Here is a 55,492-nt window from a genome sequence, read left to right as displayed (position 1 = left end):
CCTGGTAAGCCTGGTTGCGGTCGGCCGCGGTCTGGGCGTCACGGTCTGCGAACTTGGCCGCTTGTCGGCGCTGCACCCGGCCGGCAACCGCGCTCGCGGTGCCGGCGACGACGGCGGTGCGGGCGACCCCGCGCAGTAGTCCTGGCATGTTGTTCTCCTCAGTCGGTCTGCTCGAGGGCGTCGAGCGCGTCGATGACATCGGTGGCAGGGATCCGGGTGCTGGCGATCAGCTCACCACCACTCCTGCGGACGGCGGCCACGAAGGGAGCGGCCCACACGTTCTCGTAGACGACGAGCGCTGCCACCGTCCCGGGTGCCATGGCCTCGGCGGCCTGGCGGACGTCGTCGTTGCCGAGGATGCCGGACGTGACACCGGCGAAGTAGGAGAAACCGCCGCTCTCGGCGAGCGGGTCGGTCAGCTCGAGGACCTCGACGGCCCCGTCCTCCCCCTTGCTGACGACCAGCAGGTCGAACAAGCGGATCACTCCTCGCGACACGAGATCCAGCAGGGCCGGTCCCGCCTCGCCGGTCAGGCGGTCGGTGGGGAACTCGATCAGGACGAAGTCGATGGGGCCGTGGACCTCGTTCGTGCCGACGGTCGGGCTTTCGGTGGTGGTCACTGGAGTCACTCGGCAACGATGTCGCGGCCGTGGACCGTGACCGCCCAGATGACAAAGATGTCGAGCACGATGACGGTGATGCTCCACAGCGGGTAGTACGGCATCGAGACGAAGCTCCCGACCATGCTGACGCAGGCCGCGACGACGGCGACCGTCCTGGCCCATACGGCTCCGCGGAACAGGGCCACGCCGGCGAGGGCGACGATGATGCCGAGGATCAGGTGGACCCAGCTCCACGTGGTGACGTTGAACTGGAAGACGTACTTCGGCCCCACGACGTAGAACGTGTTGTTGAGCAGTCCGACGAAGCCCTGGAAGGCGTGGAACACGCCGATCATGATCATGAGGGCTCCGGCGAACACCGTCATGCCGACGGCTCCGCTGCTGTACCGGTGATCGGGGTCGGCGTTGGTGCTGGGCACGCCAGCGACTTGGTTGGCCATGGTCCTGCAACTCCTTACTCGCGCGTCCTGACGGGCGCTCGTGCGGTTCGTTCCTGTCTCTCCGTTCTAGAACGCGGTGCCATCCGCGGCATCACCCGACCGAGGTGAGATCCGCCGTGGCTCTGGCGCACCGGTCGCCTGGACCCATGTCACCCCGGGGGCATGATGCGTCGCCGCGGGGTCGGGTCGGAGGGTGGACACACATCGCATCCGCACCCGGCACCCGCCAACCGGCCCGCAGGAGTGACGCCCATGGACGTGTCTGCACTGGTCGTCATCACGACCGTGCTCTTCGGGTGGGGCCTGGTCTCGGCCTTCTTCGAGCGGGCCAACGTGACCGCCCCCATGGTGTTCGTCGCCGTCGGCGCTCTTCTGGTGTGGACCGGCGTGATCCACTCCCCCAGCGCGGCGGAGCAGCTGACGCCACTGGTGGAGACCACCTTGGTCTGGGTGCTGTTCTCGGACGCTGCCCGGCTCCCCGTCGCCGAGCTGCGCTGGGACGTCGGCCGTTACGTGCGCCTGCTCGGGATCGGGCTGCCGCTCACCATCGTCCTGGGATGGGGGTTGGCCGCCTGGCTCTTCCCCTCTCTCGGGGTGTCGCTCGCACTGCTCGTCGGCGCGGCGCTGGCGCCGACCGATGCCGCGCTGGGGATGCCGGTCGTGACCAACACAGCCGTTCCCCGCCGCATCCGTGAGCTCATCTCCGTCGAGAGCGGGCTCAACGACGGCATCGCGACCCCGATCGTCATGTTCGCCATAGCCAGCAGCGCCGCCGCCCTCGGCCTGGAGAGCGGCGAGTCGGCGCGGTCCGCGGTGATCCAGCTCCTCCTCGGGGCGGGTATCGGCGCAGGGATCGGCGCCCTCGGTGGCTGGCTGCTGCGGCAGGCCCGCCGGCGCCGGCTCGCCGCCGAGGAGGTGACCGGGATCGCGGTCCTGGCCCTGGCCCTGCTCTGCTACGCCGCCGCGGGGGCGGTTGGGGTCAACGGTTTCGTCGCCGCCTTCTGCGGCGGCCTGGCGTTCGGGGCGTGCACCGGGCGCCGGGCGCCGGAGGAACTCGCCTTCTTGGAGCAGACGGGCGGACTGCTCTCCCTGCTCGTGTGGATGGCGTTCGGCGTGGTCGCGATCCCCATCGCGATCCACGCGTTCGACGCGATCACCCTCGCGTATGCCGTCCTCAGCCTCACGCTGGTGAGGATGCTCCCGGTGGCCCTGGCACTGGTCGGTTCCCATCTCGACCGGAGGACCGTCCTCTTCACGGGGTGGTTCGGTCCACGCGGACTCGCCTCCCTGGTGTTCGCACTGCTGGCCCTCGAGGCGCTCGGACGTGCGGCGGACGAGGCGGTGGCGGTCATCGCCGTCACCGTCCTGCTCAGCGTGCTCGCCCATGGACTGAGCGCGGCGCCCCTGGCCCGGTGGTACGGCCGGGCCGCCCGCCGCGCGCCGGAGAGCGTCGGGGTGCCGAGACCGCGCTGAAAACGTCACCCTGCGCGAACGATTGACGCCCAGCCGGGAGCAAGCAGACTGATGGGACCGGAGCTCAGTGAGCGCTCCGGCGGTCGGAAGGTTTGCGATGATCTGGGCGGTCTTGATCTTTCTCGGAGTGCCGTTGTGGCTGTGCGCCGTCGGCATCTTCACCGTGGTGTTCCGGAACCGTCAGCTGCGTGGCCGGGACGGCAACATCGAGGTGCGTGTCCTCCGGGAGGGCCACAAGCGCTGGAGCAGAGGCCACGCGGTCTGGGTTTCGGACGTCTTCCCCTGGCGGGGCAGCCCGGCGGCCTGGGGCGAGGCCCTGATCCAGGTCATCGCCGCTCACGACCGTCCCGCGACCGCGGACGAGACCTCGAAGCTGCATCGCCTAGGGGCAGATCTCGCCATGGTGGAGCTGTCCGGCTCGGGCGGAGAGACGCTGACCGTGGCCACGGCGGGCACGAACCGTCCTGCCCTGCTCGGCCCCTTCGCCCCAGACCCGGCAACGAGGCCGTGAGCGGTCGGCGCAGGACTTGGCTCGCAATGCGCCCCCGGCAGGACTCGAACCTGTCGGATGCCGGTCGGGTGTTCGTGCTGCTCAGGACCCCAAAACCGCCCCTGCGCTGCGGAGATACTGACTGTAACCTAGGTGCAGGAGTGATCAGAAGTGGTCACGAGATTGCACGGCTGTTGCACGGGCATTGCACGGCAGGAAGGCCACCATGACCACCAAGAAGCCCCGCCGGCGCACCCGCCGCGGGTTCGGCGCCATCCGCAAGCTCCCCTCCGGGCGGGTGCAGGCGTCCTACCTCGGCCCCGACCTCACCCGGCACGTCGCCCCCGTCACCTTCGAGGCGCGCGTCGACGCCGAGGGCTGGCTCGCCGCCGAACGCCGCCTCATGGAGTCCGACCAGTGGCGACCCCCCAGGGAACGCGCCCAGGCCCGGCGTAAGGGCCTCACGCTGCGGGAGTGGGGCCCGACAGCCGTCGACCGCCGCCGCGTCCGCGGCGAGCCGCTCAAGCCCCTCACGCGTGCCCTGTACCTGTCGCTGCTGGAGCGGGTCATCGACCCCGCGCTCGGGGACAAGCTGCTGCCGGCCATCACCACCGAGGACGTCACCGAGTTCTACGAGGGACTCGACCCGGCCAAGCCCACCCAGCGGTCGCACGCGTACGCGTTGCTGCGGACGGTGCTCGGGCAGGCCGTGCATGACAAGCTCATCACGGTGAATCCGTGTCAGGTGCGCGGCGCTGGCCGTACGACGCGGGCCCGCCGGATCGAGGTCGCCACCCCTGACGAGTTGGTGCGGATCGTGGAGGGCATGCCGGAGAGGTTGCGGCTGCTCGTGCTGCTCGCCGCGTGGTGCGGGCTCCGGTTCGGCGAGCTGGCGGAGCTGCGCCGGCGTGACGTCGACCTGAAACGGGGCGCCCTGGTCATCACCCGGGCCGTCGTCAGGGTCGAGAAGCAGTACGTCGTCGGCACCCCCAAGAGCACCGCGGGCGTCCGCGTGGTGAGCATCCCGCCGCACCTGCTGCCGGCCGTCCGGGACCACCTCGCCCGGCACACCGGGAAGGGCCCGGACGCGCTGCTGTTCGCGCGGCCCGGCAGCACCGACAAGCACCTGATCCACACGGAGGTGACGAAGGTCTACACGGCGGCCAGGACGGCTGCTGGGCGCCCGGACCTGCGGCTGCATGACCTGCGGCACACCGGCGCTGTTCTGGCCGCGCAGACGGGCGCGACGCTCGCGGAGCTGATGGCGAGGTTGGGGCACTCGACCCCCGCCGCCGCGATGCGCTACCAGCATGCGGCTGCCGGCCGGGACGCGCAGATCGCGGCCGCCATGTCGAAGATGGCGGGCGCCACCTGATGCATCACCTGATCGGTCACCTGATCGGTCACCTGATCGGTCACTGACGCAATGCGGGGACGTTGGCACACGCCCGCGTATGTCCTGCTACTCTGGCCGGTGGAACGGTAGCTCCGCTAGCACAGTCCCAGTGCGATACGGCGGAGGGTAACGAACGGTCAAGCGGTGCAGGCATTACAGCGCAACGCGTGGCGGGTGGACTGGGAACACCTCTGATCACGGAAGCCAAGCGCAGACGATGCAACCTGCGAAGGCTCCGAAATGACCACCGTTCCAAAATCCAACCCCGGCAAGCCGGCCCGACGGCGCCGCGAGCTGGTTCCCCTCACCGACGCCGCCGAGCACCTCTGCGTGTCGCTCGCCACGATCCGCCGGTTCATCGCCTCCGGGCGGCTGCCCGCCTACCGGATCGGCAACAAGGCGCTGCGCGTCGACCTGGCCGACGTGGAGGCGCTGATCCAGCTGGTCCCCACCACCGACCCGACGGGCGGCGGTGACGCGGCATGACGTGGTCGAAGCTCTCCGACGACTACCTCGACCGGCCCACCTTCGCCGGCGTGTCCCGGTCCGCCCGGCTGCTCGACGTCGAGGCGCTGGTCTGGTCGAACAAGCACCTCACCGACGGGGTCGTGCCCAAGCGGATGATCCGGAGGATCGCCTGGGACTCCGACGACGCCGACGCCGACGCGCAGGAGCTCGTCGCATCCGGGGCGTGGACCGACGCCGGCGACGCCTACCAGCTCGACTGGCAGCACCAGGTGGAGAAGGCCGAGTGGAAGAAGAAGCAGGACGAGAATGCCCGCCGGCAGGAGCGGTTCCGCCGGCACAAGGCAGGCAACCACGCGTGGTGCACCCCCTCGTTCTGTACCGACTGGCGGGCGAAGGGCATCACCTATGAGCCGCGCTACCTCGACACCCTCACCGCCGAGGAACGCGATGCCCTCCCCTCAGAGGGGGAAGGTGATGTAACGCGTTACGTAACGCGTGACCAACGCGTCAGTAACGTCCTCCCGATCCCGAACCCGAACCCGTCCCCGTCCCGAGCCGAAGGCAAGAGGGACGGGGACGTGGTGAAGAGAGACGCCGGCGGCGCGGCGCGCGCTCCGGCCTCCGCTGGGGCTACGGCCAGAGGCGGCCACGCAGCCGCCAAGAAGAAGAACCCGCGTGGTGGGCCTCGTGGGTTCCACCGGTGCGGCTCGGAGGACACCGCTACTGGTCACCCCTGCGGGACGGCTGTGGGGCGTGAGGGTGAGCTGTGCCCTCATCACCGGCCGGAGGGAAGGACCGAAACCGTCGACGCCTTCACAGACAGGCTGCAGCGCGCGAGGGAGGACAAGCAGCAGCGCGCGAGGGTGGACACAACGATGACGCACGCCGCGCCCCCGGTGCCCCAGGTGCCCGCGGCGCCGGGGCACGTCCCGCCTCAGCCCTGGCAGCTGCCCGAGCATCTGAGGGACGGCGACCGCCCGGTGGGGGTGCCGCAGGAGCTGCCCGAGGACATGGCGGAAGAGTGGCGCGCCAAGGCGCATCCGTACGGGTCCGACGTGGAAGAACCCGGCTACCGCGACCTGTGCTTCCGGTGCGGCCTCGTCCCCTCGCACCTGCTGCACCACGCGCGGGCCTCGGATGGCGGGTGGGGCAGCGAGTGGAACGCGTGGCAGGACGAGTACGACAAGCGCGGCGAGGTCCTGGACGAGCGCGGCGAGGCCATGCCCGACTTCACCACGGTGTCGACGATGTGGAGCGTGAGGTCATGAGCGACGACACGCTGCCGATCATCGACGCCGCCGCCGCGTCCCTGGACCTGGGCGCCATCGGTCAGGTCTGCGTCGTGGTCCTGCCGGACGGGTCGGTGCAGTGGTGGCTCGTGGTGCCGGGCGCCGGTGACACGAAGGTCTACATGCCCGAGCATGAGCTGGTAGGGCCGCTGCCGCCCGCGGTGATGGCGAGGGTCCTGACCTGCGGCCAGGTGTGCGCTGACGGTCACCTGTGCCGGGTGCGGGTCGGTCGGGCGGGTCGCCGCTGCACCCATCACCGTCGCCGGCGGGGGGTGGCGTCGTGAAGCCGGCGTGGCTGCGGCTCGAACCGACGGCGACGACGCTGTCGGAGGTCCGCTGGTTCTCCGCGTTCAGCTACTCCGACGACGTCCTGGTGAGGAAGTTCAGGCGCGAGCGGGATGCCATCGCCTTCGCGAACAAGCTCCGCGACCGCAAGAGCGTGACCGACGTACGCGTGTGGACGGCGCCTGTAGGGCGCTGGCGCGAGGCGGCGCTCCCCGAGGTCGACGCCGCCCAGGACGATCAGGGGTGGTGGGGATGACGAGCACCACCACGCGGACACCGTCCAAGTCTCGCGGCGCCATGCCTCGCCTCGCCGGGGTCGCCGGCTACTGGCGCGACGAGCCGGAGGCGCTGCAGCTCATGTTCCCCCGGAACAGGTCGGTCGACATCGGCTGGGGTGAGCCGTTCTGCTTCGGCTGCGGCTGGCTCGCCCCCGTCCCCGACTGGGACGTCACCCTCGACCAAGTCTGGAACTCTGCGGCCGGCTACCTGGAACGCGGTCATCTCGTGGACTTCGCCCGGGGCGGGTCGAACGACTGCGCCAACCTCGTGCCGCTGTGCACGCACTGCCACGCGTCGATGACGCGGGAGTGCTCCGCCGACACCAAGCGTGCCGCGGCCGCGTGGATCACTGAGCACTGCCGGCGGCCGACGTTCAACTCGGACGAGTGGTGGTTCTGGTTCCTCTCGTCGTGCCTCCCCCGCGACAACGCCCAGGGGGTGCCGCGATGAGCTTCGATCCGATCGAGCACACGCCCCAGTGCACCGGGGTCGACGTCAGGGAGCGCGTCGGGAAGCGCGGCGACCCCATGCTGCGCTGTCGAGGGTGTGGCCGCTACAAGATTCTCGACCCCATCGAGGCCGTCGTCGCTGTACCCGTAGCCGTGAGGCCCGTCGCTGCGCGGCCGGCGCGTGCTGTCTGCCGTGTCCACCTGCAGCCGGTCGATGGCCGCGGCCGAGGGTGCGCGGAATGCGATGCCGAGCATTCCCTCACTCGCGGCCAGCGCCGAGCCCGTAACCGTCGGCGCGCGGCCGAGGCGGAGTCGTGGTGACCATGCTGACCACCTCCACCGTCGCTGTCACCGACACCGTCGTCGCCGTCGACCAGCTCGACCCTGGTGCAAATCTGCACCGGGCCGGCTGGCCGCGCGAGCCGATGCCGACCACCCCCGCAATGCATACAAACCCCCCAGGGGGGGACCTCCACCCCCATACCGGACATTCACCGGGTCATACTGCCTCTCGGGCCGCGAACAATACTGGCGATCTGCACCTGTACGTGAACCCTCGGGTAGTGGAGGGCGGGCCGTGAGCGCCTCGTCAGGGCCCCAGAAGCCCCGTCCGGCACCGGGGACACCGGGCGAGGCTTTCGGGGCGCCCAGGGGCCCTGACAGCGACACGGGGGGCGCGGTCCGCGAGGACCACGTCTGCGACCGGCTCCACACCACCGACCGGCAGCTCGCCCGGTGCCATTTCAAGGGCGCGCTCGTGTCCGGGATGGGCCCGTACGCGGTCGTCATCGCGTGCGGGCCTCGCCTCCGGGTCCAGCTTCGCCAGACGCACGTGTCGTCCGGTCATGTCATGGCGATGCTCGACACCAGGGGCTGCGGCGTGGGCTGCACCGGCCAGCACCGGCTCGCCGTCATGTCCGTGGGGTTCTACCCGGCGGTCGTGTGGGCGGGGGCGGGGCGGTGAGCGCCGGCGAGCTCGTCACCGAGGCCGAGGTGCTGGCTGCGCTCACGTCGCCGCTGTTCGGGTCGCACATCCTGCTCGTCTTGAGCGTGCACGTCCGGTGGTGCCGCGAGCGGGGCTACGCGGTCCCGGTCGAGCTCCCGATCCTGCGTGACTTCGTCACACAAGTGCACTCGGGAGGACAGGAGGGGACAAAGGTCGCGGAGGCGGCGGCGTCGGGGCCACGGTTGCTCGTGAAGGCCGAGGCAGCACACCGGCTGGGCGTGTCGGAGAGGACGATCACCCGGCTCGTCAAGGCCGGGAAGCTGCCCGTCGTCCACATCGGGCGCGCGGTCAGGTTTCACCCCGCAGACATCGAACACCTTTGCACCAGAAGGGCATTCAAGTGTTGACCAGACAGCACATCCTCGCCGCGGTCACCGCCATCGACAAGGGCGGCGCGAAGGGCATCGCCGAGAGCCTCCGCCGGCGGACCAGGGACGGCCGGAACGCGCTCACCGTCACGCCGGCGCAGGCGAAGTTCGTCCGGGACGTCGCCGCGACGCCGGACAGGGAGCCGCTGGAGCACTACGCGCACCCGGGGTTCAACCTTCCCGCGTGGCCGCAGGTCGCCGTCCCCGACGGGAAGGGCGAGGGCGGCACCGTCCTCAAGCCGGCCGACCCCACCCTCACGCCGTCCGAGATTGCGTGGCTGGGCACGCTGCCGCGGGACCCGTCGCAGCTGGCGTGGGCGGACACCAGAGAGGTGTTGACGATGCAGGCGCGGCCGTTGAACAAGGCCGACCGGCGGCTCGTCGACGCCCTCGCCGTGCCAGCGCGGACGTGGCACGACGAAAACGCAGCCCTGGTCGACCTGCGGAACGCCGAGCGCCCGCTGCCGACGCTGCCGGCGTCGCTGCTGCCCGCGCTCGCCGACGCCGTCGCGGCCGAGGTGCCCGAGCTGACGCCGAGCGAGGCCGCCGGCAGGGCCGCGGACCTCGCCGACAAGATCGGCGCGGACCGGGCCGCTGACAGGGACCGGTGGATTCGCAGCGCCGACGTGACGCTGCAGGAGTTGTCGCGGCAGTCCGCGGAGCGGGCCGTCGTCGTCAAGTAGGGCCACTAGCTCGCCGTCAACCAGGAGGTGCACGCCATGATCACGGTCGGTTCGGTCGCCGTCGACATCGTGCCCTCCGCTGCCCGGTTCGCCACTGACCTGCGGCGCGACATCCTGCCCGACGCCGACAGGGTCGGGCGTGAGGTCGGGGACGTCATCGCCGAACAGGTCACCAAGGGCATCCGGGAAGGCGTCCAGCGGGGCCTCGACAGTGGGCGCGCGCAGGCCGTCGACAAGGGCGCCGCGACCGGTGGGGCGTTCGCTGACGGGTTCAAGGCGCGGGTGGAGGCGGCTCTCAAGGCGCTCCCGGACGTGAAGATCGACGCCGACAGCACCGAGGCGGACCGGAAGATCGCGGAGCTGCGGGCGCGGCTGCTCGAACTGCACGACACGCGGGTCGGGGTCGACATCGACGCCGGCGCCGCGATGCTCAAGATCGACCGGATCAAGCTGGAGCTCGACGAGCTCGCCGCCCGGTCCCCCAACATCGACGTCAAGGTCAACACCCTCGCCGCGAGCGCGAAACTGGCGCTGCTGCGGCTCGAACTCGACCGGACCAAGCTCAGCGAGGACGAGGTCGCCGGTGGTGGCGCGGGGCTGCTGTCCCTGCCGGCGGCCGCCGGCGCGGCACGGCTCGCGACCGTCGGGATCGGGGTTGCCGGCGCTGGCGCGCTCGGCACCCTGCTCATCCCCGCCGTCGCGGCGGCTACGGCGGCCGTCGTAGGGCTCGCGCAGGCCGGCGCAGCGGTCGGCCTCGGCCTCGGGGTAGGGCTACTCGCCCTCAAGCCTGTCTTCGGCGGCGTGACAGCCCTCAACGCCCAGAAGAACCTCCCCGCGAACGCGTCGAAGGCGGAGAAGGCGACCGCGCAGAAGGCCGTCGACGAGGCGATGGCCGGCATGTCCGCCGCCGGGCAACAGTTCACCCGGTTCATCGTCGGGCTCGGGGACCCGCTCGCGAAGCTGTCGAGGGCTGCCCAGACGGGGTTCCTGCCGGGGCTCGAAAAGGGCATCAAGGCGCTGCTGCCGTACCTGCCGGGGATGACCCGGTTCGTGGGCGAGCTGGCGACGGTGATGGGTCGGCTGTTCACGGAGGCGGGGCGTGCCCTCGCGGCGCCGTTCTGGCACGACTTCTTCGACTTCATCGCGAAGAACGCGCCCGGCTGGCTGTCGACGTTCGCGCTCACCGTCGGGTATCTCGCGGAGGCCGCGGCGGGGCTGTTCAAGGCGATGGCCCCGCTCGGGGAACTGTTCGGGAAAGAGCTGCTCGGGTGGGCCAAGTCCTTCGCGACGTGGTCGACGACGCTGTCCACCAACAAGGGGTTCCAGTCGTTCGTCGCGTTCCTCATCGCCAACGCGCCTGTCTTCACTCAGGCCGTCGGGCACATCGTCCTGGTCGTGTGGGACATCGTGAAGGCGCTCGCGCCGGCAGCTGCCGCCATCGCGCGGTTCGTCGCGTCCCTGTCGCCGCAGGCGCTCGCGGGCGTCATCCTCGGCATCAGCGCGGTGTGGGCGGTGTTCTTCCCCGGACCCAAGATCATCTTCATCGCCCTGAGCGCCCTCATCGCCGTCATCACCGACCTGTGGAACCACAACAAGACGTTCCGGGCCGTCGTCACCGAGGTGTGGACTGCTGTCTCGACCTTCATCGCGAACGCGTGGAAGAACGTCATCCACCCTGCCCTCGACGCCATCGGCGGGTTCATCACCAACACGCTCGTGCCGGCGTTCCAGGCGTTCGGGCACTGGGTGTCTGTGACGTGGTCGACGGTCATCTACCCGGCGATCAAGGCGATGTGGGGCTGGTTCAAGGACCAGATCATGCCGACGATCCTCGACCTGTGGCACAACGTGGTCGTGCCGGCGTTCCACACGATCGGGCAGGTCATTCAGGTCACCTGGCAGAACATCATCGAGCCGGCGCTGCGGGCCCTGTGGTGGTTCATCAAGACGGTCCTCGCCCCGGTCATCAGCTGGCTCGCGGTCAACGTCGTCGGGCCCGAGTTCCGCGCCATCGGCGCCATCATCACGTTCGCGTGGCAGCACCTGATCAAGCCGATCCTCGACGCGTTCGTGTACGCCGTCCGCGGCTTCCCCGGCGTGTTCGATTCCGTCAAGGCGGCCATCAAGTCGGTCTGGGACGGGCTGCTGGACGTGGTCGCCGGCCCCATCAACGACGTCCTGAACTTCGTCCGCAAATACTTCATCGGCCCGCTCAACACGATGCTCGCGGCGGTCGGGATCAGCTGGAGGATTCCGTTCCCGGGCAACATCGTGTCCCCGTCGGAGAACCGGCGGATCGCAGCTGCCGCGGGCGTGCACGGCGCGTCGTACGCGGGCGGTGGCACCGTCGACGGGTACTCCCCGCACGACAAGGCCGACAACATCCCGGCGTGGTTGACGGCCGGCGAGTACGTGCTCCCGGTCGCCGCTGTCCGCGCCATCCGCGCCATCACCGGCGGCGAGGGCTACCTCGACCAGCTCCGTGCCGGGAAGGTGCCGGCGTTCGCGGACGGTGGGCTCGTGGAGAACGTCGGCTCGTTCTTCTCCCGGGTCGGCGGCGCCATCGGGAACGTCGCCTCGAACGTGGGCGGGTTCCTCGGCGACGTCGCGTCGTTCCTCGCCAACCCGGTCGACGGGATCAAGCACCTCATCGGCAACGTCATGCACGGCCTCGGCAACAACCTGTGGGTCCAGACCATCGGCGCGGTCCTCGGGAAGTTCGCCGGCGGCGCAGCTGACTTCCTCGGCGGCCTGCTCGGCGGCGGCGGCGGTGGCCCGGTGGGGACCATCAACGCGGGCGTGACGGTCATGCAGGGCCGCCGGCTCGACACCGACACCGCGCACCGCATCCAGGCGGCGTCCGCGTACTCGCACCTGCCGTTCACGATCATCCAGGGCTCATGGAGCAACAACCCGCTGTCTATGGGGACGCACGCCGGCTCTGGGGCGGCGGACCTGTGGTCGAGGGCGTCATGGTCGGGCGGCGTCGCCGCGCTCCGCCACGAGGGCCTCTACGCGATGTTCCGGAACTGGCCGGGGAACCAGCACATCCACGTGATCAACCCGCACGTCGCCGGCCTGTCGCCGCAAGCTCTCTCGCAGGTGCACCGGGCGGCCGCGAACAACGGCATCTTCGGCGCGGGCGGCCCGGTACTGGTCCGGGACCACGGCGGGCCGATCCCTCCGGGGACGTGGACGGTCCACAACGGCACCGGCGACACCGAGTGGGTCGCCCCTCCGGGGCGCGGGAACGGTGACACGCACTACTGGCAGGTCGACATCGACCCGTCCAGCCTCGCGGGGCTACGGGCGGTGGAGGACTTCGTCGACCACGCCCGGCAGCGCGCCCGGCAGGTCACCGGGGCGCACAAGCCCTCGACGGGTGTCGGCGGCCGCAGCTAACGAGCTGGGCGACCGGTTCCTGATGAAACCGCTTACAAAGCGGCAATAGTGCGATTTCATGGGTGACGTCCGCGGCCCCCACGCGGACCCCGTCGGCTGCCTTGCCCCCACGCCCCCACCCAGGTGCTAGGCAGCGCGTCGCCGGAGGGGCGGCGCGGGCGGCGTCTCTGGACCCCATTCCTTGGAGGCGCCGCCCCGGCCATCACGCCCCACGTGCGATCGCCTGAAGCCAACGCTGTCATGCCGTGAGACAGGTCATATCCGGAACGGCCCCATTCACAGCAGATTCGTAGGATGCACGTGAACGATCAGCGGCGTGTGGCCACGCGCCGGCCCCAGTCGAAGGCGTCGGCCCTGATGCCGTCCAGGTCGGGGACTTCGCCGGACAGCTCATGCGCGGCCCGGGCAATGCCCTCGGCACGGTTTAGGAGCCACCACGCGACCGCGGCCCGCAGGTTCAAGATCATCATGTTCGTCGTCATGCCCGTCACTGTCCACGGTCGGTCGGACACCGGCCGGGTGTCGCGCCGGCTCGACGCGGTAGGGCGGCATCTCGTGGCACACCGCGGTGTGCCACGCCATGCCACCCACGATTCCGTCTCACATCCCAGACATCCAGTGGCCCTAGCCCTTGCTCCGCAGAATGGGAAATGCAAGCGCAAGCGCACCACCAAGGAGGCCCGTGCCTCAAGTGAGGACCACCGCCACAGTCACCCTCTCCGGGCAGCCGCCGAGCTTCCGACACCGTCAGCACCGGCACCGGCACCGGGCCGGGCACCGGGTTAGCGTCGACACCGTCCCATGCCGGCGTTGGAGCAGGCCCCTCGAGCTCGCCGGCGACCAGCGGCGGGTCGTCGTCGCCCCCGACCACCGCTCCGTGTACGTGGTGAACCAGCCGGGAGTGCGCCCACCCTGGGTCGACTGAGGAACCGTCAATACGCGCGGGGGCCCCGCCTGTCGGGGCTGGCGCGCCTCTCCCCCGCGTGGCCGGCGACCGTCGGGATGCGGGCCCTCGGGTGCACGACGACGGCGAGCGTGCGGGAAGCGAACGAAACCCCCACTCGAGGTGCTCGACGACGAGGGGACGTCGACTGACGAGGCTTCACGCTGAGAAGCCGAGACAGGGAGCAAGGCGTCGACTAACATCCGCCAGGCGCAGGAGGCGCACAATTTCCGTCCCCCTGGCGGTGGCCCCTCCTGCGCGTCGTGTGAGCGTCTGGATCGGCCCAGGCAGGGTATTTGCCGTCAGACCGATCCAACGTGCTACACCGTTCGCGCCACGCGGCTACCGTCGAAGTTGGCGGCGCCGTCGCCCACCCCTCCCAAGGTCCCAAAGGCGCCGGCGCCGTCCCTGACACTCTGGCACTGAGCCACCTTCACCACCACCCCTGCGCGCCGGCGCCTTCCGCAACAGTCGCCGGCATCCGGGTCCGTCAACGCGACGGACCTGCGGTGGGCTTCCACCATCGGCCTCCCCGGCGCCGGGCACCGGAGTAGCGTCGGCAGGTGAGGTCATAGCGCGGCGACAGCCGCCGGGAACCCCTCAGACGCCGTGTCTCCCCGAGCGAACGCCTGGTGCTTTCTTCCACCGGCAACCTTGAGGAGACGACCGCGATGAGGAGCGACGAGCCACCGACTGACCCGCTCGAGCGCGTCGAGGTTGCAACCGGGGTCTTGATGCAGCAGCTGGGAGCCGACGCCCCGGCCGCCAGGGCCACGCTGCGGAAGATGGCAGCGCGCGGGAGGGCGCCGGTCGAGGGCGTCGCCGACCTGGTCATCGGGTCGGCAGAGATCGGGTGCCAGCTGGAGTGCGCAGACCCGGACTGATCCGGCTCTTAATGACAGAGGCAGCACGTCATCGTCATGGCGTGCATCGACGTGACTGCGACGAGGATTCGAGCGTTGCCGATAGGAAGCAGGTCCGGCGGGCATCCGCTCGCGTTCACGCTACGGGTCGGTCCTGTGGTCGTACGATCCGTAGATGCAGAACGGCCTCGGCACGCTCTGCGGCCGACGGTCCCTGGTCGCTGTGGCGTCGACGTGCCTGGTGACGACAACCATGCTCGGCGCCTGCACCGGTGGCGACCCCAGTGCCGGGCCGGTGCGCGACGCCCCCAGCCGTCGGTCAGCTGGCAGCTCGGCAGCCTCCTCGGGCTCGCCCTCGGCGCAACCGGGCGTCGCCGACACCTGCACGGCCGCAATCAAGGTCGGTCCGCTCCCGCCCTGGGCACGGGTCGGCTTCGATCCGCCCGGCCAGGAGGTCCGTCAGGTGCACGGCAGCCGCGGACAGATCCTCGGGGTCGTGTTCGCCGACCCTCTGCGAGCGCCGGCGAAGAGCGGCTACGGGAACAAGATCCTATGGCTGGTCGCCCCGGGCTTGCCCACCGCAACGCTTGCCGAGCCACACACGTCCGGGGGCCTGCGGATCGACGCCAGCCTCACTGGCAGCGGCCTGGCCGTGCGACGGATCGTCCCGGGAGGTCCCGGTCCTTCTCTCGTCGACATGCCACGAGCCGGCTGCTGGCGGTTCGACCTGTCGTGGGACGGTCACCGGGACACGGTGGTCCTCCCGTACTCCTAGCCGTGAGGTGCTGCACACGAGCCGGACCGCCAATCACCTGACGCCCCTTCACCCCGCCACCATGATGAAGGGGGCGTCGCCGCGCCCCGCAGCTCACGTCCCGTCCCACAAGGGAGGGCATACGCGGCGCCTGACGAGCCCGGTACTGCAGCACTGCCGGGCGCGCCAGGGCGCTGCCGTCGCAAGACCCCTCACGATGGCAGCGTCCGTTCGCCGATCTCACTCCGCCCCTGTGATTACCGCTCAAGCAACACCCACTCCTGGGCGTCACCGCCGACGAGACACCGGGATGCCCGCGCCCCTCAACGGTTTCAGTTGGGGTAGCAGGTTGGATGATCAGATGGCCGTCCTGAGTTCGGGGGTAACACCCGGGCGATCTGGGGCGATATACAGGCATCAGGGAGCGCGCCGGCTCACCACTGCGACTGGGTCGGCGCCTCCCTGTTTGGCGTCGAACAGCGGAGTTCAACGAGGACCCCACAGCTGGCCGGGGACGGGCCACGAAAGGGCTAGGTGCACCGCGATGGCGACTTCTGAGGAACTTGCTACCTTCCTGGTGAAGACTGCAGCGACGATCGCGAAACTCGACAACACCCTCGGTGCCGACGATGAGTCGTTCCGTCAGTTGGCGATGGGCGTACTCGCGGACGAGGCGCCCGTCCCGGACTACTTCGCGGACCTGCACAAACAGCTGGTCTGCGGCGTCGATCCGGTCGCGGCACTGGCGGACTTGTTCGCCCGACAGGCCGCGTCATACACGGGAGCCGGGGCTCGGGCGTGCTCGATGGTCGTAGACGTAGCTGTCCTTCACTTGGCCCAGACAGGCGACGACGCGGCCGTCCAGGGCTTTCTCGACGATCTGGAGGCACAGGCGCAAGCAGTGGAGGAGGAGTGAGTGAGTGAGAGCCACTGCTGCACCAGGACGCGGTCACCGCCGCAGGCCCCCGCTCGCCTAAGTGAGAGAGGGCTCGCGCGTCTGGATACGGTCTTCCGTATGCCCTACCCCGGCCGGCCGGTCCTCGAGTTGCTCCCTCAGTTCGTGGGCACCGCCTCGACGAGACAGACGCCGGAGCAGCGTGCACGCCTAATCGCGTTCTGCGCGGAGCAGTACGCATGCGGCCGATCCATCCACGAGCTCGCTGAGTTGACTGGCCGCTCGCAGTCGGCGGTGCGGCGGGCGCTGGATCAGGCTGGGGTGCAGCGTCGCGGGCGAGGAGCTCCACGCGCCAATGGGTGAGCAGCTTGAGCACTCCAGCCAGTGCTAGGTTCCGAAAGTCACGACCCTGATCGCCTGAGGGTGGATTGCTGACCTCGAATGAGCCTCAAGCCACTGAGCCCTCGGGGTGGGCATTCGCTCGGATGGTGTCGAGAATCGCGACCAGGCCCTCGACATCCGGCTCGGGAAACAGAGTGAGCGGGCCCTGCGGGGCGTCGTCCGTGTATGGCGGCTCGAAGAGGCGCGCGGCCGGAATGTAGCCGTTAGCGGTGAGGTCCTTCACGATGAGGTCGACGAAACGGATCTGGTCGACGGTGTACTTGCTGTCCTGGAGGTAGGCGCTGAACGCTTCGGAGGCTGCTTCCCGGTCGAGTCCGACGAGTGATCGGATGAAGAGGCCAAGCCCGAGTGACTCTTCGGCGGCCTTGGCGATGTCTGCTTGGGCGGCGCCGGCGTCAACGAGGATCTGCTCCAGGGTCGAGAGGTCCGACGAGGTGAGCGCCCGGTTCCGGCGGAGCCGCTGCAGTGTGACGTTGTCCTCGTGGTCCCGCAGGTACGCGCGAGTCTTGGCCTTGAATCGTTCCCAGTCGGTGCCGACGCTCACACCGGGCAGGTCGATGATGGACTGCTCCCCGAGTTCGTCCTTGAAGTCGGTGTACACCGTCTTCTTCTGCGCCTTGGGCAGGAAGGCGACGAGCCCACGGATCCGCCGGCGGGCGAGCTCAAGCATGGGCAGGGTGACGTCGACCCACCATTCGTCGCTGGACAGGCTCTCGAGCAGTTCCACCTGCGCGGCCACGGCTGGGATCGCCGTCTGGCTCAGCAGCGATCCGGCGATGTCCTGGACGGTTCGGCGCAGCCGGTCTGCCGTGACGAGGTCGTCGTCGAGCTGGGCGAGCTGGATCTTGAGCATGATCAGGTCGAACCGCTTCGCGGCCTCGTCGCCGTCTGCGACGGCAGTCGGCAGGCCGGCCAGGAGCTTGGCCGCGTCGCCGGCTGACTGGGGCGTTAGCCCTGTCCACGCTTCCGGTGTGCTGTACCGCTCCACCCACTGGCGCTGGGGGCGCACGATGAAGTTGTCGACGTTCATGGCGTCGACGACCTCGCGCAGGTAGCTCGCCGTGTCTGCGCGTAGGCCCCCAACGGATTCCGTACCGTCACCACCGACTTCGTCTGCGGTTGCCCGGCCTTCCAGTCCGAGCAGCAGTGCGACCCTGGCTTCGAAGAGCCGCTGCGACAGGGACTTCTGGGTGGACCCTTCCGACCCCGCTTCGGGCTGGCTGAAGAACTCGAGGTTCTGGCAGAAGTCGAAGACGTAGAAGTTGCTCTTGTGCTCGCCGGGGGCGTACAGGTCAGGGCATAGGCGGGTGCCGCGGCCGATCATCTGCCAGAACTTCGACTTCGCCCGGACGAGCTTGAAGAAGACGAGGTTTACGACCTCGGGCACGTCGATGCCGGTGTCGAGCATGTCGACGGAGATGGCGATGTGCGGCTCGGCGTCCGGCGTCATGAACTTCTCGATGAGCCGGTCGTTTCCCTCGACCGAGCTGGTGATGACCTGCGCGTGCGTGCCACCGAGCCACGGGTACGCCTGGTCGAACCGCTGTTGGATGAACTGGGCGTGCCGCTGGTTCTTGGCGAAGATGATCGTCTTGCCGATGCGGTCGCCACCGGCGACTTTGTGCCCGCGCTCCATCAGCGTGGCGAGCACCTTGTCGACGGTGTCGGCGTTGAAGAGGAACCGGTTGAGCTTCTCCGAGTCGACGTAGTCGGGGATCTCTCCGTCCTCACTCCACTCCTGGGAGTCCCACTCGTCCTTCTCCTCCTCGGAGAGCTCGTCGTAGCGGATGCCCTCGCGCATGAACTTCAGCGGCACGGACACCCCGACCGGCGGGACGAGGTACCCCTCAGCGACGGCCTCGTCGAGGGAGTACGCATCGGTCGGCACGCCGTCTTCGAGCCCGAACAGCGAGTACGTGTTGTGGTCGATCTCGCCCTTCGGAGTCGCCGTGAGCCCGACCAACATCGCGTCGAAGTAGTCGAAGATGTGCCGATACTTCTGGTACACCGACCGGTGCGCCTCGTCGATGACGATGAGGTCGAAGTAGCCGGGCCCGAACTTCCGCAGGCCCTCATGCGCTTCGTCGATTAGCCCCATCATCGTCGGGTAGGTCGACACGTACACGCGGGCCTCACCGACCTTGTCGTCGAGCAAGTTGACCGTGGCGACGTGGTCCAAGTGTTCCTTAAACGCGTTCGCGGCCTGCCTGACCAGCGCCGTCCGGTCGGCCAGGAAGAGGACCTTCTTGACCCAGTTGGCCTTCATCAGCTGGTCGACCAGCGCGATGACCGTCCTGGTCTTGCCCGACCCGGTCGCCATGACGAGGAGCGCCTCGCGCTCCTTCTTCTCGAACGCGGCGTCGACCGCGCGGATCGCGCGCAGCTGGTAGTGCCGACCGACGATGTCCGAGTCGATCGCCGCGTCCGCCAGCGGCAGTCGCGTCTGCCGGCGCTGAATCATCAGCTCCAACTCACCCTTGGTGAGGAACCCTGACACCGGTCGCGGCGGGTAGCCGGCGGCGTCGTCCCACATCCAGTGCTCGTAGCCGTTCGAGTAGAAGACGACCGGCCGCTGGCCCGTCTCCTTCTCGAGGCAGTCGGCGTAGGTCCGCGCTTGGTGCTGCCCGACCGACGGGTCCTTCGCCGACCGCTTCGCCTCCACGACCGCCAGGGGCAGCCCGTTGTCGCCCCACAGCACGTAGTCGGCGAACCCCGTCCCGCCCGGCGTGGGCATCCCGGTAAGCGGGTACTCGCGGTCCCGCTTCTGTTCTAGCGTCCAGCCGGCCTCACCCAGGTACAGGTCGATGAGCCGCTGACGGGTCGCGGCCTCGTCGTAGTCGTGGTCGTCGACGGTGTGGACCTTCGCCGCCTGCGCCGTCGCGACCTCAGCCCGCAGTTGTTCGATCTGTGCCTGCAGCGAGGCGTTGGTCTCCCGCTCGGCCTCGATCGCCGCATCCTTCTCCGCGAACGTCGCGAGCAGCTTGTTCAGCTCGGCAGTCGACAGCGGGGCCTGAGCACCGGGCGCCTGAGGGGCCGGGATGAGGGACGGGTCGTATGCCGCGGCCGTGGGCACACTGTCCGGCGCGGTCGAGTAGTTGAACGCCGACCAGATGACGACGTGGAACAGCTCGCGTAGCACGTGCAGGGCTGTGGTGTCGGTGATGACCTTGCTGTCGTGGACCGCGACGTTGCCGACCTTGCGGATGAGGTCCATCTTCGTGCGGACCTGCCCGGCGAGCTGCTTGAAGGCCGGCTCGCCCAGGCGCGCGGCCAGGTCCGTCTTGTACGGCAGCGGCAACTGCTCGATGTCGTAGATGTAGTGGACGAGCTGCTCGACCACACGCCGCGCGTAGAACGCACACGAGCGCGGGTCCGTGCGGCCGTAGCCCTCAGCCCGCGCGCAGTCGGCGTGGACCTCCGGCCACTCGTACCTGATGAAGTCGAAGTTCGTGCTCATTCCCCTGTTTCCCCCGCGATCGTGTGCCCCATCATGGCGAACGAATCAGCATCGCGCATGACACTGACACTGACGCTGATGCTGGTGATCCAATCTCGATCTTGTCCTTCCGCCCGCCACGGTACGGGCGCACCTGCTCGGTCCTAGGGGATTACTCGAAGAAGTCTTCGTCGATCTCGACTATATGTACGGTGCGCCGCACCTGGACTCCGACTCCGTATCGAATCATCAGTGATGCCAGCCGCTCGCCGTCGATGAGCACGACCCGCGTGGGAACTGAATCGGCGTAGGCGCGCGCACCGGTGCTGAAGCGGCCGGAGGTGATGAATACGCCTTGATTGGCTTGGTTGCCGTGCAGGGCTCCCACGAAGGCTTGGATCTCGGGTCGGCCCACTGAGGAGTCGAGCGCGTACCGCTTCGCCTGTACATGAGATCCGGCTCAACCCGAGGGCGTCCTGATCGACGATCCCGTCGATACCGCCATCACCAGAGAGCTGGGTCCGCGTAGCTTTTCCATCTGCGCCGCCGTACCCCATGGCGATCAATAGATCGAGCACAGCCTGCTCAAAAAATGCGGGTTCCTGGGCATGCAGGCGTTCCAGCAGTTCGCTTGCCACGTTCGCGTGAATGCGGGCGATGCCTCGTTCAACCTGTTCGGTGGGGTCGAGTGATGTTTCCTCGCCCCCGACAACCTCAGCCTGTGTCGCTGGATTCGGAAATGCCTTCCAGGTATGGGGAGCGTTGGGGTCACCAGCCAAGGCCCGGAGGTCCCTCTCAGTGATCCCGCCAGGGTGGGCAGCCAATAGCTTCCTGCCAACGTCGGTGATGCGGTAGCGCCCCCGCGATGGGCGTTCCGCGGCGCCAGCGCGAGCAAGGTAGGAAAGAGCCCAGTTGCCGCGGTTCACCCACTGCTCCTGCCCAGAGGGGATCAGGATCTCGCGTTGCTCCTCCGTGACGCCCAGTATGTCGGCAGCTGCCTCCACGATTGGGCGCGTCCGATGAACCTCACCATCCGACAGCACGCGCAGCGACGGCGCCATGTACTGATCCCACGTCGGCACGGTCTTCATAAGCCTTCTCCAAGATCGCAGGGCACATTGGAACGAACACCCACGCATCCGAACCGAGTGTTCCAAGCGAGATCGGTCCCGATATGCACCATCACAACTGGCCCGAAAACGCTTGCGCCTGCAATGCGGCAAAAAGCGCGTTGAAGTGGGCGGCCTGCCGGGACATGTCCAACCTCGAAAGGGAGGTGCTCGCGATCCGGCCAGCAAAGTCTGCCTGCCGATCTAGTGGCGGCAACTCAATCGGCATCTCGAGTAAGCGCGCCTTCGAGATATTCGGCATCGACGCCGCCGAACCGGATGCAAGGCTGGTCACCTGCCTCCGTTTCGCGGGCATCATCAGCAAGGCTTGGAAGTACACGGGGTTGACTCGCGACTTGTCGAGCTTGATGCGAAAGATGAGGTCTGGCAGGAGTAGGCGCGGACGAACATCACGGACTAGAGCACAGGCGCCCACGAGCTCACGCGTATTCTTACGTGTCAGGAGCACGTCCCCAGAGTGGACCTCATTCCTCGACATTCCGTCGCGCGGACCTAGGTAGGCCTTATTCTCATCGGGTCGAAAGTCGCCGTATGTTACGGCCCCGAGCTTGAGCACGCCCCATTCGTCATCGGCCGCAGGGCGCCCCTCGCATACAGGACTCTTGCCGCTGTCGATGCCGAAGACCATCTGTCTCAACTTCGGGCGGGGGGCATCGCTCGCCGCAGGATCGCCGAACATGTCCAGGAAGATGGACTGAGTGAGGTCGTCGAGGAGGGCGAGGGCTTGGCGGCGCTTGGCGCGCAGCGCGTCCGCCCGATCCAGGATGGCTGCAACCCTCCGCTGCGCCTCAATCGGCGGCAGCGGAATGGGAAACTTGGCGAGCTCAGTAGGACTGAGACGCGGAAGGTTGGCGCCTGCAGCACGCGACGCGGCGAATGCAACGATGTTGGGCTGGCGCAAGAAGTGCGTCAGGTAGCCGCGGTCGAGTTCCGGACCGGGCAGCACCGGCAGGATGTCTGTGCTACACACCCCGCCAAAGTCGGGCCTTGCGACCTTGCCAAGGTTTGGTCGGAGCTTGCCGAAGAGGACGTGGCGCTCTGAGAACGCGAACTTCGTGCTGGCGACGGTGACTTCGCCAATGGTGTGGTAGCCGTTGATTTTGCCGCCGCGGTCGATATTCTCCAGACCGAGATACTTCGTACCTTGAAGAATCTGCGCGGGTGCCAGGCCACGGCGTTCGATCGTGGCGACAGACCCTAGGGCGCGCTTGGGCCACTCACTCATCCGAGCATCGCCTTGAGGTCGGCGAGGCCCTGCTGGATCTCGGCTTCGAGTATTTCAAGCTGGGCGATGATCTCTTCTGGTACCCGATGCTCCACCTGGCCGTGGACGACTTCCTTATACCGGTTAAGGGACAGGTCGTAGCTCTGGCCGACGATGTCATCTTTGGACACTAGGAAGGACTGCTCGGTCCGCTCCCGGCCTTTCTCCTCTCCAAGTGCATGCCAGCGCCTAAGCACGTCGGGGAGGTTGTTGCGGAGGTGCTCTTCGACGGTGAGCGAGCCCAGCGGCCCACAACCGAGCTTGTCCTCAGGCAGCAGCGGGGTGCGCTTGTCGTCGAGGCTCCACCCGTCTGCCTGCATGTCGTAGAACCAGACATGGTCGGTGCCGCCGCTGTTGGTTTTGGTGAAGAAGAGGATCGCGGTCGACACGCCGGCGTACGGCTTGAACGCGCCGGCCGGGAGCTTGACGACGGCGTCGAGCTTGTGGTCCTCGACGAGGGTCCGGCGCAGCGCCTTGTGCGCGGTGCTCGACCCGAAGAGCACGCCGTCGGGGACGATGACCGCCGCGCGCCCGCCGGGCTTGAGCAGGCGCAGGAACAGGGCGAGGAAGAGGAGCTCGGTCTTCTTCGTCTTGACGACGCGCTGCAGGTCCTTGGCGGTCGAGTCGTAGTCCAGGCTGCCCGCGAAGGGCGGGTTGGCGAGAATAAGCGTGTATTTCTCGGCGTCGCCACTCGCGCCCTCCGAGAGCGAGTCTCGGTATCGGATGTCGGGGCTTTCGATGCCGTGCATGAGCATGTTCATGCTGCCGATACGCAGCATGGTGCTGTCGAAGTCGTAGCCGTGGAACATGCCCTGGTGGAAGTGCTTGCGCTGCTGGGCGTCGGTCATGACCGAGGGGTGCTGCGTGCGGACGTACTCGGACGCCGCGACGAGGAACCCGGCTGTGCCGCAGGCGGGGTCGCAGATCTCGTCGGTCGGCTTCGGCGCGGTCATGGCGACCATGAGCTCGATGATGTGCCGTGGGGTGCGGAACTGGCCGTTCGTGCCGGATGCGGCGATCTTGCTCAGGAGGTACTCGTAGAGGTCGCCGTTGGTGTCGCGTTTCTCCATCGGCACGTCGTCGAGCATGTCGACGACCTTCGACAACAGTGCCGGCGTCGGGATGGTGAAGCGGGCGTCCTTCATGTGATCGGAGTACGTCGAATGGTCGCCGCCGTTGACCTGCTTACCGAGCTGCTGGAGCCACGGGAACACCTGCTGGCCGACGGTTTGGAACATGACCTGCGCGTCTTCATTCTTGAAGTGCGACCACCGCAGGTGTTTCTGGCCCGGCAGGTAGACCGGGTCCTGGATGCTGCCAGCGAACTTGGCCTGCGCCTCCTTGCGGGTCTGGATGTCATCGAGGCGCCGGATGAACAGCAGGTAGGTGATCTGCTCGATGACCTCGAGTGGGTTGCTGATACCGCCCGACCAGAAGGCATCCCACACGCGGTCGATCTTGCCCTTGAGCTCTCCCGTAATCACATGCGGAGGTTACCCGCCGCCCTCACAAATCGGCAGCGACGCCCCACCCCCTAGTCGAAGGAGGCGGCCTCTGATGCAGTCGTGTCGGGGACCCTCACAGCCCAACTCCGTGAGCGGCCCCGGGCCAGGGCTTTTGGCCAGGTCGAGCAGACGCCAAGCGGCCGCCGTTCGCATGGCGTGGTGGTCGAGCGTGGCGACACCGTCATGCGGGGGGACATAAAGGCAGACCGACGGCAACGGACGCGTCGCTCCCGTCGGCTCCCCCGCCTACGACCGTGCTCTGAACCAGCCCCGCTTCGGCTTCGCGTTCGTCGCCGTAACGCCGGTCGCGTGCATCACCATCTCGCTCATGTCCAACTCCATGCAGTCCGCCGATACGCGGTCCTGCTCGGTCCAGAGAGCGCGGTCCCCAGGAAGAGTCTCGATCCATGCGGATAGGAGTGACTTGCAGACGCCTCGAAGGATCAGGGCTTCCCCCGTGTCGAGTTTGGCGAAGACCATGAAGTCGTCGTTGACTTCGACGTAGACCTTCTCCGCTTCCTCGACCTGACGCAGCACCCGGCGCGTGTGCGCGTCTGCGCGTCGGTCATTCCGAGTGGTCTGGGCGAAGCTGCACAGCACCTCCCAGGTAATGCGTGTCATCGGAACCGCGTGCCGCATCGTGCCCCTGTCCTGTCTTCGTGATCTAGCTCGCGTGGCTCGCCATGTCGGCCAGCGACGGCCACCACTCCGGGGCTATGAATGCTTCGTCGTAGCGCACCTCGTTGGCGTCCCACTCCTGCATGAGCGCGAAGAACGCATCCCGGTCACGTATGACTCGCACCGTCCGGTGCGGCTCGGGCGCGCGTTGGGGCGCTGTGTGCAAGCACTGCACAGCCTCCACGTCGGAACGGTCATTCATGACTGCTACGACGACGGGCGCATCCATGGGCACACCATGACGCAATGGAGCGCCCGCAACACAGTGCGACACGCGGCGCCGGGACAGCGCCTAGGTCGCGTCCGCCCATCCGGTCAGCAGGTCACGCCGCACCGTGCGGATTCGGCCGTCAGTGTCGCGGATGACTGCGTGCTCGACCCGGCGGCCGTTCGTGCGCTTGCCGTCAGCGTGGTCGCGTAGCAGCTCTACCGGCCGCCCGTGGTAGGTGAGGACCTGGCGGGGTTGTTTGGGGATGAGCCACATGAGAGTGGCCCCCTTTCGGTGCTCTTATCGCACACATATTGCATGCGCTGGGGAGGGATTTCACATCTCCGCAGGTCAGAGCCGGTTTTCGGTGGCGCCCCCGGCAGGACTCGAACCTGCGACCAAGAGATTAGAAGGCTCTTGCTCTATCCGCTGAGCTACAGGGGCCGGTCGCCCGGCTCGGGCGACGTCCAATGATAGGCATCGCGACGCACGCCACCGTTCACGTCACGGGCGAGCCGAGGAAGTTGCGGCGGTGCGTCGAGATCGACTCGAGCAGCACCACCTCCCGCTCAGACGCACCGGGCTCGGCTGTGCCGTGGACGATTCGGGACCGCAACAGCGCGAGGTCGCTCGCACTGTCCTGGAAGGCATCCATCGACCGCTTGGCCGCCCGCCCGCCGTTCTGGCGGGCCCAGTCGCGAGCGGCTCGGCGCAGCCGCAGGTTGGTCAACATGACCACTTCGGCGTGCGTGAGCCAGCCCGCGTCGGCATACGGGGACAGGTAGCGCCCGATGAGCCGGCCCTCGCGCCGACGCAACCAGAGGAGGAACCCGACGAAGGCGAGGAAGAGCGGCACCTGGTAGGTCACGTAGACCTGGAAGAACCCGTCCAGACCGGCGAGTGCCGAGAGATTCCACAGGCCGTGGAGCAGCATCGCGCACAGCCATCCGGCGAGGACCGCCAGGACACGCACCAGGGGCCGTCTCGCCGTGACCGCGATCCCGATCCCGATGCCGGTCAGCGAGGTGAAGAGCGGGTGGGCGAACGGCCCCATGAGTCCGCGGACGAGGAACGTCGAGCTGAGTCCTTCGCTGCCGTACTCGTTGTAGGCCTGCCCGAGATAGAGGACGTTCTCGCTGAAGGCGAAGCCGGCCCCGATCAGGCCCGCATAGACGATGCCGTCGACGATGCCGTCGAACTCACGGCGGCGGAGCAGGTAGATGAGCAGGATCCCGAGACCCTTGAGGGTCTCCTCCGTGACGGGCGCGAGATAGACGGCGCCCGTCTCCAGCGGGTCGGTCCACCTCGACTCCACGAGCAGCTCGAGGCCGAAGGTGTTGAGGAAGAAGGCCCCCACCACTGCGACGAGCGCGCCCCACAGGAAGGCGAACACGATGTAGCGGACCGGCTCCGCCTCGTAGCGGTCGAGCCACAGGAAGGTCGGCACGATGATGAAGAGCGGGATGACTGCCATGAGGGCGGACGTGACGAGAGTCTGCGCGGTGAGCCGCTCACCGAGGATGCCCAGAAGGATGAGCAGGCAGAGCAGGAAGACGGATGCCGCGACACCGATCGTCAGGACCGAGCGCAGCAGTGGACGTCTGGTCGGGTTGGGGCCCGGGATCCACTGCTGCGGCTGGCCGCCCGGGTCGCCTGTTGCGTGTGTCGACACGTCCCCTGAGGTCATGAGGGCAGGCTAGTGCAGCGCCTCGCCGCTCAGCCGGGCTCGCGCACACCGTCACGGCGTGGGGCGTTCGGCTCCCAGCCTCTATGGTGGGAGCCGTGACCGACACCAACCACCGTGCCATCGCTGACCGGATCATCTGGATCGACTGCGAGATGACGGGCCTGTCCCTGAAGTCGGACGCCCTGGTGGAGGTGGCTGCCCTCGTCACGGACTTCGAGCTCAACCAGCTCGGCGAGGGCATCGACGTCGTCGTCAAGCCGCCGGACGAGGCCCTCGAGCAGATGGACGACTTCGTCCGCGACATGCATACGTCCTCCGGCCTCATCACCGAGCTCGACTCCGGCGTGACGCTGAAGGAGGCCGAGCACATCGTCCTCGACTACGTCCGAACGTTCGTGCCTGAGCCCCGCAAGGCCCCGCTCGGCGGCAACACGGTCGCGACCGACCGCGGCTTCCTCTCCCGCGACATGCCGGTCCTCGAGTCCTACCTGCACTACCGCATCATCGACGTCAGCTCGATCAAGGAGCTGTCACGCCGCTGGTACCCCCGCGTCTACTTCAACGCCCCGAAGAAGTCGGGCGGCCACCGCGCGCTTGCCGACATCCGCGAGTCGATCGCCGAGCTGCGCTACTACCGTGCGGCGGTCTTCGTCCCGCAGCCCGGACCCGACAGTGCCACCGCCAAGGCCCTCGCGACACCCCACGTCATCGAGCACTGAGCGGTGCGGGGGTGCCTCCCGAGGCATGGCGTATGCCGTCCGGCGGGGTGGTCACGAGCACCCCACGGGAGCCTGTAGCATTGTCGACGCCGTGACACGGCGCCGAGCCCTCGGGCCCGGCTCGTGTTGTGCATGGTGGGTGTAGCTCAGCTGGTAGAGCACCTGGTTGTGGTCCAGGTGGCCGCGGGTTCAAGTCCCGTCACTCACCCCATGTTCCCCCGCTCGTACGGGGGTGTCTGTGGCCCGTGCCCCTCACCCGAGGGGGCACGGGCCACAGGACTTTTCGAGGCCGGCGGTGCGATGGTCACGGCCCGTCGTTCCTCGGTCGTCCAGATTCGTCACCACAGCCGATCGACGTCGGCCGCTCAGCCACTGGTGCCGGGCCCGGGCACGCCTGCGACCCCTGCCTCGACGGAGGCAGTGACCTGGTTGAGGGCATCGCGCAATCCACGCCGGGCGGAGTCCACCACGGCGCGGCGAGCCCTGAAGTCGTCGGGTCCGGCGCTGCGGGGGGCGGCGAGGTCTGCGCCGACCGCCTCCACGAGGCCCCGCAGCAGCCCTCGCACGTCTGTGGCGCGAGAGGCGCGAGGCCCGTCGGGCGCGTCGGCGGCAAGCTCATGGAAGTCCTTGTCGGCCTGCAGCAGTCGCGGCTGCGCGGCAAGCCAGATCGTCTGCGCCTCCGCGGTGCTGGCCCGCGAGAGCACCTGAGTCGTCAGCGAGTCCTCGACCCACGACGCCTCGCCGTCCGCAGCAGCGAGGCGCTCGTCCCAAGCGCGGACGGCGGCCTCCGCCCGACGCCGGCGCACCAGCAGCCACACCAGACCGGCGAGCGCAAGGCCGAGCAGCAGCCACGGCCACCACGTCGTGCCCTCGTCGTGCCCGGGCGTCGAAGGGTTGGCCGCCGGCACGAGGGCGGCTGTCTGGTTCGCAGTCGGGGTGGATGACTGGGTCGCGGTCTTCGTCACGGTGTTCGTCACCGTCGCGGTCCGGGTGGCCGTCTGCGTCGCCGTCTGGGTGTTCGTCACCGTGGCGGTTCGCGTGGCCGTCTCGGTCTGCGTCTTGGTCTGTGTCGCGGTGACGGTGGCCGTGTCGACAGGGCGAGTCGGGTTGGATTCGGACGACGGGCTGCCCGAGGGCACGTTGAGGCTGGGCGCGTCGATGCTGGGCAGCGCCGCGCCGGCGAGCGCGGTGCTGGGAAGGGGGGTGCTGGGAAGGGCCCCGCTGGGAAGGCTTGCGCCAGCACGGGTCGGTAACGACACGGACCCGGTGCCTGAGCATGCCCCCAGTGCGGCCACCGCTGCAAGCACCAGTGGCGCGCCGACGGTGCTCACGATCTTGCGGGAGCCTCTCATGGATGATTGTCCGCACCCCCCTGACAGTCGGGGCGTCACTCTCGCGGGATGACCCCCGGACGGCATGGGGATCAGCAGGGCATCCGGTGGGCGCAAGCCTCCCCGGGTGGCACGGCATACGACGACGCTGGGTATCGTCCGAACGTCGTGGACGACTCACGAGGACAGGCGATCCTGCACGTCGTCGTCTCGGCCGAGAGGCGGCCCACCCGGCCCTTGCATCAGTCGACGCGGGCACGCTTGCAGTGCAACCGAACTGCTGTCGCCCGTGACAGGAGCACCGCATGGTCGCTGCGATCGGACGTCGCCGTCCCGGTGGACGCAGAAGGGCTCGGGGAGGGCGCGCACACGGCCTGGTCGCGCTCCTTGCGTCACGACGACGTACGGCACATCCGTGCGGAAGGCGCTCGAAAGAGTGGCCCAGATGTCATGCCGAACGGCTGAGCCTCCCGGGTGGGGGCAGACCTAGCATGAGGCCCGCCACGAAGGGACAAGCCACGAAACCCGTGGACGTGCGGCCACCATCACGGGTGCTGAGGCACGACGCACCCGAGCAGGTGCGTGTGGCTCGGAACCCGACGCGAGCCTTGCGGTTGCCCACGGACGATGCCGTGGCTGGTCAGGCTTTCCGCCGACGTTCCAGGAAGGTCCGGCGCCGAGCCGACACCGGAGCTAGCCTACGAGGACAGCGAGCGACTCCTTTGGGCCGCGACCGCAGACGCGTCGGCGTCGTGCAGGAGGCCAGCGATGAGCAAGAAGAGCGCAGTCGAGACCGACGAGTTTCCCCTCGGGGCATCGGGTGAGTGGGACGGGCCCCCCGACAGGACGAAGCTGCGTCGGAAGCACTACGAGGCGGAGCTTGCGCCCCTGCAGGCTGAGCTCGTGGCCATGCAGGAGTGGGTGAAAGCATCCGGCGCCAAGGTGTGCGTGGTGTTCGAGGGACGCGACACGGCAGGCAAGGGCGGCACGATCAAGCGACTTGTGGAGCGCGTGAGCCCGCGCGTGTTCAGAGTGGTCGCCCTGCCGGCGCCGACCGAGCGGGAGAGGTCACAGATGTACCTCCAGCGGTACGTCCAACACTTCCCAGCCGCTGGCGAGGTCGTGATCTTCGACCGCAGCTGGTACAACCGAGCCGGGGTCGAGCGGGTGATGGGGTTCTGCACGCCAGCCCAGACCGAACGCTTCCTCGAGCAGATCGCCGGTGTCGAGAAGGCCATGGTCGACTCGGGGATCATCTTGATCAAGTACTGGCTCGAGGTCGGGCCTGACGAGCAGACGCGCCGGATCGAGAACCGAATCCACGACCCGCGAAAGGTGTGGAAGCTCTCGGACATGGACCTGGAGTCCTACAGCCGCTGGTACGACTACTCCCGCGCCAGGGACGCCATGTTCGCCGCCTCGGACACCCCTTGGGCCCCGTGGCATGTCGCGCACACCAACAGCAAGAGACGTGGCCGCCTGAACATCATCAGTCATCTGCTGAGCCAGGTGCCTTACGAGCCGCTGAAGATACGTGACGTCGAGCTGCCGGAGCGCCAGGCGGCCGGTGACTACCGGGCCCCGGCCCTGCCGCCGCGCTTCATCCCCACACCATTCTGAACGCGCCGATCTCTTCACGGCTGACCGCGTCGTCCTAGGGAGGAAGAGCATGTCCGAGAAGGTCATCGCTCCCACCGTTGCCGCTCGGCCCGATCACGCAGTCGCGTGGTGGGCGCTCCCGGTGGACGAGGTGCTCATACGGCTGGACGTCGACCCCGTCAGGGGCCTGACGGTGATGGAGGCGAAGCGGCGGCTCGAGACGTCGGGCCAGAACGCGATCGCCGAGGAGGAGCCGGAGCCGGTCTGGAAGCAGTTCCTCAAGCACTACCGCGACTACATGCAGATCGTGCTCGTGATCGCGGCGATCGTCAGCCTGCTGATCGGTGAGTGGGGCACCGCGGTGGGGCTCGCCCTGTTGACGCTCTTCAACGCCTGGTTGGGCTACCACCAGGAAGGGAAGGCCCACGCGGCAGCCGCGGCTCTCGGCGCGATGCTGAAGGCGGTGGCCAAGGTGCGGCGCGACGGCTCCGTCCTCGAGATCCCCGCCGAAGACATCGTGCCGGGGGACATCGTTCTCGTCGACGCTGGTGACCGCGTGCCAGCAGATGGCCGCGTGATCGTCGCCGCCACGTTGCAGATCGAGGAGGGCGCCCTGACCGGCGAGAGCGTCGCTGTCGAGAAGGACACGCAGGCGCTCGGCGCGGCCGACGTGGCGATCGGCGATCGCACCTGCATGGCGTTCATGAACACCAACGTCACGCGCGGCCACGGGGAGATCCTGGTGACCACGACCGGGATGGGCTCGGAGGTCGGGCACATCGCACACCTGCTGGCCGGGCAGAAGGTGGAGAAGACACCCCTGACCAAGCAGGTCGACCGGCTCACGATCTTCATCATCGGCGCAGCCCTCTTCGCGTTCATCGCGATCCTGGTCATGGGCCTTGCCCAGGGTGAGTCCTTCACGGTCCTCTTCGGCATCGGTGTCGCCCTGGCCGTCGGCTCCATTCCAGACGCTCTGCCGGCAGTCGTGACAACGATCCTGTCGGTGGGCTCGGTCAACATGGCCAAGAAGAACGCGATCATGAAGGTGCTGCCCGCCGTCGAGACCTTGGGCTCTACCTCGGCGATCAACTCCGACAAGACCGGCACCCTGACGATGAACCAGATGACCGTCCGTGAGTTCGCCACGGTTGCTCATCGCTACACGGTCAGTGGTGAGGGCTACAGCTTCGACGGTCAGGTGCAGCGCACGGTCGGTGATGCCGAGACCAACCTGGACCACGTGTTCTTCCCGTGCGCGCTGTGCGACGACTCCGACATCCAGGACGGCGTCGTCGTCGGCGACCCCACCGAGGGCGCCCTCTACGTTCTTGCGCAGAAGGGCGGCATCGACGTCAGGCAGTTCCGTCAGAGCCACCCGCGCATCGCAGCAGTGCCGTTCGACTCCGACTACAAGTTCATGGCCACCTTCCACACGATGCCTGGGGCTGACGGTCGCCCTGTCGTACGGGCGTACGTGAAGGGCGCCCCGGACGTGCTCCTGGACCGTTCCACGCAGGCGCGTATGCCGGGTGGCCTGAGCCAGCCGCTGACCGCCGAGATGCGCGCCAAGGTCCTCGCCGAGAACGACCGCATCGCCGGCCAGGGCCGGCGCGTCCTCGCCTTCGCCCAGCGGGAGTTCGACCCCGCCACCTTCGACCCCTCCGCCGACCTGATGGCCCTCATGCAGGACCTCGAGCTCGCGGCCCTCGTCGGCGAGGTCGACCCGCCCAGGGCCGAGGCGACGAAGGCCATCGCCGAGGCCAAGCAGGCCGGGATCCGGGTCCGCATGATCACGGGAGACCACGCCGTCACCGCCGCCGCGATCGCGAGCGAGCTGGGCATCGAGGGACGCGCCATGACCGGTGCTGAGTTCGCAGCGCTCGACGACGAACAGGCGGCCAAGCAGGTCGACGAGATCGGCGTCATCGCCCGGGTGGCGCCTGAGCACAAGGTCAGGCTCGTCGACGTGCTCAAGCGCAACGGCCACATCGTCGCGATGACAGGGGACGGGGTGAACGACGCACCGGCCATCGGCGCGGCGGACATCGGCATCGCCATGGGCGTCACCGGCACGGACGTCGCCAAGGGTGCCGCCAAGATGATCCTGACGGACGACAACTTCGCCACCATCGTGGCGGCAGTCGAGGAAGGACGATCGGTCTACGACAACCTGCAGAAGTTCCTGCGGATCCAGATCGCCAACCTGTTCATGTTCGTCCTGGCGTTCCTCGGCTCGAGCGCGTTCCAGATCGCCGGCACCGCGCTGCTGATCCCCTCTCAGGTGCTGTGGATCCACATGGCCGTGGTAGCCCCGATCGGCGCCGTCATGGGGCTGGACATCGCCAGCCCGGGGATCATGCGGCGTGGGCCGCGACCCTTCGACCAGGCCATCATCGTCAGGTCGATGATGATTCGGCTGTTCGTCAACGGCCTCTTCATGGCTGCCGCGACGCTGGTCCTGGTCCAGATCGGCAAGACCACCTACGACTCGCTCGAGGTGGGACAGACCATGGCGCTGGTCGGCCTCTCGGTCATGAACGTGTCCCTCGCGCTCAACCTCCGATTCCCCGAGGACAGCGCCTTCGGAAGCGCGACCCTGTCCAACCCGAAACTGCTGTGGGCCTTCGCCTGGGCCTTCGTCGGCGCGATGCTGATCACCCAGATGCGCGTGCTGCAGGACCTGTTCCACACCACCGCGCTCACCGGCTCGCAATGGGCCATCATCCTGGTGCCCGCCGTCGCGCTCCTCCTCCTCGGTGAGCTCTTCAAGGCGATCCTCCGCGTTCGGCGGGCGCACGACGCCGCTTCCGTCTCCACCCGCACGGCGGCTGCGCCTGTGGCCGTGTGACCGAGCGGTCCTCAACTCGATCAGCCTCGTGGGCATCGTCGGGCCGACCAGATGCAGCCCGGGGCTACTGGGCCGCGCGGCGGCTGAGTTGCTAGGAGGGGCGGGAGACCTGACGTTGTGAACCGGACCTGATCATGCCGGCTCCTCCGGGACCCGCCAGCTTGCGCCGCTCTGGCGGCTGTACTCGGCGATGGCATCGTCGACGGTCGGCAGGAAATGCTCCGGGTCGATCGTGCGCGTCAGCTCGTACCGCTCGATCTTGGCCCGCACCGGATCTTTCATCTCCGCGAAGACCAGGGACACACCGCGCGCATTCAGCCACGTGTCGAGCTCCTGCAGCATGTCCGAGGCTGTGGTGTCGACGTCGGTTATCGGCTCGGCGGCCACGATGATCCAGCGCAGCGTCGGGTCGTCTTCAGCGATCCCGCGCACCGTCTCGCCGAAGCTCCGGGCGTTGGCGAAGATGAGCGGCGCGTCGAAACGGTAGATGAACAGGCCGGGCAGCTGTTCGGCCTCCGGGTAGCTCTCGGTGTCGTGCATTCCCGCGATCCCCTCGACGCGGCCGAGCTCTGCCTGGTGCGGCCACCAGGTGCGACGGAAGACGTTGAGAATGGACAGCCCTACTGCGATGAGAATGCCGGGCAGCACCCCGAGGAGGGCCACTCCGAGCAGCGCGATGAGGGACAGCAGGAACTCCACCCGGCGCTGTAGCCAGAGGCGACGCGTCCCGGCAACGTCGGTCAGCGACACAGCCGCCGCGATCACGACGGCCGCCAGGGTGGGTTGCGGCACGTACTGCATGAGGGAGTTGGCGAAGAGCAGGACGACGGCGATGATCCCTGCACCGACGACCCCGGTGACCTGGGACCGGGAGCCAGCCTGTTCCGCGACCGCGGTCCGCGAACCGCTGGTGCTGACCGGGAAGCCTTGGAAGGCGCCGGCCGCGATGTTCGCGGCCCCGATGCCGATCATCTCCTGGTCACCTCGGACGCGTTCGCCCCGGCGGGCCGCGAAGCTCGCGGCCGTGGACATCGTGTCGGCGAGTGCCACGACGGCGATGGCCACGGCTCCCACCAGGAGTGGTGGGACGTCGCCCCAGCCCACGTGCGGAATGGTGAGGGCCGGCAGTCCTTGTGGAAGCACGCCGATGGTGTCGATGCCTTGACCCTCGAGGTCGAACACGTTCACCGCCACGGCCGTCAGGGCCACGAACACGAGGACACTCGGCACCTTCGGGATGAACCTGTTCAGGAGCAGGATGCCGGCAAGCGCGCTGACTCCGATGACCGCGGCGGTGCGGTTCGCCGCACCGCTGAACAGACCCGACAGGAATGCGCCTGCCTCGGCCACGAGACCGTTGGCATCGGTGGAGAAGCCGAAGAGCTTGGGCAGCTGGCCGACCATGATCGTGAGCGCCAGCCCGTTCATGTAGCCGATCTGGGTGGGCTTCGACAACAGGTCGGCGACGAAGCCGAACCGCGCCAGTCCCGCGATGACCATGACGACGCCGACCATGACCGCCAGCATCGACGCGAGCGCAACGGCTCGAGCGGGGTCTCCGCCCGCCAGCAGCAGAGGAGCGATGGTCGCCGCGATCATGGGCCCCAGCGAGGAGTCCGGTCCGAGCACGAGCACCCGAGAGGGCCCGAAGATCGCATACCCGATCAGGCACAGGATCGAGGTGTAGAGACCCGTCACGGGCGGCAGCCCGGCCAGCTCGGCGTAGGCCATCCCCTGCGGCACCAGCAGCGCGGACAGTACCAAGCCGGCGACGATGTCTTTCGGCAACCATGACCGCTCGTAGGACCGCACCAGGCCCAGCCCCGGCACGCGCTCCTGCCACCCTCGCGCTCCGACATCCGGGCGGTCAGCGAGCATGGCGATCGTCAGCCGTCGATCTGGGTGCGCAGGCCAACGCGCGGTCGGCCAACGACCAAGTGCGCTCGTCCACCCGGGAGCACAGTCACAAAACGGAGCCTACAGGCGGGCTGGCAGGCCGTCCGGTGTTCCGGGAGTGCCGGGGATCGCCGTGGGCCGACCGACCAACGGTCAAGAGGCGGCCGACGCCCGTGATCGAGGCCGTGACTCATTGCCTCCGCGTGAGGTGACGGCCGTCCAGGTGCGTTGCTCTCGGCGGCAGGCGGACGCTGTCCCGGCGGCTTCGGGAGGCGGCAGCTCGCGAGCCAGGGGTGCTGCTGGGCGGGGTGCCGGCCTTGGCCGTCGTGGTCGGTCTGACGGTCGCTGGTTGGCCGTGGGTCTCGCGGTCGACGTCGCTCTGTGGCTCACCGTGGTCGAGCGCGCGGCGGTCGCCTACCTTGGCGCCCGCCACGCCGGTGAGAAGGTTCGGGAAGCAATGCTCGAGGCAGGGCTCGCCGCTCTCCTCGGTGTGGTCATGGTGGTCGCCAAGGCCCTCCTCCACTGAAGAGCACGGGCACCGGGACGTCCGTTTCCCGCGCTCTGACCCGGGCGCGCACCGGGTGCACCATCGAGGGACCCTGCGTCAACGCCCGCGGACCCTCGGTGGGCGGACAGGGGCTGTGGCCGGAATGCCCTCGTGCCAAGGCGCCTGCTGCCATCATGAACCCGTCGGCTCGCGTGCCAGGGAGTGCACCCGCCCCACGGGATCGAGCTCGCGTGGCCCCGACAGGAGGGACGACATCTCATGAAGGGTCGAGCCGCCGGGATGAGCCGGATCCCTATCCTCGGATGGCTGCGCTCGTACGACCACAGCTGGTTGCGGGGCGACCTGATCGCCGGCGTGACCGTTCTCGCGCTGGTCGTTCCCAAGAACCTCGGCTACGCCGGCATCGCGGGGATCCCCGTGCAGAACGGTTTGTATGCGGCGGCCGCAGGAGCGATCCTCTACGCCATCTTCGGCACCAGCAGACAGATATCCGTTGGCCCAAGCTCGGGACTGGCGGCCGTCGCCGCGAGCGCCGTATTGGCCGCCGGCATAGCGGACCAGAAGGCGGTCGCATCCTTCGTCGCCGGGATCACGCTTGCATCGGGACTGCTGTACCTGATCGTCGCGGTGCTGAAGATGGGCTGGATCGCGCAGTTCCTCTCACGTGCGGTCGTGACCGGCTTCCTCTTCGGGGCGGCGATCGACGTCGTCATCGGCGAGCTGCCCAAGCTCACCGGCACGAAGGTCTCGGGCAACAACCCACTGCAGGAACTGGGCCTGTGGCTGACGACCCTCGGGGACGTGCAAGGTGCCACGGTGGTGGTGGGCGGCATCTCACTCGTGGTGATCTTTTGCCTGCGCTTCGTGGCCCCGAAGGTGCCAGGTGCCTTGGTGCTGGTGGTCGGTGGCCTGCTCGCCTCCTGGCTGCTCGGCTTGGGTGATCGGGGTGTGGCACTCGTGGGAGAGGTCCCCCGCGGACTCCCGACGGTCGTCGTGCCCGACCTGGCCCTGATGTTGAACCACGCGGGCGTAGGGGTCGCCGCCGCCTTCGCACTGGTGCTGATCGGCTTCTCACAGACTGCCGGGGACGCGCGGGCATTCGCCGCCAAGCACCGCTACCAGATCGACATCGACCAGGAGTCGGTCGCTCAAGGATTCGCCAACGCCGGGTCGGGCGTCCTCCAGGGAATGCCTGTCTCGACCAGCCTCTCGGCGAGCTCGCTCAATGACCATTCAGGTGCCAGGTCCGGTTTGGCGTCGCTCACCACCGGTTTCTCGGTTCTCCTGACCCTGCTGCTCCTCGCGCCGCTCTTCTCCGCCCTACCCAAGCCTGTGCTGGCCGCGATCATCATCGAGGCAGTCGTGATGGGGATGATGAACCTCCCGGAGATGCGACGGCTCCTGCACGTCAAGCGGTTCGACTTCGCGGTTGCCGTCGCCGCGCTGCTGGGGGCACTCGTGTTCGGCGTACTGGCCGGCGTCCTCATCGGGGTGGCGCTATCGATCCTGTGGTTGGTGAAGGTCTCCACCCGGCCGTACATCGCGACCCTCGCGCGCCAACCCGGCACGGACGTCTACCGTGACCTCCTCGATCACCCTGACGGGGACCTGGTTCCGGGCGTCGCGGTGATCCGGATGGACGGCGGCCTGTTCTTCGCCACCTCGGACGCCTTGGAGGACCGGGTCCGAGAGGTCATCCATGCGGACCCTGCCGTGGCGGCGATCGTGCTCGACTGCGCGGGCATCGACTTCATCGACTCCCAAGGGTCGGCCAAGATGGCCGACGTCCTGGACCTTGCCGCCGACTCTGCGGTTGTGCTGCGGCTGGCGAGACTCAAGGCGGCCGTCCGAGGCACGCTCGAGCTCGACGGTGTGCTGAACCGCCTCGGCGCCGATCACATCCACGGCACGGTCGCCCGGGCCGTGGAGGCCGAACGCCGGAACCCGGCCAGTCGCATCGACGGCTGAGGGTCCACGGCTACTGGCCGGCGACTGGACCCGCCTGCCGCGGCTGGTGGCGCTCCCCCGTGACGTTGGCCGGGCGCCTCGTCGCGGTCGCGCCGACGGTGTGCGGCATCGCGCACATCGGTGTCGTCACCGCCTCACTCGCCTCCTGGTGCATCGAGCGGATCCGGGACGAGGAGTCCGAGACCCGCGGCGAGATGGATGAGGTGCGCACCTCGAGGTTCGCGCCGTCCGGGGGGGAGCTGACGCGACTGCGCGCGAAGCTCGCGACGCCGGTGGCCCACGGGAACGCCTACTCGGGCGAGACAGCGATGGTCTTGGGACCCATGCCCCGAGGAAGGAGCGCTGCGGCGACGAGCCCGGCAAGCCCGATGGCCCCCAAGGTGATCAACGCGGCGGCCTCGGCACTGTTCGTCAACCCGGCAACGAGGATGGTCCCGGCAATCGCGGTACCCAGTGCGGAGCCCAGATTCGAGACGCTGCGCGACAGGCCCGAGATCTCGCCCTGCTGGTCTTCGCTGAAGCTCGACTGAACGATGTTCACCGAGGGTGTCAGCATGCCACCGAGGCCGAACCCGATCAGGAACAGGCCGGGGGCGAACGCCCACGGCGTGGAGTTGCTGCCCACCATGGCGATCAGGACGCCGATCCCGGCGATAGTGATGACGAAGCCCAGCATGATCAGGGTTCGCTGCGCCCGTCGTCTCGCGAACCGCTCGGCGCCCAACGACGAGAGCAGCAGACCGACGGTGGCTGCCGTGAAGATCACGCCGGTCTGTATCGCGTCATAGCCGCGGACGGTCTGCAGGTAGGCAGCGACCACGAACGAGACTCCCAGGAGCATCAGCCACTGGACGTTCTGGGTGACCAGACCCAGGTTGGACGTGCGGTTGCGGAACAGGCTGCTCGACAGCAGCGGCTCCTCACCCGCGCGCTCCATGGCTCGCACCCTGAGGAAGAACCACGTCAGCACCAGGGCGCCGGCAACGAGCAGGGCCACCATCAGCCAGCCGTTGTTGTCCGCTGCAAGGATCCCCATGACGACGAGCACGAGGCCAACAGCTGACAGGAGCGCCCCGACGGTGTCGAAGGTCTTGGTCGGGTCTGCCGGGAGCGGATCCTCGATTCGACGGCTCAACAGGACGATCAGCCCGATGACCAGGGCTTGGAAGACGAACGCCGCACGCCAACTGATCGCGGACGTGATCAGGCCGCCGATCAAGGGACCGGCAGCCGCGCCGACTCCTCCCATCGCGCTGATGGCGCCGAACGCCCGGGCACGGGGGGCGACACCGGTGAACAGCAATGTCGTGAGGATGTACACCGGTGGAATCAACAGTGCCGTGCCCACACCCTCGAGGATCGAGTTGCCGAGGATGAGAATCCCCAGGCCCGGGGCCACAGCGCTCATGAGAGCACCGATGCCGTACACCGTGAGGCCGATGGTGAAGCACCGCTTCCGGCCATAACGCTCGGTGAGCTTGCCCCCGGGGATCATCAGCGCCGCCATCACCAACAGAAAGACGGTGATCGCGACCTGCACGCCCTGCACGGTCGTGTCGAGGTCCTTGCTGATGTCGTTGATCATCACGTTCATGTTCGAGCCGGCGAAGCTGCAGATGAACTGGGCCAGGGCAAGAGGAATCAGCACCCTTCGCAACGCGGCGGATGTCCGTCCGGAGACCTCCGTGTCGGCCACAGGCCACCGCCCTCCCATCAAGCCCGGTATCGCCGCCCACATCGGACGCTGAGGCAAGGATGCCGACGACCCGGATCGCCGGACATCACCCTCCGCGGATGAGGGGAGCCACCGGCACTGCCGCGGCAGGCACTGCCTCAGGGACGAGCTGTCCACGTGCTTCGACTCGTGCCGCGACGAGTGCGATCGTGCCGATGACAGGGCGATGTTGCTGACCACCGCGAATGCGGGCCTCGTCGCCGCTATGGGGCTCCTCTGCACCCTGGAAGCGACGATTCCACGTCCCTTGACAAACGTCCGGCCGCTGCTCTCCCATCGAAGGATCGAGATGGAGGTTGGCAATGTACGGATACACGGTGCACCTCGCTGCGCCGATCGAGGCATACCGGGCCATGCACAAGGCGGTTCTGGAGGTACTCGCCGAGGAAGGTGGCGGCGACGGGATGCTCCTTCACGTTGCCTATCCCACCGACCGGGGCTTTGACCTGACAGAGGTCTGGGAGTCCAAAGAGCATTTGGACACCTTCAACCGTGACGTGATGCCCAAGGCCATGTCACGAGCCGGTCTGCCCGCCGACGGACCGCAGCCACCATTGGACGAGTTCACCCCGGCCGCCGTCATGACGCCTCGCGCCTTCAACTCCGATGCGGTGAGGTGACCGCCGAGCGCCGATCTCATGGGTTCTAGCCGGGTGCCTTGCTGACCTTGCTCAGTAGGCGACGCCGATGTGCGCGCGATGATGGGCCGGGCGATCGATCTCGTCGACGATCGCCGAGGCGAAGTCCGCGCCGGAGATGTTCGAGCCACCCTTGGCGTCGAACAGCGCGACGTCGTCGCCGATCCGGAAGCTGCCGGTCCGCTCGCCGGCCGCCCACGCGCCGTACACGCCCGCGGGGCTGACGAAGACCCAGTCCAAGCCCTCGGGGGCCTCTTCGGCGAGCAGCACGCGGGTCGCCTCGCCCTCCAGAGCCTCATCCCGGAACTGCTCGGGGATGTCCCCCTCGACGAAGCGTGGCGCCCCCGGCGCCGGGCGCAGGGAGCTGAACCCGCCGACCTGGACGTACCGTGCGCCCGCCTCGGCCGCCTGCTGCGCCAGGCCCCGGTAGACCTCCACGAGCCGTCCGGACATGTCTCCGCGCGGCGACAGCGCTGCCACGACCGCGTCGGCCCCGGGGACCACCCGCCCCGCGACCTGCTCGGCGGCGCCGGTCTCGTACCGAACGCCCTCCACGGGGTCCTTCGGCTCGGACCGGCTCACCGACACCACCTGGTGACCGCGCGAGGCCGCCTCGCGGACGACGTTGCCGCCGGTGTAGCCGGTGCCTCCGAAGACGACGATCGTGGCCATCAGCTGCTCCTTGCGCTGGGGAGGTTGGTTGAGTCTTCAACCTACATGGCTAGCAACCGAGTGACCAGGTGATGCCGAGCCAGTCTCCGGGGCTGCGACAGGCGGGCGAACCGTCGTCTGCGGCACGGGTCCCAGCGGCACGGTGCGGGTCATGAGCCCGGACGCGGACGAACGGTTGAGAGCTGCCGCGACGACCTCGACGGCCGTCGGCGGCGGTTGGGGACGAGCACGGAACAGCCAACGGCGGCAACGTCCGCGAAACGGACCACGGGCCGTAGCCCGGCCATCCAGGTGCCGACGAGCCCGACCGAGGGCGCGTCGGTGGCGTCTGTCTTGCGGCCCTGCCCGGTCGCGAACACGCGGGACCGGGCGCTTGTGCGGGTCCATGCCGATCACGACCGGACCTTCATCGCGCACTACCTTTCACGTCGAACCAACCTGTTGTTCGAGCGCGGAGGGCACCGCTACTTCCGGCAGCGCAATCCGTTCCTCAGCTTGTCCGGCCCTGCGTGCCCGAGCCGGCGCATGCCATCGAGAGTCACGACCCGAAGGAAGGACAGCCGCTGATGTGAGCGACCAGCCCGGGCAGCTCGACCGAGCCTGCGCAGGCTCCGGTCCTGCCGTCAATGGAACGAGTAGCTACTGAGGAGAGACCCTCGACCCGCTAGGAGTCCGAGGACCGCTCAACTGCGGTTGTCGGCAGGTGGTGCCGGCGCGAGAACCCGAGACCGCACCCAGCGACGTCCTCACAAGGCAGGATCAGGGGTGGGTGACCTCCGTCCCCACCGACGCAACCGCACCAGCAGGAGCCGACGATGACCGACAACCCCTCCGCGCAGCCCACCGAGCCCGAGGCGACCTCAACGCCCAACACCGGCACCCCGGCGGCCGAGAGGGCAGATTCCGCGGGGTTCACCGATGCCGAACATGGCGTCCTACGCTCGGCCGCGATGCTGGCCGGTGCATGGGTGTCACGCGCGGAGAAGGGCATGTTCGACAGCATCAAGGAGTCGTTCGCCGCCTCCAAGGCCATCGCCGGCTCACCCCCCGAGATCGCCGCCCTCGTCGGCAAGGGCGGGTTCCCGGAGCTGCCGAAGGGCACCCCGGCAGAGGTGGAGGCCCGCACGGTGGCATTGCTCGGAGAGGCCATGTCGCTGTTGCGGGCCAAGGCTCCGCAACTGGTGGAGGGCTACCGCGCCATGGTGCTGCAGAGCTGTCGTGACGCGGCCGCGGCAGCCGACGACACCTCGACGAACGAGGCTGCGGTCATCGCGAAGGTCGAAGCCGCGCTGGCGTGACCACCTGGCCGTCATGAGCAGCCGCCGTTGTGAGGGCTAGGACCACGAGGTCGTGTTGAGCACGCAGGTTGGTCCGAGTCAGTGGTGCGCGGAGATGCGTCACGCTCGGGTGACGCACCACCGCACCGGTCACTACGGGTGACGTGCGTGACGCAGTCAGGACGCGTGCCACCACGTCAGGCCGGAAGAGCATGGCCGGCGGGTCCTCCGGCTGCAGCACCAGGTTGAACACCAGCGCCACGGGTACGGGCACGTGCTCGGCGCGGATGACGCGCGTGGTGTGGCCGTTGTGTTGGCTCGTGCGCAGCGACTTGGGACCTACGGTCTGCGGGTGCCGAAGTCGCCACCGACCGCGATGAGCCACCGCTCGTCGATGATGCGGGCGGCCTCACGGTGGAAGCGCCGTGGCAGCTTGGGTGAGTCGAGTCCCGTCGGCCTACCAGGCGTCCGCGAGCCGCTGCCTGCAGGGCAGCCGAGGTCATCCGACGGCGCCCCTGACGGGGACCGACACGAGAAGCGCTGAAATGGGCTGACCCCAACCGCGATAGGCGCGCGGCCTACGCTCGAAAGGTCCACAGACACGTCTCTCCGAGCATGGTGAGCGACACCTTCACGTCACGTCACTCGCCCCATGGTTCCTGCTCACGCAGGACACTGTGTAGGAGGCCGTGGACGCACCACCGATCAGCTCGGGCAGGCGCCAGTGCCCCAGCCCCGCAAGGAGCTGAGCCACAGTCGTCGCGGGCGACTCTGCCGGGTCGATGCCACAATGGGGCCATGCTCATGGGCAACAAGAAGATGCAGCGGATCACGGTCGGCGTCATCATCGGCGTCATCGTGGTCAGTCTCGCGCTCTCGCTCATCTCGACGGCGAGCGCGATCCTCTAGCCCTCGGACCGTCCGCGCACGGCGCTGCGCCGGCCGCCGTCCGGCGGCGCTCGAGCCCGCGAATTCCCCCGCGCCTGCAGGCCGCCGGGCCTGCCGGAGTCGCGCGAGACCCCAGCCCCGCCCGCCACTGCAGCCGATTTTGTCCGTACGCACGGCGGCTGCTAACGTTTCACCTCGTTGCGCCGCTAGCTCAATTGGCAGAGCAAGTGACTCTTAATCACTGGGTTCGGGGTTCGAGTCCCTGGCGGCGCACTCGCAAGACCCTCGTTCCGGAGCGATCCGGGACGAGGGTCTTTCTCATTGCCGGAACGGCACTGCCGTCAGAGGTAGAGGCCGGTCTGGCCGCCCTCGACGCGGCGGGCAGCGACGGCGTGGATGTCGCGCTCACGCAGCAGGATGTAGTCCTTGCCGTGCAGCTCCACCTCGCCCCGCTCCTCGGGGTCGAAGAGCACGCGGTCGCCCAGCTCGACCTGGCGTACGTTGGCGCCCACGGCCATGACCTGCGCCCACGCGAGGCGTTTGCCCACGGATGCGGTGGCCGGGATGAGGATGCCGCCGCCTGACCGCCGCTCCCCCTCGTTCTCGAGGGAGACGAGAACGCGGTCGTGCAGCATCCGGACAGGTAGCCCTGGCGCCGGCCCGGAGCCATCCTTCGTGTCCACGGCGTGCTGGGTCGGTGCCCGGAGGCTCAGCGCCGACGACGCAGCAGGCCGATGGCGACCACGACGACGACCGCCGCAGCGACGACCGCACCGATGCGCTCGATCCGGAGCTCACCGTCCTCGGTGTGCGTCGCTGCGTCCAGGCGTAGCCGCAGGCCCTGCATCTGGCGTTGCGCGATGACCTGGGGCTGGGCCCGGTAGGCCAGCTCGTTGACGGTGCCCTCGAGCCGCGTACGGGCGGCCTGGATGTCCTGCTCGATCCGTGCGGTGTCGCTCATCTGGCTTCCTTTCGGGGAACGGTGCAGCTTCAGGCGGCCAGGCCGAGGTCGCGACGCAGCTTCGCGACGTGGCCGGTTGCCTTGACGTTGTAGAAGGCGTGGCTGACGACGCCCTCCTCGTCGACGACGAAGGTCGAGCGGATGACGCCCTCGACGGTCTTGCCGTAGAGCGTCTTCTCACCCCAGGCGCCGTATGCCGTGTGCACCGAGAGGTCCGCGTCGCTCAACAGCGGGATGGTGAGGTGGTCGCGCTCGCGGAACTTGGCCAGTTTCTCCGGCTTGTCCTTCGAGATGCCGACGACCTCGTAGCCGTCCTTCTTCAAGGAGTCGAGGGACTCGCTGAAGTCGCAGGCCTGCTTCGTGCAGCCGGGGGTCATGGCGGCCGGGTAGAAGTAGACGATGACCTTGCGGCCCGTGAAGTCGGAGAGGCTCACGGTCTCGCCGGCGTCGTCGGTCAGCCTGAAGGCCGGGGCCGACTGGCCGGGCTCGAGTCTGGACGTCACGGGTGCGCTCCTTGGTGGTCGGCGGGGCGGTCCGGCGGGGCCGCTGGCCCTCACACTCTCGGTCCTCGCCTCTGGACGATGGCCTTCGGGCATCGTATCGGTACGACTCGTACCCACCTGGAACGCCGGGCGGGCACCGGTGGTCGATCGCTCTCTCGGGTGCGGACGGCGGGACTCGAACCCGCACACCTAGGGCACAGGAACCTAAATCCTGCGTGTCTACCAGTTCCACCACGTCCGCTCGCGGGGTGCGCGGCCCCACTGTAGCCGTCACTCTCGCGGCACCTGGCGGGGACTGGCCTTGCGCCATGAGACGCACCGTCGGCACCGGCAGTGCCTGGGAGGGGCTCGTGGGCTACTCGCGCGCGGTGCGCGTCGGCGACACCGTCCCTGTGGCCGGCACGACGGCGATCCGCGAGGGACGCGTCGTGGGGGCTGGCGACCCCTCCACGCAGGCGCGCGTCGCCCTGGAGATCATCGTCGAGGCGCTTGCCGCATGCCACGCTTCCGCCGCGGATGTCGTTCGCACGCGTATGTACGTCACGGACATCCGCGAATGGGAGGCCGTCGGACGGGCGCACGGCGCGGTCTTCGAAGGTGTGCGACCCGCCTCCACGATGGTCCAGGTGACCGCCTTGATCGACCCCGACCTGGTCGTCGAGATCGAGGCCGAGACCGTCGTCGGCTCGGCGACGCCTGGCGTCACTCCACCCTGACGTTGACCACGTGGATCCCGGTGGCACCGTCGGGCGCCGGCGGCGCCTCGAGCGGTGACTGCACCTGCCCCTTCGCGTCGTAGGCGCGCACCCGGACGTCATGGCTGCCCGGGGTTGCGTCCCACTCGTAGACCCACTGGCGCCAGGTGTCGATGCTGGCGTCTGTGGCGAGCCGGGCCGGCGCCCAGGGCTGCTGGTCGACCTGGACCTCGACCTTCGAGATGCCGGTGTGCTGCGCCCACGCGACCCCGGCGACGGCCACCGTGCCCGCCCTGACGGTGGCACCCGCCTTGGGGACGTCGATGCGCGAAGCGGTCTTGATGGGGCCCATCGCCGACCATCCCCGCGGCGTCCAGTAGGCCACGTCGGCGGCATACGTCGTCACCTTGAGCTCGGTCACCCACTTCGTCGCCGACACGTACCCGTAGAGCCCCGGGACGACCACCCGGACGGGGAACCCGTGCTCGAAGGGCAGCGGCTCGCCGTTCATCCGGATCGCGAGCAGGGCGTTGCGGTCGTCGGTCAGGGCACCCAGCGGTGTCGAGGCGGTGAAGCCGTCGACGCTGGTCTGGAGCACCATGTCGGCTCCCGCCTTCGGGCCGGCCAGCTTCAGCAGCTCGCGCACCGGCCACCCGGTCCACACGGCGTTGCCGACGAGGTCGCCGCCCACCTCGTTGGAGACGCACGTCAGCGTGACCAGCGCCTCCTGCATCTGCTTGCCCTGCAAGGTGTTCCAGTCGATCTCGACCTCACGGTCGACCATGCCGGTGACCTTCAGCTTCCAGTCGTCGGCGGCGACGCGAGGGACGACGATCGCGGTGTCGATGCGGTAGAAGTCGGCGTTGGCCACGATGTACGGCGACAGCCCGGCAACCTTCAGGTCGGCGCCCGCGGGAATGGCGAGCTTGGTGCCCTTCAGCGGGACGCTCCGCAATGCGTCCCGTGACACCGCGGCGGCCGCCGAGTCGCCTCCCAGGTAGCTGCCGGCGTATGCCGCGAGGGCGCCTACCGCTCCCCCGAGCAGCCACCGCCGGGCGGGGTCCGCCGCACCTGCCGTAGCCGCGCCGGCGCCGGCGGTGGCGGTGGCGCGCGATGTTGCGGTGCGGCTGAGGAACCAGAGCCCCGCCGCGGTGCCGAGGATCGTGGGAAGGACGTCGAGCGGTCCGGCTCCCGGTCGGCTCAGCACCGCGGCCGCCCCGACCATGCCGACGACGGCGAAGACGACCAGGCCGGCGACGAGCCGACGGCTGGCGAGCACGCCGATGGCGGCGCACGCGAGCGCGAGCACCATGACCGTGCCGACCACCAGGGCCCGCTTGTCGTTGGTGCCGAACGTGGCGATGGCGAAGTCCTTGAGCCACGGCGGCGTCCGGTCGATGAAGGCACCACCGACCGCAGCGATCGGCGCAGGCTGGCCCGACGACTGCCCCACAGCCGTCAGCAGCGACGCTGCGAGCGTGGCCAGTCCGACCGTGAGCAGCCCGGCCACCACCCCGTCGAGAGCTCCCCACCACAGCGGACGGGCCGGCGGCGGAGCGGTCTCGGGACGGGTGGCCGGGCTGGTCGTGGTCATGGCCTCAGGTGCTCCTTCAGGTGCGGCACGAGTGCGCGGAAGGCGAGCGCGCGGTGGGAGATGCGGTTCTTCTCCTCGGCGCCGTACTCCGCCAGTGTGCGTTCGTTGCCGCCCGGCTGGTCGGATGGGACGAAGATCGGGTCGTAACCGAAACCATTGGTGCCGCGCGGCTCGCGGGCGACCGTGCCGGGGAAGCGGCCCAGCTCCGCCGCGGAGCGCCCGTCGGGCAGCACGAGCGCGGCCGCGCAGACGAAGGCGGCCGCACGGTGCTCGTCGCGCACGTCGCCGAGCTGCGCGAGGAGCAGCTCGAGGTTGGCGCGGTCGCCGTGGCCGCCCGACCACCGTGCGCTGAAGATGCCCGGAGCGCCGCCGAGCACGTCCACGGCGAGACCGGAGTCGTCGGCCAGGGCGGGCAGCCCCGTCGCGTGCGCGGCGGACGCGGCCTTGAGGACGGCGTTCTGCTCGAAAGTCACGCCGTCCTCGACGACGTCGGGAGCCTCGGGGAAGCCGTCGAGCCCGACGATCTCGAGGCCCAGGTCGGCGCTGACGTCGGCGAGGATCTCCCGCAGCTCCTCGACCTTGTGCGGATTGCGGGTGGCGAGCACGACCTTCGTCACGCGGGCACGCCGCCGTCGAGGGCCGCGGCGAGCGCGGTCTGCTGGCGCTGCGTGAGGTCCGCACACCCCTTGGTGGCAAGGTCGAGGAGCTGCCCGAGCAGGTCCCGGTCGAAGGGCTCACCCTCCGCGGTGCCCTGGACCTCGATGAAGCGGCCGTCGCCGGTCATGACGACGTTCATGTCGGTCTCGGCGGTCGAGTCCTCCGGGTAGTCGAGGTCGAGCACCGCCTGCCCGGCGACGATGCCCACGGAGATCGCGGCCACCGAACCCGTGAGCGGCTGCGCCTTCTTGCCGATGAGCCCCTTGGCGCGGGCGTCCTCGATGGCGTCCGCGAGGGCGACGAAGGCCCCGGTGATCGCGGCGGTGCGCGTGCCGCCGTCGGCCTGGAGCACGTCGCAGTCCAGCACGATGGTGTTCTCGCCGAGGGCCTTGGTGTCGATGACGGCCCGAAGGCTGCGGCCGATCAGGCGGCTGATCTCGTGGGTGCGCCCGCCGATGCGGCCCTTGACGCTCTCGCGGTCGGAGCGGGTGTTCGTGGCGCGCGGCAGCATCGCGTACTCGGCGGTGACCCAGCCGGTGCCCTTGCCCTTGAGCCAGCGGGGCACGCCTTCGGTGAAGGACGCCGCGCACAGCACGCGCGTGCGCCCGAACTCGACGAGGACGCTTCCCTCGGCGTGGTCTAGCCAGTTGCGGGTGATCCGCACCTCGCGGGTCTCGTCGGGGGCACGGCCGTCATGTCGGTCAGTCATGGGCACGAGGCTAGCCATGACTCCACGCCGGGCCCCAACCGGCGGGTGCGGGGACGGGCCCGCGAGGTTCGCTCGAGAACCGCGCGGACCCGTCCCGCCAAGACGCGCTCAGCTCGTCAGTCGAGGGTCTCCGCTGAAAGCCGCTCGACGTCCTCCGCCGACAGCTCGAGGTCCGCGGCCTGCACCGAGTCCTCGATGCTCTGCGGGCGCGAGGCGCCCGGAATGGGGACCACGACGGAGGCGAGCGTGAGCTCCCACGCCAGCGCCACCCGCTGCGGGCTCACGTCGTGGGCCTTGGCCACCTCCGCGAACGCGTCATGCCGGCTGCCGAGGTCGCCCGCCCTGCTGATCCCGCCCAGCGGGCTCCACGGCAAGAAGGCGATGCCCAGCTCGGCGCAGAGGTCGAGCTCCGGCTGGCTGCTGCGGAACGCCGGTGAGAACTGGTTCTGCACCGAGACGAGCCGGCCACCGAGAACCTCCTGCGCCTCGCGGATCTGGTCGGGGTCGGCGTTGGAGATGCCGGCCATCTCGATGACGCCCTCCTCGAGCAGGTCGGCGAGCGCTCCGACCGACTCTGCGTACGGCACGTCGGGGTCGGGCCGGTGGAACTGGTAGAGCCCGATCGCGTCGCCACCGAGGCGCTTGAGGGAGGCCTTCGCCGCCTCCTTGAGGTAGTCGGGTCGCCCGTTCAGGGTCCACGAGCCGTCGCCGGGGCGAAGGTGCCCGCCCTTGGTGGCAACGAGAACCTCGTCGCTGCTGCCGGACCACGAGGACAGCGCCTTGGCGATCAGGCTCTCGTTGTGGCCGACCTCGTCGGCGTCCCGGTGGTAGGCGTCGGCCGTGTCGATGAGGGTGACTCCCGCGTCGAGGGCGGCGTGGACGGTCCGGATTGAACGGTCCTCGTCGGGTCGACCCTCGATCGACATCGGCATGCCCCCGAGCCCGATCGCGCTGACCTTCCTCGATCCGATGGTTCGCTGCTGCAACGGTGCCTCCTTGGTTGGTCGTGGCGAGTCTGCGGTGGTGCTCTCGTCAGCGGGACACCATCCGCACTGCACCCCCATACCCGGGCCTGCACCACCGCCGTCCCGGCGCCCGCGGCGTGGGCGCAGTAGGTGACGTGGAGCACCTCAGAGCGTGTAGGTTGCGCCCGGCTCGGCGAGCTCGACCTCTCCCGGCCAGATCTCGGCCGCCTGCTTGCGGCAGATCTCGGGGTCGTTCCACGCGGGGATGTGCGTGAGCATGAGGCGGCGGACGCCACCGGCCCGGACCGCGGCCTCCGCGGCACGCCGGCCGGACAGGTGGATGTCCGGCACGGTGTCGCGCCCGTCGACGAACGCGGAGTCGGCGAGCACGAGGTCGGCGCCGGCCATCAGCTCGTCGAGCTCGTCGCACGTGTCGGTGTCGCCGGTGTAGGCGAGCACGCGCCCGTCGGCCTCGACGCGGAAGCCGTAGGCCTCAACGGGGTGGTTGACCCTGAGCGGCGTGATCGTGAAGGGGCCGATGGTCACCGGGTCACGGTGACGCAGGTCGTGGAAGTCGAAGACGCCGAGGACGTCCTCGGACTCTCCGCCGCCGTAGGCGCGGGCCAGGTGGACGCCGGTACCGGGCGGGCCCCACACGGGCAGCTGCGACCGGCCCGGGCCTCCGGGGACGTAGCGCATCATCACGTAGAGGCCGCACATGTCGATGCAGTGGTCGACGTGGAGGTGGCTCAACAGGACTGCGTCGACGGCATACGGCTGGATGTGGCGCTGCAGGGAGCCGAGGGCGCCGTTGCCCAGGTCGAGCACGAGGCTCCACGACCGCCCCTCGTGCTCGGCGCGCACCAGGTACGACGAGGCCGGCGAGCACGGGCCCGCGAAGGATCCGGAGCACCCGACGATCGTGACGTCCACGGCACGAGCCTAGGTGCCCGCACCGACGCCGGTCCGGCGACGGTCAGTCGGCTGCGTCACACCGTGTCCTCGTCGCCACCGGTCGCGCCGTCGTCGAGGGGGGTGCCCATGACGGCGTGCGTCAGCGTCTCCTGCAGCCAGGTGAGGAAGTCGTACCACGCCATCGCGTAGCCGAGCGGGTCGTCGTCGTCGATGTCCTCCATCGCGTCGTGCAGCGCCTCCGCGTCCTCCTCCGTCCGCATCCCCATCCGCTCGCCGAGGAGCAGGCGCACGTCGGTCAGTGCCATCAGGAAGGCGGGCGCCTGGGTGTCGTCGAGCTCGACGCGGTCTCCGGAGGCGGCCGAGATCCGGCTCAGCGCGATGTCGAGGTTGCTGCTCTTGCGCTGGCGCAGTCCCTCCTCGGTGAGACGACGGAACTCGGCGGCGACCTGGTCGTCACCACGGTGGGCGGTGGGAAGCAGCCGGTCGAGTGCAGGGTCCCGCTCGGCGAGCGTGCCCGAGCCGGCTCCGGCCTCCGGCGCTCTCGACTCGTTCGACTCTTGGTCGATCCTTTTGAGCGACAGGCCCATCGAGGCGACGAGGTCGTCGAAGGTGTCGCCGGTCGGCTCGATCTCCGGGGACAGCAGGACGCGCGTCTGCTCCATGAGCCCGTGCAGCACCGTGCGCTCCGTGGCGTCGAGGTGCGCGACGTAGCGGCCCCGTCGGCGCAAGAAGGCGCGCGCCATCAGTCGTCCTTCTCGAAGGTGGCCCAGAGCCCGTAGCCCTGCAGGGCCTCGGCGTCGCGCTCCATCGACTCGCGGGGGCCGTTGGAGACCACGGCCCGGCCCTTGACGTGCACATCCATCATCAGCTTCTCCGCCTTGCTCCTGGGGTAGCCGAAGTAGGTCTCGAAGACCCACGTCACGTACGTCATGAGGTTGACGGGGTCGTTCCACACGATCGTCACCCACGGCAGGTCGGGCGAGACGGCCTCCGCGGCGGAGGTCACCTCCTGCTCGACAGGAGCCAGGGAGAGGGTGGCTGCGGTCACAGAGCCAACCCTAGGTGCACCGGGGAGGCCGCAGCGGCCCGTCCCCTGCGCGTCGCTCCGCCTAGGGTGGGTCCGTGAGCCCGACGAGCCCCCGCGCTGCGAGCACGGCGCTGCTGACCGACCACTACGAGCTGACGATGCTCCAGGCCGCCCTCGCCTCTGGCGAGGCGCACCGTCGATGCGTCTTCGAGGCCTTCGCCCGGCGCCTGCCCGACGGCCGGCGCTACGGCGTCATCGCGGGCACCGGTCGGGTGCTCGAGGCCCTGGAGCACTTCCGCTTCGGCGACGACGAGCTGCGTTTCCTCGCCGACCAGAAGGTGGTCGACCGTGCCACCGTCGACTGGCTCGAGAGCTACCGCTTCTCCGGTGACATCAGCGGCTACGCCGAGGGCGAGTGCTACTTCCCACAGTCACCGGTGCTCGTCGTCGAGTCGACCTTCGCCGAGGGCGTCATCCTCGAGACCCTGGTGCTCTCGATCCTCAACCACGACACGGCGATCGCCTCCGCCGCCTCGCGCATGACGACGGCCGCCGTCGGCAGGCCGTGCATCGAGATGGGCTCACGACGCACGCACGAGGAGGCGGCCGTCGCGGCGGCTCGGGCGGCGTTCGTCGCCGGCTTCGAGGCGACGAGCAACCTCGAGGCCGGGCGACGCTACGGCGTGCCGACGACCGGCACGGCCGCGCACGCCTTCACCCTCCTCTACGACTCCGAGAAGGAGGCGTTCACCGCCCAGGTGGACTCGCTCGGCAAGGGGACGACCCTGCTCGTCGACACCTACGACGTCACGACGGCCGTGGACTTGGCGATGGAGATCGCCGGACCGGAGCTGGGCGCGGTCCGGCTCGACTCGGGCGACCTGCTGATCCAGGCCACCGAGGTGCGCGCCCAGCTCGACGCGGCCGGCAACACGGACACGCGGATCATCGTCACGTCCGACCTCGACGAGTACGCCATCGCCGGACTCGCCGCCGGCCCGGTCAGCGGCTACGGCGTCGGCACGGCCCTGGTCACCGGCTCCGGGGCGCCCACCGCGTCGATGGTCTACAAGCTCGTCCAGCGTGAGGACGCGTCGGGCCGGATGCAGGGCGTCGCAAAGAAGAGCAAGGACAAGATGTCGGTCGGCGGACGCAAGTGGGCCATGCGCCGGCTCAGCGACTCCGGCGTCGCCCAGGCCGAGGTCATCGGGATCGGTGAGCACCCGCGAGACGACGGCAACGACCGGCCACTGATGATCGACCTCGTCCGAGCCGGTGAGGTCGTCGACCACCAGGACGTGCACGAGGCACGCGCGCGCCACGAGGCGTCTCGAGCCGAGCTGCCGCGCGCGGCCGGGCAGCTCTCTCGCGGCGAGCCCGTGATCCCCACCATCTACGAGGAGGGCTGACCCATGGTCGAATCCGCGCACCGCGACGGCACCCGTGCCCTCGTGATCGTCGACGTGCAGAACGACTTCTGCGAAGGCGGATCGCTCGCGGTCGCCGGAGGAGCCGAGGTGGCCCGTCAGGTGAGCGACCACGTGAGCCGGCACGCCGCCGACTACGACCATGTCGTCGCCACCGCAGACTGGCACATCGACCCGGGGCCCCATTTCTCGCAGACGCCCGACTACGTCGAGTCGTGGCCCGTCCACTGCGTCGCCGGCACTGACGGCGCACAGTTCCACCCACGGCTGGCGGGTGCCCTCGGACATGTCGAAGCCGTCTTCCGAAAGGGTGAGCACGCCGCTGCCTACAGCGGTTTCGAGGGCCGGTCCGACGACGGCCGAGGCACTCCCCTGGCTGCCTGGCTCGAGGAGCGCGGCGTCTCACGCGTCGACGTCGTCGGCATCGCGACCGACCACTGCGTCCGGGCCACCGCTGCGGACGCCCGGCGCGCGGGATTCGACACGACCGTGCTGCTCGACCTGACGGCGGGCGTCGCCCGTGCGACGACGGACGCAGCGCTCGCCCAGCTCGACGAGGAGGGCGTCCGCCTGCTCGGCACACCGACGGTCGGTGGCTGACGGCATACGCCTCAGCGCAGCACCGACCGCAGGGCCCGGGCCGCACGCTCGAGGTGGGGACCGACCGTGCGGGCCTCGAGGGACTCGAGCGAAACCACGCCGACCGAGGCCTCCACGCCTCCGGGGGCGGGCTGGCCGCGGGCCCAGAGCGACACCGCGAGGCCGTGCGCCCCGGCCTGCAGCTCGCCGTCGGTGCCCACGACACCGCCCTCCCCCGCGCGACCGGCGAGGATCGCCCGACCGGCGGCGCCCTGGTCGAGCGCGTGTCGCGCGCCCGAGCGGTAGGCGACGTGGACGTCCGTCCACGACGGCTCGACGACGACGAGCGCGAGAGCCTCGTCACCCTCGGCGATCGTCAGGTGGGCGGTGGCGCCCACGGCATCGGCCAGCTGGCGCAGCACCGGCCGCGCCTCGCCCCGCACGACCGGAGTCACCGCGGAGGCGAGGCGGCTGATGCCGAGCGCCAGCCGCACCCTGCCGTCGGCGGCCCGCGAGACGAGGTGGTGGTCCTCGAGCGTCGTCACGAGGCGGTAGACCACCGGTCGTCCGACAGCCAGGCCGGTCGCGAGCTCGGTGACCGTCAGCCCCGCCTCGCCACCGCCCGCGAGCAGCTCGAGGACTCGGATGCCGCGGTGCAGGGTCTGGGAGGACTCGCCACGGGAGGCAGGCTCAGCTGCCCTCACTCCCGTCAGCCTTCCGAGTGGACGCCGCCGGGGCCGCCGAGGCGACTCCCCCTCGACCACGACATGGCATAGAGCCCGTCGTCGACAGCCAGGCCTCCCTCGCCGAGCTCGAGCGGGCGGAAGGTGTCGACCATGACGGCCAGCTCGTCGAAGCGCTCGGCACCGATCGAGCCCTCGGTCGCGCCCGGCTGCGGCCCGTGGGCGTGGCCGCCGGGGTGGACGGAGACCGACCCCTTGCCGATGCCGGAGCCCTTGCGGGCCTCGTAGTCGCCGTCGACGTAGAACATGATCTCGTCGCTGTCGACGTTGGAGTGGTAGTACGGCACCGGGATGGCGAGCGGGTGGTAGTCGACCTTGCGAGGCACGAAGTTGCAGATGACGAAGTTCCAGCCCTCGAAGACCTGGTGCACGGGCGGCGGCTGGTGGATCCGGCCGGTGATCGGCTCGAAGTCGCGCACGTTGAACACGTACGGGTAGAGGCAGCCGTCCCAGCCGACGACGTCGAGCGGGTGGAAGGGCAGGGTGTGGATGGTCCCGACGACGCCGCCGGGACCGTTGCCGCGGTGCTTGATGTAGACCTCGGTCTCCTCCCCGGGGCTCGCTCCGACGTCCTCGGCCAGCAGCGGGCCGTCGGGCTGGCGCAGGTCACGCTCGCAGTAGGGCGCGTGCTCGAGGAGCTGGCCGTACTTGCTGAGGTAGCGCTTCGGGGGGGCGATGTGGCTGTTGGCCTCGATGCAGTAGGCGCGGAGAGGCTCGTCGCCGTCGGCGACCGGCAGCCAGCGGTGCGTCGTGGCGCGCGGGATGATGACGTAGTCACCCTCCCCCACCTCGAAGGCGCCGAAGACGGTCTCGACCCGGGCCCGACCGCGCTCGACGTAGACGCACTCGTCACCGATCGAGTTGCGGTACCACGGGCTCGGGGCGCCGGCCACGGCATACGAGATGCGCACGTCGCCGTTGCCGAGGACGAGGCGTCGTCCGGTGACGACGTCGGTGCCGGGGACCGCCTCGGCGGCGAAGAGGTCGTGCAGCTTGAGGTGGCGCGGCGTCAGCGGGTGGTTGGGCGTGCTGGACTGGTCGGGCAGCTCCCACACGGCGGCGCCGGTCGTCGTCGAGGGGATGTTGCGGTGGTAGAGCAGGGAGCTGTCCGAGCTGAAGCCCTCCTCGCCCATGAGCTCCTCGTAGTAGAGCTCGCCCGGAGCCTGGCCGCTTCCAGGGCGACGGTGCTGGGTGTGCCGCTTGGGCGGAATGCTTCCGACGGCCTGGTAGTGCGCCATGGGCGAGGGCCTCTCTGCCGAGGCGTCCGATAAACGGACGCCGACGTATCGCTATTGCAACAGTGGAGTACGCTCCCGGTCATGTCAAGGACGCCGTTCGCGCCGCTCTTCGACCGCCTCGTCGACGACGCCGCGGTCTTCCCTCCCGGCCTCGCCCCTCTCGACGTGGCCGTCACCGAGCACCTCGACCGACGAGGGGGACCGTATGCCGCCCACCTCGGCCCGCTGCTCGTGCCCGCCGCATCGGCGGGCGAGCTGGCGACCCTCGCCGCAACCGACCCGCGCACGGGGCCGAACCCCCTCGAGGTCGCGCTGGTGGTGCGCCCCCGAACCCCGACAGAGGCGCTCGTCACGGCCTTGGAGTCGCTCCGGGACGACGGCCGTGTCGCCGTAGCCGCCGCTGAGCTCGGCTGGTCGCCGGAGTGGCGCCGGGTGCTCGCCGCCGGGGTGCCCGTGGTCGTGGAGGTCGGCCTCGGCGCGGACCAGGAACGCGGGCTCGACGACATCGCGGCCGCCGTCGACGCCGAGCACGACGTGACGGCGAAGTTCCGCACCGGGGCGACGCCGGAGTGGGCATGGCCGGACGAGGAGACGCTCGGCGGATTCCTCGATGCGGTCGTGCTCCGCGGCCTCGCCTTCAAGCTCACCGGAGGGCTCCACCACGTGGTCCGCGGCTCCTACGACGGGGAGCCGATGCACGGACTGCTCAACGTGCTTCTCGCCACCCACGAGGCGCTCCACGGTGCGGAGGCCCACGAGCTGGCCGGGATGCTCGCCCGCCGCGACACGGAGGTGCTCGCCACCGCGCTCTCGAGCCTGCACGGCGACGCCGCCGTACGCGTTCGCAAGAGCTTCACGGCCTTCGGCTGCTGCGGCGTGCTCGACCCCCTGACCGAGCTCGAGGCGCTCGGCCTGATCACCGCCAAGGAGTCCCAGCCGTGACGAGCACGACCCGACCCGGCACCCCCGACAGCCCCCGAC

At 69.1% G+C, this 55,492-nt stretch carries 56 protein-coding genes, 4 tRNA genes and 1 pseudogene (1 of these 61 cut by a window edge); 29 read left to right on the top strand and 32 right to left on the bottom strand.

All coding sequences use genetic code 11. The annotated features are described in order from the left end of the window. The 3 genes in view from AC3WRT_RS11430 to AC3WRT_RS11420 are tightly spaced (at most 10 nt apart) and all read right to left on the bottom strand, a layout consistent with a single transcriptional unit that may run on beyond the window. Positions 1 to 148, bottom strand: partial view of an SHOCT domain-containing protein gene (locus tag AC3WRT_RS11430; RefSeq protein WP_492721965.1) — the start only. The gene continues 182 nt to the left of window position 1, outside the view; the window shows 148 of its 330 coding nt (coding positions 1-148); the start codon lies at positions 146 to 148; the stop codon falls past the left edge of the window. Positions 149 to 158: 10 nt separating this feature from the next. Continuing rightward, positions 159 to 620 (bottom strand): DUF6325 family protein, encoded by a 462-nt coding sequence (locus tag AC3WRT_RS11425; protein WP_492721963.1) that lies wholly within the window; start codon positions 618 to 620, stop codon positions 159 to 161. Between the two features lie 5 nt (positions 621 to 625). Next, the gene (locus AC3WRT_RS11420; protein WP_492721962.1) at positions 626 to 1,063 is read right to left on the bottom strand and encodes a DUF7144 family membrane protein; all 438 of its coding nucleotides are present in this window, start codon (positions 1,061 to 1,063) and stop codon (positions 626 to 628) included. Positions 1,064 to 1,315: 252 nt separating this feature from the next. Between AC3WRT_RS11420 and AC3WRT_RS11415 the strand changes: the two genes are divergently transcribed. The 12 genes from AC3WRT_RS11415 to AC3WRT_RS11360 all read left to right on the top strand — a co-directional run bounded on the left by AC3WRT_RS11415 (position 1,316) and on the right by AC3WRT_RS11360 (position 12,651). Beyond that, positions 1,316 to 2,536 (top strand): cation:proton antiporter domain-containing protein, encoded by a 1,221-nt coding sequence (locus AC3WRT_RS11415; protein ID WP_492721961.1) that lies wholly within the window; start codon positions 1,316 to 1,318, stop codon positions 2,534 to 2,536. A 97-nt stretch (positions 2,537 to 2,633) separates the two neighbouring features. Then, positions 2,634 to 3,047: a hypothetical protein gene (locus tag AC3WRT_RS11410; RefSeq protein WP_492721959.1), complete on the top strand. Its 414-nt coding sequence runs from the start codon at positions 2,634 to 2,636 to the stop codon at positions 3,045 to 3,047. 205 nt (positions 3,048 to 3,252) lie between these two features. Beyond that, positions 3,253 to 4,401: a tyrosine-type recombinase/integrase gene (locus AC3WRT_RS11405; RefSeq protein ID WP_492721958.1), complete on the top strand. Its 1,149-nt coding sequence runs from the start codon at positions 3,253 to 3,255 to the stop codon at positions 4,399 to 4,401. A gap of 261 nt (positions 4,402 to 4,662) precedes the next feature. Continuing rightward, a complete protein-coding gene (locus AC3WRT_RS11400; RefSeq protein WP_492721957.1) occupies positions 4,663 to 4,908 on the top strand; it encodes a helix-turn-helix transcriptional regulator in 246 nt (81 codons plus the stop codon). Next, positions 4,905 to 6,158: a hypothetical protein gene (locus tag AC3WRT_RS11395; RefSeq protein WP_492721955.1), complete on the top strand. Its 1,254-nt coding sequence runs from the start codon at positions 4,905 to 4,907 to the stop codon at positions 6,156 to 6,158. Before AC3WRT_RS11400 ends, AC3WRT_RS11395 begins: the two co-directional genes overlap by 4 nt. Then, positions 6,155 to 6,463: a hypothetical protein gene (locus tag AC3WRT_RS11390; protein ID WP_492721954.1), complete on the top strand. Its 309-nt coding sequence runs from the start codon at positions 6,155 to 6,157 to the stop codon at positions 6,461 to 6,463. Before AC3WRT_RS11395 ends, AC3WRT_RS11390 begins: the two co-directional genes overlap by 4 nt. Beyond that, positions 6,460 to 6,720, top strand: coding sequence for a hypothetical protein (locus AC3WRT_RS11385; RefSeq protein WP_492721952.1), 261 nt, complete (start codon positions 6,460 to 6,462; stop codon positions 6,718 to 6,720). Before AC3WRT_RS11390 ends, AC3WRT_RS11385 begins: the two co-directional genes overlap by 4 nt. Beyond that, positions 6,717 to 7,193: an HNH endonuclease gene (locus tag AC3WRT_RS11380; RefSeq protein WP_492721951.1), complete on the top strand. Its 477-nt coding sequence runs from the start codon at positions 6,717 to 6,719 to the stop codon at positions 7,191 to 7,193. Before AC3WRT_RS11385 ends, AC3WRT_RS11380 begins: the two co-directional genes overlap by 4 nt. 576 nt (positions 7,194 to 7,769) lie before the next feature. Continuing rightward, positions 7,770 to 8,156: a hypothetical protein gene (locus AC3WRT_RS11375; protein WP_492721949.1), complete on the top strand. Its 387-nt coding sequence runs from the start codon at positions 7,770 to 7,772 to the stop codon at positions 8,154 to 8,156. 29 nt (positions 8,157 to 8,185) lie between these two features. After that, positions 8,186 to 8,545 (top strand): helix-turn-helix domain-containing protein, encoded by a 360-nt coding sequence (locus AC3WRT_RS11370; RefSeq protein ID WP_492721948.1) that lies wholly within the window; start codon positions 8,186 to 8,188, stop codon positions 8,543 to 8,545. Beyond that, positions 8,539 to 9,249 (top strand): hypothetical protein, encoded by a 711-nt coding sequence (locus AC3WRT_RS11365; protein WP_492721947.1) that lies wholly within the window; start codon positions 8,539 to 8,541, stop codon positions 9,247 to 9,249. Before AC3WRT_RS11370 ends, AC3WRT_RS11365 begins: the two co-directional genes overlap by 7 nt. Before the next feature lie 36 nt (positions 9,250 to 9,285). Further along, positions 9,286 to 12,651, top strand: a complete 3,366-nt coding sequence (locus AC3WRT_RS11360) for a phage tail protein (protein WP_492721945.1) — start codon at positions 9,286 to 9,288, stop codon at positions 12,649 to 12,651. A gap of 308 nt (positions 12,652 to 12,959) precedes the next feature. Here the strand turns inward: AC3WRT_RS11360 and AC3WRT_RS11355 are convergent, their stop codons facing one another. After that, on the bottom strand, positions 12,960 to 13,133 hold the full coding sequence (locus tag AC3WRT_RS11355; protein ID WP_492721944.1) for a hypothetical protein: 174 nt from the start codon (positions 13,131 to 13,133) through the stop codon (positions 12,960 to 12,962). A 1,132-nt stretch (positions 13,134 to 14,265) separates the two neighbouring features. Here AC3WRT_RS11355 and AC3WRT_RS11350 point away from each other — a divergent pair. From AC3WRT_RS11350 to AC3WRT_RS11335, 4 genes are all read left to right on the top strand, one after another. Next, the gene (locus AC3WRT_RS11350; protein WP_492721942.1) at positions 14,266 to 14,478 is read left to right on the top strand and encodes an ANTAR domain-containing protein; all 213 of its coding nucleotides are present in this window, start codon (positions 14,266 to 14,268) and stop codon (positions 14,476 to 14,478) included. 154 nt (positions 14,479 to 14,632) lie between these two features. Further along, positions 14,633 to 15,232 (top strand): hypothetical protein, encoded by a 600-nt coding sequence (locus AC3WRT_RS11345; RefSeq protein ID WP_492721940.1) that lies wholly within the window; start codon positions 14,633 to 14,635, stop codon positions 15,230 to 15,232. A gap of 523 nt (positions 15,233 to 15,755) precedes the next feature. Then, entirely contained in the window at positions 15,756 to 16,127 is a 372-nt protein-coding gene (locus AC3WRT_RS11340) for a hypothetical protein (protein WP_492721938.1), read from the top strand. Positions 16,128 to 16,226: 99 nt separating this feature from the next. Continuing rightward, a complete protein-coding gene (locus AC3WRT_RS11335) occupies positions 16,227 to 16,469 on the top strand; it encodes a helix-turn-helix domain-containing protein (RefSeq protein ID WP_492721936.1) in 243 nt (80 codons plus the stop codon). Positions 16,470 to 16,554: 85 nt separating this feature from the next. Here the strand turns inward: AC3WRT_RS11335 and AC3WRT_RS11330 are convergent, their stop codons facing one another. The 10 genes and pseudogenes from AC3WRT_RS11330 to AC3WRT_RS11285 form a co-directional block, all read right to left on the bottom strand. Beyond that, entirely contained in the window at positions 16,555 to 19,965 is a 3,411-nt protein-coding gene (locus AC3WRT_RS11330; RefSeq protein ID WP_492721934.1) for a DEAD/DEAH box helicase family protein, read from the bottom strand. 151 nt (positions 19,966 to 20,116) lie between these two features. Next, entirely contained in the window at positions 20,117 to 20,332 is a 216-nt protein-coding gene (locus AC3WRT_RS11325; RefSeq protein ID WP_492721932.1) for a restriction endonuclease, read from the bottom strand. A gap of 124 nt (positions 20,333 to 20,456) precedes the next feature. Next, positions 20,457 to 21,005, bottom strand: a pseudogene (locus AC3WRT_RS11320) (winged helix-turn-helix domain-containing protein); the annotation flags it as partial. A 121-nt stretch (positions 21,006 to 21,126) separates the two neighbouring features. Then, positions 21,127 to 22,299: a restriction endonuclease subunit S gene (locus AC3WRT_RS11315; protein ID WP_492721929.1), complete on the bottom strand. Its 1,173-nt coding sequence runs from the start codon at positions 22,297 to 22,299 to the stop codon at positions 21,127 to 21,129. Continuing rightward, entirely contained in the window at positions 22,296 to 23,822 is a 1,527-nt protein-coding gene (locus AC3WRT_RS11310) for a type I restriction-modification system subunit M (RefSeq protein WP_492721925.1), read from the bottom strand. The genes AC3WRT_RS11315 and AC3WRT_RS11310 overlap by 4 nt, the downstream gene beginning before the upstream one ends. Positions 23,823 to 24,089: 267 nt before the next feature. Beyond that, a complete protein-coding gene (locus tag AC3WRT_RS11305; protein WP_492721923.1) occupies positions 24,090 to 24,464 on the bottom strand; it encodes a hypothetical protein in 375 nt (124 codons plus the stop codon). 43 nt (positions 24,465 to 24,507) lie between these two features. Further along, entirely contained in the window at positions 24,508 to 24,750 is a 243-nt protein-coding gene (locus AC3WRT_RS11300) for a hypothetical protein (protein ID WP_492721921.1), read from the bottom strand. A 63-nt stretch (positions 24,751 to 24,813) separates the two neighbouring features. After that, complete coding sequence (locus AC3WRT_RS11295) at positions 24,814 to 25,005, bottom strand: hypothetical protein (protein WP_492721918.1); 192 nt, start codon at positions 25,003 to 25,005, stop codon at positions 24,814 to 24,816. Positions 25,006 to 25,097: 92 nt separating this feature from the next. Further along, positions 25,098 to 25,173 (bottom strand) — tRNA-Arg (locus AC3WRT_RS11290). 55 nt (positions 25,174 to 25,228) lie between these two features. Further along, positions 25,229 to 26,416 carry a PrsW family intramembrane metalloprotease gene (locus tag AC3WRT_RS11285; RefSeq protein WP_492721916.1) on the bottom strand — a complete coding sequence of 396 codons (1,188 nt, stop codon included), beginning with the start codon at positions 26,414 to 26,416 and terminating at the stop codon, positions 25,229 to 25,231. Between the two features lie 83 nt (positions 26,417 to 26,499). On the opposite strand from AC3WRT_RS11285, the gene orn reads away from it, so the two are divergent. Both orn and AC3WRT_RS11275 read left to right on the top strand, forming a co-directional pair. Then, the gene (orn, locus tag AC3WRT_RS11280) at positions 26,500 to 27,135 is read left to right on the top strand and encodes an oligoribonuclease (protein ID WP_492721913.1); all 636 of its coding nucleotides are present in this window, start codon (positions 26,500 to 26,502) and stop codon (positions 27,133 to 27,135) included. 135 nt (positions 27,136 to 27,270) lie between these two features. Then, positions 27,271 to 27,346: transfer RNA gene (locus AC3WRT_RS11275), tRNA-His, on the top strand. 154 nt (positions 27,347 to 27,500) lie between these two features. Here the strand turns inward: AC3WRT_RS11275 and AC3WRT_RS11270 are convergent. After that, positions 27,501 to 28,487, bottom strand: coding sequence for a hypothetical protein (locus tag AC3WRT_RS11270; protein ID WP_492721912.1), 987 nt, complete (start codon positions 28,485 to 28,487; stop codon positions 27,501 to 27,503). A gap of 747 nt (positions 28,488 to 29,234) precedes the next feature. Here AC3WRT_RS11270 and ppk2 point away from each other — a divergent pair. Next, on the top strand, positions 29,235 to 30,086 hold the full coding sequence (gene ppk2 / locus AC3WRT_RS11265) for a polyphosphate kinase 2 (RefSeq protein WP_492721911.1): 852 nt from the start codon (positions 29,235 to 29,237) through the stop codon (positions 30,084 to 30,086). Positions 30,087 to 30,135: 49 nt separating this feature from the next. Further along, positions 30,136 to 32,916, top strand: coding sequence for a cation-translocating P-type ATPase (locus tag AC3WRT_RS11260; RefSeq protein WP_492721909.1), 2,781 nt, complete (start codon positions 30,136 to 30,138; stop codon positions 32,914 to 32,916). A 132-nt stretch (positions 32,917 to 33,048) separates the two neighbouring features. Here AC3WRT_RS11260 and AC3WRT_RS11255 read toward each other — a convergent pair whose 3' ends face one another. Continuing rightward, the gene (locus AC3WRT_RS11255; protein ID WP_492721907.1) at positions 33,049 to 34,794 is read right to left on the bottom strand and encodes a SulP family inorganic anion transporter; all 1,746 of its coding nucleotides are present in this window, start codon (positions 34,792 to 34,794) and stop codon (positions 33,049 to 33,051) included. 367 nt (positions 34,795 to 35,161) lie between these two features. On the opposite strand from AC3WRT_RS11255, the gene AC3WRT_RS11250 reads away from it, so the two are divergent. Further along, positions 35,162 to 35,338 (top strand): hypothetical protein, encoded by a 177-nt coding sequence (locus AC3WRT_RS11250; protein WP_492721906.1) that lies wholly within the window; start codon positions 35,162 to 35,164, stop codon positions 35,336 to 35,338. A 261-nt stretch (positions 35,339 to 35,599) separates the two neighbouring features. Beyond that, a complete protein-coding gene (locus AC3WRT_RS11245) occupies positions 35,600 to 37,288 on the top strand; it encodes a SulP family inorganic anion transporter (RefSeq protein ID WP_492721905.1) in 1,689 nt (562 codons plus the stop codon). A 10-nt stretch (positions 37,289 to 37,298) separates the two neighbouring features. Here AC3WRT_RS11245 and AC3WRT_RS11240 read toward each other — a convergent pair whose 3' ends face one another. Both AC3WRT_RS11240 and AC3WRT_RS11235 read right to left on the bottom strand, forming a co-directional pair. After that, positions 37,299 to 37,499 (bottom strand): hypothetical protein, encoded by a 201-nt coding sequence (locus AC3WRT_RS11240; RefSeq protein ID WP_492721903.1) that lies wholly within the window; start codon positions 37,497 to 37,499, stop codon positions 37,299 to 37,301. A gap of 78 nt (positions 37,500 to 37,577) precedes the next feature. Beyond that, a complete protein-coding gene (locus tag AC3WRT_RS11235) occupies positions 37,578 to 38,984 on the bottom strand; it encodes an MFS transporter (RefSeq protein ID WP_492721902.1) in 1,407 nt (468 codons plus the stop codon). A 356-nt stretch (positions 38,985 to 39,340) separates the two neighbouring features. On the opposite strand from AC3WRT_RS11235, the gene AC3WRT_RS11230 reads away from it, so the two are divergent. Beyond that, the gene (locus AC3WRT_RS11230) at positions 39,341 to 39,643 is read left to right on the top strand and encodes a hypothetical protein (protein WP_492721900.1); all 303 of its coding nucleotides are present in this window, start codon (positions 39,341 to 39,343) and stop codon (positions 39,641 to 39,643) included. A gap of 51 nt (positions 39,644 to 39,694) precedes the next feature. Here the strand turns inward: AC3WRT_RS11230 and AC3WRT_RS11225 are convergent, their stop codons facing one another. Further along, on the bottom strand, positions 39,695 to 40,333 hold the full coding sequence (locus tag AC3WRT_RS11225; RefSeq protein ID WP_492721899.1) for an NAD(P)-dependent oxidoreductase: 639 nt from the start codon (positions 40,331 to 40,333) through the stop codon (positions 39,695 to 39,697). 815 nt (positions 40,334 to 41,148) lie between these two features. Here AC3WRT_RS11225 and AC3WRT_RS11220 point away from each other — a divergent pair. Beyond that, entirely contained in the window at positions 41,149 to 41,631 is a 483-nt protein-coding gene (locus AC3WRT_RS11220) for a hypothetical protein (protein ID WP_492721897.1), read from the top strand. 1,067 nt (positions 41,632 to 42,698) lie between these two features. After that, positions 42,699 to 42,771 (top strand) — tRNA-Lys (locus AC3WRT_RS11215). Between the two features lie 68 nt (positions 42,772 to 42,839). Here the strand turns inward: AC3WRT_RS11215 and AC3WRT_RS11210 are convergent. From AC3WRT_RS11210 to AC3WRT_RS11195, 4 genes are all read right to left on the bottom strand, one after another. After that, entirely contained in the window at positions 42,840 to 43,133 is a 294-nt protein-coding gene (locus AC3WRT_RS11210; RefSeq protein ID WP_492722073.1) for a GroES family chaperonin, read from the bottom strand. Between the two features lie 74 nt (positions 43,134 to 43,207). Then, a complete protein-coding gene (locus tag AC3WRT_RS11205; protein WP_492721895.1) occupies positions 43,208 to 43,459 on the bottom strand; it encodes a DUF3618 domain-containing protein in 252 nt (83 codons plus the stop codon). Positions 43,460 to 43,488: 29 nt separating this feature from the next. Beyond that, positions 43,489 to 43,962 carry a thioredoxin-dependent thiol peroxidase gene (gene bcp / locus AC3WRT_RS11200; protein ID WP_492721894.1) on the bottom strand — a complete coding sequence of 158 codons (474 nt, stop codon included), beginning with the start codon at positions 43,960 to 43,962 and terminating at the stop codon, positions 43,489 to 43,491. 160 nt (positions 43,963 to 44,122) lie between these two features. Further along, positions 44,123 to 44,203 (bottom strand) — tRNA-Leu (locus tag AC3WRT_RS11195). A 67-nt stretch (positions 44,204 to 44,270) separates the two neighbouring features. Here AC3WRT_RS11195 and AC3WRT_RS11190 point away from each other — a divergent pair. Continuing rightward, positions 44,271 to 44,678 (top strand): RidA family protein, encoded by a 408-nt coding sequence (locus tag AC3WRT_RS11190; protein ID WP_492721891.1) that lies wholly within the window; start codon positions 44,271 to 44,273, stop codon positions 44,676 to 44,678. Here the strand turns inward: AC3WRT_RS11190 and AC3WRT_RS11185 are convergent. The 7 genes from AC3WRT_RS11185 to clpS all read right to left on the bottom strand — a co-directional run bounded on the left by AC3WRT_RS11185 (position 44,665) and on the right by clpS (position 50,545). Then, complete coding sequence (locus tag AC3WRT_RS11185) at positions 44,665 to 46,251, bottom strand: molybdopterin-dependent oxidoreductase (protein ID WP_492721889.1); 1,587 nt, start codon at positions 46,249 to 46,251, stop codon at positions 44,665 to 44,667. The two genes, AC3WRT_RS11190 and AC3WRT_RS11185, sit on opposite strands and share 14 nt — an antisense overlap. After that, positions 46,248 to 46,868 (bottom strand): RdgB/HAM1 family non-canonical purine NTP pyrophosphatase, encoded by a 621-nt coding sequence (rdgB, locus tag AC3WRT_RS11180; RefSeq protein ID WP_492721887.1) that lies wholly within the window; start codon positions 46,866 to 46,868, stop codon positions 46,248 to 46,250. The genes AC3WRT_RS11185 and rdgB overlap by 4 nt, the downstream gene beginning before the upstream one ends. Then, positions 46,865 to 47,617: a ribonuclease PH gene (rph, locus tag AC3WRT_RS11175; RefSeq protein WP_492721885.1), complete on the bottom strand. Its 753-nt coding sequence runs from the start codon at positions 47,615 to 47,617 to the stop codon at positions 46,865 to 46,867. The genes rdgB and rph overlap by 4 nt, the downstream gene beginning before the upstream one ends. Positions 47,618 to 47,733: 116 nt before the next feature. After that, the gene (locus AC3WRT_RS11170; protein WP_492721883.1) at positions 47,734 to 48,603 is read right to left on the bottom strand and encodes an aldo/keto reductase; all 870 of its coding nucleotides are present in this window, start codon (positions 48,601 to 48,603) and stop codon (positions 47,734 to 47,736) included. A 144-nt stretch (positions 48,604 to 48,747) separates the two neighbouring features. Then, positions 48,748 to 49,515: an MBL fold metallo-hydrolase gene (locus tag AC3WRT_RS11165; protein WP_492721880.1), complete on the bottom strand. Its 768-nt coding sequence runs from the start codon at positions 49,513 to 49,515 to the stop codon at positions 48,748 to 48,750. Between the two features lie 56 nt (positions 49,516 to 49,571). Further along, positions 49,572 to 50,240: a DUF2017 domain-containing protein gene (locus AC3WRT_RS11160; RefSeq protein ID WP_492721879.1), complete on the bottom strand. Its 669-nt coding sequence runs from the start codon at positions 50,238 to 50,240 to the stop codon at positions 49,572 to 49,574. After that, on the bottom strand, positions 50,240 to 50,545 hold the full coding sequence (clpS, locus tag AC3WRT_RS11155; RefSeq protein WP_492721877.1) for an ATP-dependent Clp protease adapter ClpS: 306 nt from the start codon (positions 50,543 to 50,545) through the stop codon (positions 50,240 to 50,242). Before clpS ends, AC3WRT_RS11160 begins: the two co-directional genes overlap by 1 nt. A gap of 74 nt (positions 50,546 to 50,619) precedes the next feature. Between clpS and AC3WRT_RS11150 the strand changes: the two genes are divergently transcribed. Together AC3WRT_RS11150 and AC3WRT_RS11145 are read left to right on the top strand one after the other, a co-directional pair. Continuing rightward, on the top strand, positions 50,620 to 51,933 hold the full coding sequence (locus AC3WRT_RS11150; protein WP_492721875.1) for a nicotinate phosphoribosyltransferase: 1,314 nt from the start codon (positions 50,620 to 50,622) through the stop codon (positions 51,931 to 51,933). Between the two features lie 3 nt (positions 51,934 to 51,936). Beyond that, the gene (locus AC3WRT_RS11145) at positions 51,937 to 52,551 is read left to right on the top strand and encodes an isochorismatase family protein (RefSeq protein WP_492721873.1); all 615 of its coding nucleotides are present in this window, start codon (positions 51,937 to 51,939) and stop codon (positions 52,549 to 52,551) included. A gap of 11 nt (positions 52,552 to 52,562) precedes the next feature. Here AC3WRT_RS11145 and AC3WRT_RS11140 read toward each other — a convergent pair whose 3' ends face one another. Together AC3WRT_RS11140 and AC3WRT_RS11135 are read right to left on the bottom strand one after the other, a co-directional pair. Continuing rightward, positions 52,563 to 53,234, bottom strand: coding sequence for an IclR family transcriptional regulator domain-containing protein (locus tag AC3WRT_RS11140; protein ID WP_492721871.1), 672 nt, complete (start codon positions 53,232 to 53,234; stop codon positions 52,563 to 52,565). Positions 53,235 to 53,239: 5 nt separating this feature from the next. Next, positions 53,240 to 54,511 (bottom strand): homogentisate 1,2-dioxygenase, encoded by a 1,272-nt coding sequence (locus AC3WRT_RS11135; RefSeq protein WP_492721869.1) that lies wholly within the window; start codon positions 54,509 to 54,511, stop codon positions 53,240 to 53,242. Positions 54,512 to 54,592: 81 nt separating this feature from the next. On the opposite strand from AC3WRT_RS11135, the gene AC3WRT_RS11130 reads away from it, so the two are divergent. Further along, positions 54,593 to 55,453, top strand: a complete 861-nt coding sequence (locus AC3WRT_RS11130; protein WP_492721867.1) for a hypothetical protein — start codon at positions 54,593 to 54,595, stop codon at positions 55,451 to 55,453. Positions 55,454 to 55,492: the final 39 nt, after the last annotated feature.

The sequence above is a fragment of the Terrabacter sp. FW104-15G4B genome (genome assembly GCF_058790095.1).
The sequence above is the reverse complement of the archived record's forward strand: the minus strand, read 5'-3'. Positions and strand labels throughout refer to the sequence as shown.

Excerpts from the sequence above, each read along its gene's own strand:
- AC3WRT_RS11420 (WP_492721962.1), bottom strand. The coding sequence starts at position 1,063 with ATGGCCAACCAAGTCGCTGGCGTGCCCAGCACCAACGCCGACCCCGAT.
- AC3WRT_RS11415 (WP_492721961.1), top strand. The coding sequence starts at position 1,316 with ATGGACGTGTCTGCACTGGTCGTCATCACGACCGTGCTCTTCGGGTGG.
- AC3WRT_RS11410 (WP_492721959.1), top strand. The coding sequence starts at position 2,634 with ATGATCTGGGCGGTCTTGATCTTTCTCGGAGTGCCGTTGTGGCTGTGC.
- AC3WRT_RS11405 (WP_492721958.1), top strand. The coding sequence starts at position 3,253 with ATGACCACCAAGAAGCCCCGCCGGCGCACCCGCCGCGGGTTCGGCGCC.
- AC3WRT_RS11400 (WP_492721957.1), top strand. The coding sequence starts at position 4,663 with ATGACCACCGTTCCAAAATCCAACCCCGGCAAGCCGGCCCGACGGCGC.
- AC3WRT_RS11395 (WP_492721955.1), top strand. The coding sequence starts at position 4,905 with ATGACGTGGTCGAAGCTCTCCGACGACTACCTCGACCGGCCCACCTTC.
- AC3WRT_RS11390 (WP_492721954.1), top strand. The coding sequence starts at position 6,155 with ATGAGCGACGACACGCTGCCGATCATCGACGCCGCCGCCGCGTCCCTG.
- AC3WRT_RS11380 (WP_492721951.1), top strand. The coding sequence starts at position 6,717 with ATGACGAGCACCACCACGCGGACACCGTCCAAGTCTCGCGGCGCCATG.
- AC3WRT_RS11360 (WP_492721945.1), top strand. The coding sequence starts at position 9,286 with ATGATCACGGTCGGTTCGGTCGCCGTCGACATCGTGCCCTCCGCTGCC.
- AC3WRT_RS11355 (WP_492721944.1), bottom strand. The coding sequence starts at position 13,133 with ATGACGACGAACATGATGATCTTGAACCTGCGGGCCGCGGTCGCGTGG.
- AC3WRT_RS11350 (WP_492721942.1), top strand. The coding sequence starts at position 14,266 with ATGAGGAGCGACGAGCCACCGACTGACCCGCTCGAGCGCGTCGAGGTT.
- AC3WRT_RS11345 (WP_492721940.1), top strand. The coding sequence starts at position 14,633 with ATGCAGAACGGCCTCGGCACGCTCTGCGGCCGACGGTCCCTGGTCGCT.
- AC3WRT_RS11340 (WP_492721938.1), top strand. The coding sequence starts at position 15,756 with ATGGCGACTTCTGAGGAACTTGCTACCTTCCTGGTGAAGACTGCAGCG.
- AC3WRT_RS11335 (WP_492721936.1), top strand. The coding sequence starts at position 16,227 with ATGCCCTACCCCGGCCGGCCGGTCCTCGAGTTGCTCCCTCAGTTCGTG.
- AC3WRT_RS11330 (WP_492721934.1), bottom strand. The coding sequence starts at position 19,965 with ATGAGCACGAACTTCGACTTCATCAGGTACGAGTGGCCGGAGGTCCAC.
- AC3WRT_RS11315 (WP_492721929.1), bottom strand. The coding sequence starts at position 22,299 with ATGAGTGAGTGGCCCAAGCGCGCCCTAGGGTCTGTCGCCACGATCGAA.
- AC3WRT_RS11305 (WP_492721923.1), bottom strand. The coding sequence starts at position 24,464 with ATGACACGCATTACCTGGGAGGTGCTGTGCAGCTTCGCCCAGACCACT.
- AC3WRT_RS11300 (WP_492721921.1), bottom strand. The coding sequence starts at position 24,750 with ATGGATGCGCCCGTCGTCGTAGCAGTCATGAATGACCGTTCCGACGTG.
- AC3WRT_RS11295 (WP_492721918.1), bottom strand. The coding sequence starts at position 25,005 with ATGTGGCTCATCCCCAAACAACCCCGCCAGGTCCTCACCTACCACGGG.
- AC3WRT_RS11285 (WP_492721916.1), bottom strand. The coding sequence starts at position 26,416 with ATGACCTCAGGGGACGTGTCGACACACGCAACAGGCGACCCGGGCGGC.
- orn (WP_492721913.1), top strand. The coding sequence starts at position 26,500 with ATGGTGGGAGCCGTGACCGACACCAACCACCGTGCCATCGCTGACCGG.
- AC3WRT_RS11270 (WP_492721912.1), bottom strand. The coding sequence starts at position 28,487 with ATGAGAGGCTCCCGCAAGATCGTGAGCACCGTCGGCGCGCCACTGGTG.
- ppk2 (WP_492721911.1), top strand. The coding sequence starts at position 29,235 with ATGAGCAAGAAGAGCGCAGTCGAGACCGACGAGTTTCCCCTCGGGGCA.
- AC3WRT_RS11260 (WP_492721909.1), top strand. The coding sequence starts at position 30,136 with ATGTCCGAGAAGGTCATCGCTCCCACCGTTGCCGCTCGGCCCGATCAC.
- AC3WRT_RS11255 (WP_492721907.1), bottom strand. The coding sequence starts at position 34,794 with ATGCTCGCTGACCGCCCGGATGTCGGAGCGCGAGGGTGGCAGGAGCGC.
- AC3WRT_RS11245 (WP_492721905.1), top strand. The coding sequence starts at position 35,600 with ATGAGCCGGATCCCTATCCTCGGATGGCTGCGCTCGTACGACCACAGC.
- AC3WRT_RS11225 (WP_492721899.1), bottom strand. The coding sequence starts at position 40,333 with ATGGCCACGATCGTCGTCTTCGGAGGCACCGGCTACACCGGCGGCAAC.
- AC3WRT_RS11220 (WP_492721897.1), top strand. The coding sequence starts at position 41,149 with ATGACCGACAACCCCTCCGCGCAGCCCACCGAGCCCGAGGCGACCTCA.
- AC3WRT_RS11210 (WP_492722073.1), bottom strand. The coding sequence starts at position 43,133 with ATGCTGCACGACCGCGTTCTCGTCTCCCTCGAGAACGAGGGGGAGCGG.
- AC3WRT_RS11205 (WP_492721895.1), bottom strand. The coding sequence starts at position 43,459 with ATGAGCGACACCGCACGGATCGAGCAGGACATCCAGGCCGCCCGTACG.
- AC3WRT_RS11190 (WP_492721891.1), top strand. The coding sequence starts at position 44,271 with ATGAGACGCACCGTCGGCACCGGCAGTGCCTGGGAGGGGCTCGTGGGC.
- AC3WRT_RS11185 (WP_492721889.1), bottom strand. The coding sequence starts at position 46,251 with ATGACCACGACCAGCCCGGCCACCCGTCCCGAGACCGCTCCGCCGCCG.
- rph (WP_492721885.1), bottom strand. The coding sequence starts at position 47,617 with ATGACTGACCGACATGACGGCCGTGCCCCCGACGAGACCCGCGAGGTG.
- AC3WRT_RS11160 (WP_492721879.1), bottom strand. The coding sequence starts at position 50,240 with ATGGCGCGCGCCTTCTTGCGCCGACGGGGCCGCTACGTCGCGCACCTC.
- AC3WRT_RS11145 (WP_492721873.1), top strand. The coding sequence starts at position 51,937 with ATGGTCGAATCCGCGCACCGCGACGGCACCCGTGCCCTCGTGATCGTC.
- AC3WRT_RS11135 (WP_492721869.1), bottom strand. The coding sequence starts at position 54,511 with ATGGCGCACTACCAGGCCGTCGGAAGCATTCCGCCCAAGCGGCACACC.
- AC3WRT_RS11130 (WP_492721867.1), top strand. The coding sequence starts at position 54,593 with ATGTCAAGGACGCCGTTCGCGCCGCTCTTCGACCGCCTCGTCGACGAC.